16 protein-coding genes are annotated in these 50,659 nt (G+C 71.5%); 2 read left to right on the top strand and 14 right to left on the bottom strand.

All coding sequences use genetic code 11. The features are described from left to right. Nucleotides 1-90: 90 nt before the first annotated feature. The 5 genes from ACZ55A_RS36440 to ACZ55A_RS36420 form a co-directional block, all read right to left on the bottom strand. Nucleotides 91-1,128 (bottom strand): methyltransferase, encoded by a 1,038-nt coding sequence (locus tag ACZ55A_RS36440; RefSeq protein ID WP_468849302.1) that lies wholly within the window; start codon nt 1,126-1,128, stop codon nt 91-93. A gap of 391 nt (nt 1,129-1,519) precedes the next feature. After that, the gene (locus tag ACZ55A_RS36435; RefSeq protein WP_468849301.1) at nt 1,520-2,728 is read right to left on the bottom strand and encodes a macrolide family glycosyltransferase; all 1,209 of its coding nucleotides are present in this window, start codon (nt 2,726-2,728) and stop codon (nt 1,520-1,522) included. 312 nt (nt 2,729-3,040) lie between these two features. Further along, nucleotides 3,041-3,478 (bottom strand): cold-shock protein, encoded by a 438-nt coding sequence (locus tag ACZ55A_RS36430; protein ID WP_468849299.1) that lies wholly within the window; start codon nt 3,476-3,478, stop codon nt 3,041-3,043. 82 nt (nt 3,479-3,560) lie between these two features. Further along, nucleotides 3,561-4,598 carry a ketoacyl-ACP synthase III family protein gene (locus tag ACZ55A_RS36425; protein ID WP_468849298.1) on the bottom strand — a complete coding sequence of 346 codons (1,038 nt, stop codon included), beginning with the start codon at nt 4,596-4,598 and terminating at the stop codon, nt 3,561-3,563. 36 nt (nt 4,599-4,634) lie between these two features. Beyond that, complete coding sequence (locus ACZ55A_RS36420) at nt 4,635-7,958, bottom strand: SDR family NAD(P)-dependent oxidoreductase (protein WP_468849296.1); 3,324 nt, start codon at nt 7,956-7,958, stop codon at nt 4,635-4,637. A gap of 385 nt (nt 7,959-8,343) precedes the next feature. On the opposite strand from ACZ55A_RS36420, the gene rfbH reads away from it, so the two are divergent. Then, complete coding sequence (rfbH, locus tag ACZ55A_RS36415; protein ID WP_468849295.1) at nt 8,344-9,645, top strand: lipopolysaccharide biosynthesis protein RfbH; 1,302 nt, start codon at nt 8,344-8,346, stop codon at nt 9,643-9,645. Nucleotides 9,646-9,734: 89 nt separating this feature from the next. Here the strand turns inward: rfbH and ACZ55A_RS36410 are convergent, their stop codons facing one another. The 5 genes from ACZ55A_RS36410 to ACZ55A_RS36390 all read right to left on the bottom strand — a co-directional run bounded on the left by ACZ55A_RS36410 (nt 9,735) and on the right by ACZ55A_RS36390 (nt 15,579). Next, nucleotides 9,735-10,961: a macrolide family glycosyltransferase gene (locus tag ACZ55A_RS36410; protein WP_468849294.1), complete on the bottom strand. Its 1,227-nt coding sequence runs from the start codon at nt 10,959-10,961 to the stop codon at nt 9,735-9,737. Between the two features lie 10 nt (nt 10,962-10,971). Next, entirely contained in the window at nt 10,972-12,072 is a 1,101-nt protein-coding gene (locus ACZ55A_RS36405) for an NAD-dependent epimerase/dehydratase family protein (RefSeq protein WP_468849292.1), read from the bottom strand. Further along, nucleotides 12,069-13,091, bottom strand: coding sequence for a dTDP-glucose 4,6-dehydratase (gene rfbB / locus ACZ55A_RS36400; protein ID WP_468849290.1), 1,023 nt, complete (start codon nt 13,089-13,091; stop codon nt 12,069-12,071). The genes ACZ55A_RS36405 and rfbB overlap by 4 nt, the downstream gene beginning before the upstream one ends. A 106-nt stretch (nt 13,092-13,197) precedes the next feature. Continuing rightward, nucleotides 13,198-14,265, bottom strand: coding sequence for a glucose-1-phosphate thymidylyltransferase (locus ACZ55A_RS36395; protein WP_468849288.1), 1,068 nt, complete (start codon nt 14,263-14,265; stop codon nt 13,198-13,200). 66 nt (nt 14,266-14,331) lie between these two features. Then, nucleotides 14,332-15,579, bottom strand: coding sequence for an activator-dependent family glycosyltransferase (locus tag ACZ55A_RS36390; protein WP_468849287.1), 1,248 nt, complete (start codon nt 15,577-15,579; stop codon nt 14,332-14,334). A gap of 341 nt (nt 15,580-15,920) precedes the next feature. Between ACZ55A_RS36390 and ACZ55A_RS36385 the strand changes: the two genes are divergently transcribed. Further along, entirely contained in the window at nt 15,921-17,150 is a 1,230-nt protein-coding gene (locus tag ACZ55A_RS36385) for a cytochrome P450 (protein WP_468849283.1), read from the top strand. 27 nt (nt 17,151-17,177) lie between these two features. Here the strand turns inward: ACZ55A_RS36385 and ACZ55A_RS36380 are convergent, their stop codons facing one another. The 4 genes from ACZ55A_RS36380 to ACZ55A_RS36365 all read right to left on the bottom strand — a co-directional run. Further along, the gene (locus ACZ55A_RS36380; RefSeq protein ID WP_468849281.1) at nt 17,178-17,381 is read right to left on the bottom strand and encodes a ferredoxin; all 204 of its coding nucleotides are present in this window, start codon (nt 17,379-17,381) and stop codon (nt 17,178-17,180) included. A 152-nt stretch (nt 17,382-17,533) separates the two neighbouring features. Further along, on the bottom strand, nt 17,534-28,468 hold the full coding sequence (locus ACZ55A_RS36375; RefSeq protein WP_468849279.1) for a type I polyketide synthase: 10,935 nt from the start codon (nt 28,466-28,468) through the stop codon (nt 17,534-17,536). Between the two features lie 46 nt (nt 28,469-28,514). Then, complete coding sequence (locus ACZ55A_RS36370; protein WP_468849304.1) at nt 28,515-44,429, bottom strand: type I polyketide synthase; 15,915 nt, start codon at nt 44,427-44,429, stop codon at nt 28,515-28,517. 87 nt (nt 44,430-44,516) lie between these two features. Next, on the bottom strand, nt 44,517-50,659 hold a 6,143-nt coding region (locus tag ACZ55A_RS36365), incomplete at its 5' end, for a type I polyketide synthase (protein WP_468849277.1).

Here is a 50,659-nt window from a genome sequence, read left to right as displayed (position 1 = left end):
TACGAGGACGACCCTCCGCCTTGCGATGCACCGCACCAGACGCCGCGGGCCCCGCCCTACGGGCGGACGACGGGACTTTGCGGACACCCCCTAGCGCTTCCGGCCGCAGATCACCACGGTGTCCGAGCCGAGCAGCACCGGCGTGGCGGGCTCGATGCCCGCCTCGTCGAACCACTGCTCGTACTCCTTCGGCGTGTACACCATGCCCTCGCCGGAGGCGATCGTGTGGAAGTACGCGGAGAGGTAGGCCGAGCGCTCCGGTCCGGTTTCGTCGTCGTACTGGTACGGAGTCACCACGAAGACGCCGCCGCCGGAAGGCAGCGCGCGGGAGGCCTTCGCCAGCAGCGCGCGGATGCGGTCGGAGGACCAGATCTCGAGGAAGTGCGCGAAGAACACCGCATCATGGCCGACGGGGAACTCGTCGTGGAAGGCGTCGAGGCTGACCGCGCGTACCCGGTCGGCCAGGTCCAGCGCTGCGATCCGGTCGTTCGCCTGGGGGGCGATCGACGGCAGGTCGCCGATCGTGATCTCCAGATCGGGCCATGCCCGGGCCAGATGCACCGCGTTCATCGCGGCGCCGCCACCGACATCGAGGAGGTGCCGGTACTCCGACAGGTCGAGCTCGGTGGCTACGTCCTCGGCGACGAGCTGGCTCACCGCGCTCATCATGGTGTGGAAGGTGGACTCCAGCTCCGGGTTCTCCGCCAGGCGGCCGTAGAGCGTGGGCGCAGTGCCGGGGATCTCGCGCTGAAGGCCGATGTTGGAGTTCTCTTGCAGCGACTCGTAGAACCAGCCGGCGGCACGGTAGATGCCGTGCGTCTCCCAGGGGATGTAGGTGGCCGGCACATGGTCGGGCCGCTCCCCGAGCGGCTGGGTGAGCGGGGTGTTGTGGTAGCCGTCCCCCTCCTTGCGTACCAGGCCCGTGGCGGCGCAGCCCAGCAGCAGGATGCGGGCCGGCTGCCGTTCGAGGCCCAGCCGTTCGGATATGCCGGTGAGGGTTGTTCCCGGGTCCTTCTCCAGCAGTTCGAAGAGTCCGAACCGGAAGGCGGCGCTAAGGAACTGGAAGTGATAGTGCGCCTTGTAATACGGACGGAGCGCTACCTCGTCCGGCTTCCTCAACTCTGTCATGCGCAATGCTCCTGGGGTGGGTTACGGGCCACATCCGTCGCCCGCCCAATGAAGAGGAGGCAGTGGGCGAAGGGGTGGCGTGCCCGCCTGACATCGGAGGCAGGAATCGTCAAGCAGAATTTCAAGCGGACGGTCATGGACACATGCACGGCACGCCTCGGCACGGCCCGGAAAAGGGCCCGCGGAGAGGAACGGTCAACGGAGCCGTACAGGTCTGCTGACGATCCGTCATTCTGCTGTGTGCGATCCCCCGTTGGAGCGCCTGACGTAACCCTATTCCGGCGATGCCGACCACCGAAGCGGTGATGATTTCTGTAGGGAATTCCCCAACGGCCGTCGGCGCGGGAGGTTTTGCCTCCCGCGCCGACGGCCCCCCTCGGTGACAGATGCCTCAGCCGGCCACCCGGATCCGCGATTCCAGCATGTCCGCCGCCCGGGTCACCCCGCCGGCGGCCTCCGTCAGCCCCTGCAGATGGCGCAGCTGGGTCCGCGTGGCCTCGTCGGCGATCAGATGCTCCAGGGTGGCGAGGATCTTCTCCTCGGTGGCCTCCTGGGGGTCGAGCAGCACACCGAGCCCCAGCTCCGCCGCGCGAACGCAGGTGACCTGGTGCTCCGGCAGGTGCGGGGCCATGACCATCGGGGTGGCGGTGTGCACCGCGCCCATGAGGCTGCCCAGGCCGCCGGAGGTGACGAAGACATCGGCGTGTTCCAGGACGGCGACCTGGGGGATCCACGGATGCACCTCGATGTTGGGCGGTATGGTCCCCAGTGTGGTGGTGTCGAAGCCGTTGCCGACCGTGATGACGGCGCGCCAGCGCTGACCGCCGAGCGCACGCACGCAGGTGCGGAAGAATTCCGACTGCGCTTGGGACATGGTCCCCATGGAGATCACGACCAGCGGGGTGTCGTCCTGCGGGGCGTCCCATGTGGCGGCGAGGTCCTCGGTGAGGAAGCACGGCCCGACGAAGGCGGTTTCGTCCCCGAACGTCTCCTGGGCGGTCTGGAACACCCGGGGTGCGTAGACCACGCTCTCCACGGGCCTGTGCCAGCCCAGCAGTTCCTCGATGGGTACGGAGAGCCCGCGGTCCTCGGCGACCTCGCCGGCACGGCGGAAGAGTTCGGGCATCGCCGGGTGGTCCTCGGGGACGCCGATCATGGCGAACATGGTGTCGAGGTCCGAGTAGTGGGCATTGGATGCCATGGCGGGGACGGACTGGACGACGGGGCGGTTCCAGAGCGTTCCCAGGGTCCGGCCCGCGAAGGCCAGGGACGTGTCATGGAAGAGGAGATCGGGCGGACCGTCGGTGAAGTGCTCCTCGGCCGCCCGGATCAGCGCCTCACTCTCGAACTGGAGCATGATCAGCGACCAGGCCATCTGTTCAGGCGGGAGGTCCACGCTGTGCCCCGCGGCAAACGCCTCCGCCAGCGGCGAGTTGTAAGGCACCACGCTCGCCCCGGTTTGCCGGACGGCCGGCGTGAATCCTTCCGGCGTGAAGAAGCTCACGCGGTGACCGCGGCGCACCAGCTCCTCGGTGACTGCCAAGGCGGGACGTATGTGCCCGTGAGCGGGAATGCAGAAAACGGCAATATGGCTGGACACGGCGACGGTTCTCCTCGCTGAATGCAGGACCGTAGGTAACTCCGGCTGAGCACGGACAGCCCGGCAGGCTCCGCTACTTGGGTTCGGGTTTCCTTGCGAGGGTGCGGGGGTCCCGAATCCGGTGTCAACGAGGGTGGCGAAGGACTAGTTGATTCATGGGGTTTCGCCAGCGGTCACACCGCGCCGGATATCTCGAACAAGGCGAGGAGAAAGCAAAAGGCGGAGGAATCAGTGCCGTCCGGGGCTCGCGGCACCCGGACGGCAATGATTCCTCCGCCCTGCCCTTTCCGCCCCCGTCGCGAGGGCGGTGGATCAGGCTTCGATCCAGTTGTGCGCCTGGACCACTTCCATGACGCGCTTGCGTACCTGAACGAGCTGCGCCGCGGTGAGCGAGGGAGCCGCTTCGAGCAGCGCCTCGGTCAGTTCGTTCCGGAATTCGGCGTGGGACAGGACATCGCACATCAGGTCCTCGTCGTACTCCGCGCTCCCCGGCCGTTCCGGCCCGCCGGCCACCGGAGCCTGCCGCCGCACCGCGGCCGTGCGCGCGGGCCCCAGCAGCTTGACGTCGCTGGCCTTGAGCCCGCGCTCGCCGACCTCGGTGGTGTACTCAACCCTCAGCCCACTGCCGAACAGGTGCTTGTCGTCCCTCAAGTCGTTGGCATGGACGAAGACGTCCTCGCCGCCGGCGTCGGGGGCGATGAAGCCATAACCGCGCACATCATCAAAACGCACCACTGTACCTGTAGCCATCACAGCGTTCCCTCACCTCTACCACTGCCACATCGTCACCCTCAGGGGCCCCCGGCCCCTCGCGCCGTCGTCCGTCGAGGTGTCACACGGCCCACGGGGGCGGATTCAGCACAGTCACCACGCTCGCCGTGCAGAGCCATCCGGGCGCCTGGGAAAACAACAGGACGTTATCACCCGCACCCACCTCGCCCGTACGGACCAGATGCTCCAGCGAAATGAAGACATCGGCCCCTCCCACATGCCCGACCGACCTGCCGTAATCGAAGCTCGACCGCTCCATGGTGAGGCCGAGCGGCATCATGGTCCCGTACTCCAGCATCCGCCCGTCCATATTGATCGTGACGACCTTGGCGAGATCGGAGGCGTTGAGATCCGCATCCACCAGGGACTGGTGAATGACATCGAGGTTGAAGCGCGTGAGCTTCTCCAGGGCCTCGGACAGCGGCATCTCGGTTTCATTGAACTGCTGGGCCCGCTCGGGCATGGTCGGCGTTTCGTCGGGATTCCCGGGCTGCAACAGCGACCCACTGCCGCGGTGCCACCTTTCCAGTGGGCTCAGGACGCCGGAACTCAGGGAACGGACCTGGGCGAACCCCTCCTCGGCACTGAGCAGAACCGCCATGCCGCCGTCGGAGAAGAAGTGCGAATGACCGAAGCCGTCGTTCCAGCGGTCGGCTCCCGGTGCGGTGAAGTTCTCGCCCGAGGTCAGCAGTACCGCCTCGGCTTCCGCGGCGCCCGTCATCTGCCCGATGGCCACCTCCAGGGCCCCCAGCATGCCGTTGCACCCCTGCCGGAGGTACTGCGCGGGGACCTTCCCGATACCGAGCTCACGCATGATGTAGCCCGGCGGATAAGACCCCACGGGCCCCTGGTAGTTGACCGCACTGTGGATGAGTCCGTCGACGGCGTCGACGTCCAGCTTGGAGCGCTCCAGAGCGGTCCGGGCGGCGCTGACCGCCATGTCCATCGCCGGGATGTCCCCCGCGGCATGGGTGCCGGTCAGTCCGTTGGTCTTGGGGATCTCCGGGTCCAGGATGCCGTCGGCGACCGCCTGCTCCACACTCAGCCATTCAGGAAGGAACACTCCCAGGGAGTCGATGTAGACGTCATCCACCTTCACGAACAATCTCCTCATTCCGTGTGGAGCCAAGGCCCGTCAGCATGCGAGCAGTTCTCTCTTGAGGTGCTGCACCAGCGCTTGCGGGCTGGCGAAGTCGAACACCACCGCAGGGGGCAGGGTGAGCTGGGTGGCCGCGTTCAGCGCATTGCGGACCGTCAGGGCCGTCAGCGAGTCGAAGCCGAGGTCCTTGAACGCCTGCTCCGGCCCGATCGCCTCGGCGGAGACATGGCCCAGGCCTGCGGCAACGTGCCGGCGTACCAGTTCGAGGAGCGTCTCGTCCCGCTCGGTATCGGTCATCGCGGCGAGGCGGTGCCTCAGCGCGGACGCCTCCGCCGGCACGTCCTGTGCCAGCGGCCGGGCCGGCTTCCGCACCAGTCCGCGCAGCAGCGGCGGGAGGTCGGCGGACGCGGCCCGGGCGCGGAGTTCGGCGCTGTCCAGCCGTGCCGCGACCACATGGCCCTCGTCCAGGCCGCACACCGCGTCGAAGAGTTCCAGCCCCTCGGCCAGAGGGAGCGGTTGCACCGGCAGCCGGGCGGTGCCGGGCGCCAGGACGTCCCGGCCGGCCCACAGGCCCCAGGCGATGGACAGCGCCGGGGCGCCCTGCGCGCGGCGGTGCTGGGCGAAAGCGTCCAGGAAGACGTTGGCCGCGGCGTAGTTGCCCTGGCCCGCGCCGCCCAGGATCCCCGCGATGGACGAGAACACCAGGAACGCCGACAGGTCCAGGTCCTTGGTCGCCTCGTGCAGGACGAGCGTGGCGTCCACCTTGGGCCGCAGCACCGTCTCCAGCCGGCCGGGCGTCAGGGACAGCACGATCCCGTTGTCGGTGACGCCTGCCGTGTGCACCACGGCGGTGAGCGGACGGTCGGCGGGCAGCGTCGCCAGCAGCGCGTCCACCGCGCCGCGGTCGGCCACATCACACGCCGCGAGGGTCACATGGGCGCCCAGCGCGGTCAGCTCGGCGCGGAGCTCCGCGGCGCCCGGGGCGTCGGGGCCCCGGCGGCTGGTCAACAGCAGGTCGCGTACGCCGTGTTCGGTGATCAGGTGGCGGGCGAGGGCGGCGCCCAGCAGGCCGGTGCCGCCGGTGAGGAGGACGGTGCCGGGCGGACCGTCGAACAGCGGCGTGCGCTCGGCCGGGGCGGCGCACCGGACCAGCCGGGGTACCCGCAACGCGCCCTTGCGCAGGGCGAGTTGGGGCTCATCGGCCCCGGCGACGGTGAGCAGCGTACGCCAGGCGGCTTTGCTCGCGTCGGTGTCGACGAGGCTGAAGCGGCCGGGCGCCTCGGTCTGCGCCGAGCCGATCAGCCCCCACACGGCGGCCGCGCCCAGGTCCCGTGCGGTGGTTCCGTCCCAGGCGGCCACCGCGCCGCGGGTGAGGACGAGCAGGGTGGAGGCGGTGAAGGCCGGGGTCCGCAGCCACTCCTGGGCCCAGGACAGCGCCTGCCGGGTCAGCCGGTGGACGGCGTCCGCGGCGTCGACGCCGCCGGTGTCCGTGCCGGCGGTGACCACCACGACGTCCGGTACGGACGCGCCGCCGTCGATCTCCTCGGCCAGGGCTTCCAGCGACGGGTACCGCTCGGCGTACTGTCCGGCCTTCATCAGCCCGGACCGCGCCCGGAGCGGGTCGTCGCCCACCACGGCCCACGACCGGGGTACGTCCACCGCGACCGACGCGCTCGGCGCATCGGTCCACTCCACCCGGAACAGGCTGTCCTGCTGTGCCGCGCCGGCGCCCCTGAGTGCGGGGGAGGACACCGCTCGCGGTGCGAGGTGCTCGACGGTGAGCACCGGCCTGCCGGTCGCATCGGCGGCGACGACGGTGCACTCCCCCGATGCCGCCCGGGTGATCCGCACACGGAGGACCGAGGCACCCGCGGTGTGCAGGCACACCCCGCGCCACCGGCCCGGCTGACTCGCCTGCCGCGCGTCGTCGTCGCCCTCCGCCCACAGCGGGTGCAGCGCCGCGTCCAGCAGGGCGGGGTGGAGGCCGAACGCGGCGGCTTCCGCACGCCGCTCGTCGGACAGGGCGATCTCCGCGAAGAGGTCATCGCCACGCCGCCACACCGCCCGCACCCCCTGGAAGGGGGGCCCGTACGCGTGGCCGGCGGCGGCCAGGGCGGGGTACAGCCCGGTGGTCTCCACCGCGGTGGCCTCGGTCGGGGGCCAGACGTCGAGGCGCCACGACGGGGCGGGGCCGCTCGCTGCGAGGGTGCCGGTGGCATGGCAGGTCCACGGCCGTCCGGTGCCCCCGTCGTCGCGTCGCGCGTGCACGGTGACCGGCCGGCGGCCCGTCTCGTCCGGTGCGCCGACCATGACCCGGAGCTGGACGGCGCCCTGCTCAGGAAGGACCAGCGGGGCTTCGAGGGTGAGCGCGTCCAGCAGGCCGCAGCCCACCTCGTCACCCGCGCGGACCGCCAGCTCGACCAGCGCCGAGCCGGGGACGACGGTGCTGTCCGCCACCCGGTGGTGGGCCAGCCAGTCATGGGTCCGTGCCGACAGGCGCCCGGTGAACAGCACCGCTTCGGAGTCCGGGAGCTCCACGGCCGCGCCCAGCAGGGGGTGGTCGGTGGCAGCGGCCCCCACGGCGGCGGCCGCCGGCGGGGCCTCCCGTACGTCGTCGGCCGTCGGCCCCTCCATGCGGGGGTGCGCCGTGGCGCCGACGGACTGCACGTCCGCCAGGCAGATGCTGTGCGACAGTCCGGGGAACAACGGCAGTGGCCAGAGCACCCGGTCGAGGGGCGAGGGGCCCAGGATCGGCGCGGTGCCCGCCGCCGTCGACCACAGGCAGGTGCGCTGGGTCGCCAGCACGCCCTCGGGCCTCCCGGTGGTCCCCGAGGTGTAGAGCAGCCACGCCGGTTCGTCCAGGCCGAGGCCGTCGCGCGCCGGTGCGGCGGGGTCGGTGGCGGCCAGGGTCTCGTACCGCTCGGTGCCGTCGGGCGCGGCGCCCTCCCCGGTGACCACGACGGTGCACCCCGGGCGCTGCGGCAGTACGCGGAGCACCTGGTCGACCAGGGCCGGTGCGGTGATCAGCACGTCGGCGCCGCTGTCGTCGAGCAGATGGGCCAGTTCCGCGTCCGTCGCTTGCGGGTGGAGGGGCACGCCGACGGCCGCGGACCGGAGGATCGCCAGGGAGCCCTCCATCATCTCGACGCCGTTGCCCAGATAGAGGGCGGCGCGGCCGCCTCGGTCCAGCCCCAGTTCCGCCAGGTGGCCGGCCAGCCGCGCGGTACGCTGCTCCAGCGCGGCGTAGGTCACGCTGCGGCGGGCGTCCGAGAAGGCGATCCGGTCGGCGATTCGACCGGCGTGCTGGATGAGCAACTCGTCCAGCGGCCGCATCAGTTCGGTGCGCATCGTGGCACTCACTCTCAGGCGCTCCCAACGCGTTCGGGGAATGGGTTTCTGGCACCGGGGACACGGGCCGCCGGCACCAGTATGTGCAGCCCGATGGTGGGAGATTCCCTAGACGATGACGGCTCGTCCAGCCGTGCTCAGCCGGTGTTTCCGGGCGGGGTGTGGTGGCTCAGCGCCCCCGCTCTATGGCAATTCCTAGACTTCACCGGCCGACCTGGCCCCTGCCGCGGCAGCGTGCTGAAGTGAACTCCCCCGATCAGCCGACCGGATGGGCAACACCGGTGTGCCGCGTGGCAAGTCGTCGGCCCTACGTGCTCCGCGCCGCGCGCACCGCGGATCGCACCCCGCGGCAGCGCGACGGAACATCGGGCAGGACATTCACAGGAGGCGGCAGCCGATGGGGTACAGCAAGAGTGACATTCTGGAGCTGGTACGCAAGTACCACCAGGAGAACGTCGCGTCCGGATTCGTGCCAGGGGTGACGCCGGTGGCGGCTTCGGGCGCGGTCCTCGACGAGGACGACCGGGTCGCCCTTGTCGCAGCGGCCCTGGACCTGCGGATCGCGGCCGGGACCAGTTCCCGCAGGTTCGAGCGCGCGCTCGCCAAGTACTTCGGGCTGCGCAAGGCGCATCTGACCAACTCCGGTTCGTCGGCCAACCTGCTGGCGCTCAGTGCGCTGACCTCGCCCCAGTTGGAGGATCTGCGGCTGGTGCCGGGGGACGAGGTCGTCACGGTGGCGGCCGGTTTCCCCACGACGGTGAACCCGATCCTTCAGAACGGTCTGGTGCCGGTCTTCATCGACGTCGAGCTCGGCACGTACAACACCTCCCCGGAGCGCATCGAGGAGGCCATCGGCCCGCGCACCCGGGCCATCATGATCGCCCATGCGCTCGGCAACCCGTTCCCCGTCGAGGAGGTCGCGAAGATCGCCGAGGACCGGGGGATGTTCCTCATCGAGGACAACTGCGATGCCATGGGCAGTACCTACCGCGGCAGGCTGACGGGGACCTTCGGGCAGCTGGCGACGGAGAGCTTCTATCCGGCCCACCACATCACCATGGGCGAGGGTGGGTGCGTGGTGACGGACAATATGGTGCTGGCCCGGATCGTGGAGTCACTGCGGGACTGGGGTCGCGACTGCTGGTGCGAGCCCGGTGAGGACAATCGCTGCTTCAAGCGGTTCGAGCAGCAGATGGGCACCCTGCCGCGCGGTTACGACCACAAGTACATCTTCTCGCACGTCGGGTACAACCTGAAGTCGACCGACCTCCAGGCCGCGCTCGGGCTCACCCAGTTCGGGAGGATCGACGAGTTCGGTGCCGCCCGGCGGCGCAACTGGGCCCGGCTCCGCGCCGGGCTGGACGGCCTGCCCCATCTCCTGCTTCCCGAGCCCACGCCGGACAGTGACCCGAGCTGGTTCGGCTTTGTGATCACCGTCCGGGACGGCGCGCCCTTCTCGTCCGCCGAACTGATCGACCACCTGGAGTCCCGGCGGGTGGCCACCCGCCGCTTCTTCGCCGGCAACCTCACCCGCCAACCGGCTTACCTGGAGCGGGAGTTCCGGGTGAGCGGGCCGCTGACCAACAGCGACACCATCGCCGAGCACACCTTCTGGATCGGGGTGTTCCCCGGGCTGACCGACGAGATGATCGACCACAGCATCCGCAGCGTCACCGAGTTCGTGGTCTCCCGCACCTGACATGGTCCGGCCCGGGCGGCCGGTGACCGGCGCACATGGGGTTGCGCCGGGCACCGTCCGCCGCCCGACCGCGGGGCGCGCGGCCAGGGTCAGACTGCCGGGGTCGAGGCGGGCCGGCCGGCCCACTGCTCCAACAGGCCGACGGCCCGGGCCGCGCCGCCGGCCCCCTTTACGCTCGCGCGCATCCACGCCATCCGCTCCGGGCTCTCCGGGTTGGCCACGATGTCGCCCACGGCCGCGCCGAGGGTGTCCGCGGTCAGCCGGTCGCGGTCGACCATCCCGCCCAGGCCCAGCTCCTCCACGCGCCGTGCGGTCAGGACGTGTTCGAAGGCCTGGGGCACCACGATCACCGGTGTGGCGAAGTACAGCGCCTCCATGAGACAGCTCATGCCCCCATGGCAGACCAGGACGTCGGCGTGCGGCAGCACCGCCGGGTGCGGCAGCCACCGGTGGGCCTCCACATGCGGCGGGAGGTCGCCGAGGCCGGCGAGGTCCGCGTCGCGGCCGAGCGTCATCACCACATGCCAGTCGGCTCCGTCGAAGGCGTCCACACACGTGCGGAAGAAGTCACGCTGCTGGTTGGACTCGGTCCCCAGCGAGACCAGCGCCAGCCGCCTGCCGTCAGCCGGCGGCGCCCACGCCACGTCCCCCTCGGGCTCGTTTACCGTGGGACCCACGAAGGCGAAGCGCTCGTCGAACGTGGTGCCCTCGATCTGGAACTCCCGTGGCAGGAAGGCCAGATTGCGTTCGTCCCACTCCCGGAAGAAGCGGCCCAGCCCGTCCGGGGGCAGGCCGTTGTCCTCGGCGAACCGCATCAGTGCCGCCCCGCCCTCGCGCATCGACGGGTCGTCGGGGTCGAACAGCAGCGCCCGCATGGAGAACGCTTCGTTCGACGCATGGCTGATGCCCAACTGCACGGTGGTGGCGCAGCCGAGGGTGTGCGCGGTCATCCGCGCGGCCGGGAACGATTCGAAGTCGTAGAGCACGATGTCCGGCGGGTCGGCCTCCAGGGCGGACAGCGCGAGCGGATAGACCGTCTCCATCGACTCGACCAGCAGTTCATACCCTTCGGCGGCCAGGCGGGCCCCGTCGGCGTGGGGCACCTTGACGAACGCACCGCGCCCGGACTTGTAGCCCACGGCCCGGGCGCCGGTCCGCTCGACCACCTCGCTGTACTGGTGGTCGACGAAGTACGTCACCCGGTGGCCGCGGCGGATGAGTTCACGGGTCAGGCCGAGCGTCGGGCTGATGTGCCCGAAGTCGGCGAACAGGAACACGGCGACATGCCGCTGGGGGGTGACTGCGAATGCTGACACATCGACACCTTCACTCGGGCTGCTGTACGGGGTGGGTCGGCGGAGGCCAGGTCCTCGTGGTTCTCGTGCTGCCACCGCGGGGACGGTGGTCCGCGGTCTCCGGACGGGGCGGGACCGGCGCGGTGACTGCCGGGTGGTCCGGGGGCGACGGCTCGGCCCTGGGGGCGGTGGCCTCCCACAGGTCGCGTGCCGAACTGTCGATGCTGCGGCGCACCGTCCAGTGCAGCAGCCGCCCGGCCCGGCTGGTCTCCACCCGCATCCAGTCCGCCTCGGTAGCGGCCCGGGCACCGGGCGCCGCCTCCTCGACGATCCGTGCCTGCCGTCCGCTGGCGGTGATCAGCCGCTCCACCATGGTGCGCACCGGGACCGCCTCGCCCCGTCCGATGTTGATGAGCTCTCCGCCGACCGGCAGGGCTGCCGCGGCCAGCACCGCGTCCGCGGCGTCCCGGGCGTCGACGAAGTCCCGGCTCGCCCGCAGCGGGCTGACCCTCACCACCGCTTCGCGGTCCGCCTCCGCGGCACGCAGTTGCGCCGCGACCCGCCCCAGCAGGCTGCCCGGTGAGGTGCCCGCGCCGATCGTGTTCGACATCCGCAGTACGACCGCCTCCACCTGCCCGGCTGCGGAGGCCGTAAGGACCGCCTCGGTCCCCTGGAGCTTCGTCCGTCCGTACAGCGTGGTCGGCCGGGTCGGCGTCCGCTCGGTCAGCGCGGTGCCCGGCGGCTGCGGGGTGTACTCGTGCACCGAGCCCACGTGGACCAGCCGGGGACGCCAGGACGCGACTGCCATGGCTGCCAGCACCTTGTCGACCAGGACATGGTTGGCCTGCTGCATGACCTCAGGCGAACACAGCCAGGCGGCGCCGGCGGCGTTCACCACGGCGTAGGGCCGCTCGGCGTCGATGAGGCGGGCCAGGCCGTCCGGCCCGGCGCCGGTCAGGTCCATCGGGAAGAACCGCCCTGGCCCGGTCACGGTGTCCAGCCGGCGCGCCACCCTCAGCACTTCGTCGCCGGCGGCGCTGACCGCCGCGGTGACATGGCGGCCCACGGCTCCGGTCGCGCCCAGGACGATCACCCGGCGGTGTGTGCCGTCCGGGTCTTCCGCCCTGCTCACGAGGGCGTCCCCCGCCCTGAGCAGGTCTCGGCGAGCCGCTCGGCGCGTTCCTTGAGCGGCTCCCACCAGTCACGGTTGTCGCGGTACCAGGCGACCGCCTCGGCCAGGCCGTCGGCGAAGTCCTTGCCCGGCTTGTAGCCCAGCTCGGTCTGGATCTTGCTCCAGTCCACCGAGTAGCGCCGGTCGTGTCCCTTGCGGTCGACGACGTACTCGATCATCTCCGGCGATGCCCCGCAGCTCTCCAGCAGCAGATCGGTCAGCTCCCGGTTGCTCAGTTCGGTGCCTCCGCCGATGTTGTAGACCTCGCCCGGGCGGCCGCCGGTGCGGACCAGTTCGATGCCCTGGACATGGTCGTCGATGTGCAGCCAGTCGCGGACATGGAGGCCGTCGCCGTACAGCGGGACTTTCTTGCCGTCCAGGAGGTTGGTGACGAACAGCGGGATGACCTTCTCCGGGAACTGGCGGTGCCCGTAGTTGTTGGAGCAGCGCGTGACCCGCACATCGAGGCCGTGGGTGCGGTGGTAGGCGAGGGCGATCAGATCGCTGGAGGCCTTGGAGGCCGCGTACGGCGAGTTGGGGCTGACCGGGTGGGTCTCCGAGGAGGACCCCGTGGCGATCGATCCGTAGACCTCGTCGGTCGAGACATGGACGAAGGTCTCCAGCCCGTGCCGGAGCGCGGCATCGAGCAGGACCTGGGTGCCCAGGACGTTGGTGCGGACGAACTCCGCGGAGCTGAGTATGGAGCGGTCGACATGCGACTCGGCCGCGAAGTGGACGACCTGGTCGTGTGCGGCGATCAGCTTGTCGACCAGTGCCTCGTCGCAGATGTCGCCGGCGAAGAAGTGGAAGCTGTCCAGATGCCTGACCTCGTCCAGGTTGGCCATGCTGGCTGCGTAGGTGAGGCTGTCGAGCACGGTGATGTGGACGTCACCCGGACCGAAGGAGCCCAGGAGCGTGCGGACGTAGTGCGACCCGATGAAGCCGGCGCCGCCGGTCACCAGGATTCTCGTGGGGCTCATCGAGGTTGTGGCGCGAGGGCCTGGGGTCCAGGCCGGGGAGGAGCGCGCCTACCCCCTTCCGTTGTTCGGTGCGGGTGAGATGGTCGGCCCGCCGCGTGCGCGGCGTTCAGGACTGGATGTGCACCGTGGCGTGGTCGCCGATGACCAGCCGGTGGGCCACCGGACGCTGCGGTGCGAGCGCCACCTGGGCGTTGCGGCCGACCAGCGATGCCTCCACCCGGCGCACGCTCTCGAACGACGAACCGCGCAGCACGATCGAGCAGGCCAGTTCGCTGTTGTGGATGCGGCAGTCCTCCGCGATGGAGGTGGACGGACCGATGTAGGAGTCGGTGACGACGGTGCCGGAGCCGATCACGGCCGGCCCGACGATCCGCGAGGCGCGGATCGTCGCGCCGGGGCCGATGCGCACCCGGCCGAGGATCTCGCTCGCACTGTCCACGGAGCCCTCGATGCGGCGTTCCTGGCTCTCCAGCAGCATGCGGTTGACCTCCAGCATGTCGACGACGCTGCCGGTGTCCCGCCAGTAGCCGGACAGCTCACCGGAACGGATGTCCTGGCCCGCCTCGACCATCCACTGCACGGCGTCGGTGATCTCCAGCTCGCCGCGCGCGGACGGCCGGATGGCCCGTACCGCCTCGTGCACCGCGGGGGTGAACAGATAGACACCGACCAGCGCCAGATCGCTCTTGGGGTGCTGCGGCTTCTCCTCCAGCCTCGTCACCCGGCCCGTGGCGTCCAGCTCCGCCACCCCGAACGCGGTGGGATCCGGGACCCGGCTGAGCACGAGCTGGGCGTCGGGACGCTCCTTGCGGAAGCCCTCGACCAGATCGGTGATGCCGCCGGAGATGAAGTTGTCCCCCAGATACATCAGGAAGTCGTCGTCGCCCAGGAAGTCGCGGGCGATGAGGACGGCGTGGGCGAGGCCGAGCGGGGCGCTCTGTGGAATGTAGGTCACCTGGAGGCCGAACTGTGAGCCGTCGCCGACCGCCTCGCGGATCTCCGGTCCGGTGTCGCCGACGATCACACCGACGTCGGTGATGCCGGTCTCGGCGATGGCCTCCAGCACGTAGAAGAGGATCGGCTTGTTGGCGACCGGGACGAGTTGTTTGGCGGAGGTGTGGGTTATGGGCCGCAGGCGCGTACCAGCGCCTCCCGAGAGCACAAGAGCCTTCACGGTTTCCATCCAGGGGCGAGTGGTGTCAGGGGGAGGGCCTGTCGGTCGCCGGCCGACGCGGCCCGGTCAGCGCTCCGCGACCAGTTGCTCCAGCGTGGCGACCATGTCGCGCGGGCTGGGCATCGCCGCCGCCTCGTCGCGCAAGCGCTGCGCGGCGGAGGCGAAGCCCGGATCGTCGAGGATCTGCTGGGTGTGACGGAGCACCAGATCGGCGGTGACCTCCTTGTGGTGGGCGTAGATCCCTGCGCCGGCGCGCTCCAGGGACCGGCCCCGCCACTCCAGGTCGGCGACAGAGGTGCAGAGGGCGAGTTGTGGCACGGCGTTGATGAGGGAGGTGGCGTAGGTGCCCCAGCCGCCGTGGTGGATGACGGCCGAGCAGCTGGGCAGCAGGGTGTGCAGCGCCACATCGTCCACGGCGCGCACATTGGCGGGGATGTCGACGAGCGCCTCCCGTTGCTGCGGGAGGAGCGCGGCGACCACCTCGATGTCGAGCGGAGCCAGCGCTCCGAGGATGTCGGGGATGGAGACGTAGTCCCCGCCGTACGCCTCGGTGTTGCTCGTGCCGAGGGTCAGACAGACGCGCGGCCGCTTGGGTGCCTCGCGCAGCCACGGCCACCACACCGCGTCCCCGTTGTACGGCACATAGCGCATGGACAGCGACGGCAGCGTGGTGGGCGGCCGCAGGCTCGGCGGCAGGGTGTCGAGGGTGTACTGGCCGTGGATCAGCTCTTCGTCGCAGGAGACGCCGAAGGGTGCGCCACGCTCGTCGAGCCAGTCGGCGAGCGGGTCCACCCGCTCTTCCGGCGGGACCTGGTCCATCAGGCCGAGATAGGTCTGACGTGCCCTGCCGTAGACATCGGCGGACCACAGCAGTCGGACGTGGACGGCATCGCAGGCGCGGGCGGCGATGGCTCCGGCGTAGCAGAGCGGGTCCCGGACGACCAGATGGGGCTGCCAGCTCTGTGCCAGGGCGGCCATGTCGTCGATCACTGGATCGTTGTACGGCGAGAAGCCGTAGCGGACGCTGGTCTCGTAGCGGTCGCGGAGGTCAGGCCAGTCCACCTCCCCCGGTCCCAGCCGGCTCCAGTTGGCGACGTCCTGGTCCTGTGTCTCGGGGGCCTGTTTCATGGCCTGGTGCAGTCCGTGGTCACGACCTACGGGAGCCGAGACCAGACCGGTGCCGGTGACGAGGCCGGTGAGTGCCGGGGCATTGACCATCCGCACCTCGTGCCCCGCCGCGGTCATCGCCCAAGCCAGCGGCACCATGGGATACAGATGCGACCTCTCGGACAGTGCGGCGAACAGCACGCGCATGGGGATCCCCTCTCGGTCGCGCGTAGTTGGGTGGCCTTGATGTGGCCGTGAGGCACGCATTCACGGCCGGAGCGCGGATGGTGTCGGTCTCATCCTGTGGTCTCCGGCAGGGCACTGCGGTACCGCACCGCCATGGTCTGGGGATTCCTCCAGACAATGGCGCCCACCTCCGCGCCTCGTCCGGCCGGTCGCCGGATCCCGGAAATCCCTAGAACTGCCCGGCTCTTCTGTCCTGTGGCCGCGCCGCCGTGCTGAGCTTCATCCTCATCTGTGACCTGGTTTCGACAGCAGAACGCGCGGGGCGGTATCCAACGGCACCGGCGCGAAAGGGGAGTTCTTCGGTGACGCAGCAGGAAATGACGAATGTCCTCCCGGGTGTGCCGCATCCACTGCGGACGCCCGGCCCGGAGATCGCCCGGCCGCCGGCGGTGGAGCCCGACGGCGGAGCGACGCTGCTGGCCTGGCTGCGCCGGATGCGCCACGAGAGACCCGTCTGGCGGGACGAATCGGGGAACGCCCATGTCTTCCGGCATGCCGACGTGGTGCGCGTCATGGCCTGTCCGGTGCCGTACTCCTCCGACACGGTGGGACGGCTCAGCGATCAGCCGACGCCCAGCGGCGTCCTGCTGCTGCTCGACCCTCCGCAGCACGGCAAACTGCGCCGCCTGGTGAGCCGGGCGTTCACCACCCGGTTGATCTCCGAGCTGACCCCGCAGATCACCAGCCTCACCCGGGAACTCCTCGACGCGACCGACGACGAGCGTTTCGACCTGGTCGACGCGTTGGCCAATCCGCTGCCGGTGAGGATCATCGCCGCGATGCTGGGGGTCCCGCTCGAGGACCAGGCCAAGTTCCAGGCCTGGGGCAACCAGCTGCTGACCACCGATGCGACGGACCCGGAGAGCGTCCGGCGCATGGAGCTGACCGGCCAGGAGATCTCGGCGTACCTCCAGGAGTTCGTGGACGAACGCCGGCGCACCGCGCGCGACGATCTGATCAGCACGCTGGTCCGGGCCGAGGTCGACGGGCAGCGGCTGACGGACGACGAGATCGTCAGCTTCGCCACACTGTTGCTGCTGGCCGGCCACGTCACGACCTCGGTGCTGCTCGGCAACACCCTGCTGTGCCTGGACAGCGCGCCGGAGCGGTGGCAGGCGCTGCGCGCGGACCGGTCGGGGATTCCCGCGGTGATCGAGGAGACGCTGCGCTGCCGTCCGCCGTTCACCCGGGTCGAACGGGTGCCGACGCAGGAGGTGGAGATCGCCGGGGAGACGATCGCCCCGAACACCCTCGTCCATCTGTGGCTGCTGTCCGCCAACCATGACGAGCGGGTCTTCGACGACCCCGCGGCCTTCGTGCCGGAGCGGCCCAACGCCCGGCAGGCGGCCTTCGGCCACGGCATCCATTACTGCATAGGGGCGCCGCTGGCCCGGCTGGAGAGCCGCATCGTGCTGGATCTGATGCTGGACCGCTTCCGCGAGGTGCGGGTGGACACCGGCGCGCGGCTGTCCTTCCACGGCAGCAATGTCTTCGGCGCCGAACATCTGCCGCTGGTGGTCCGGCGCGGGTGAGGGGCGCGGCGGCGGACGCCGCTCCCCTCAGGGAGCGGCGGGGCCGACCGCGATGGCCCGGGACGGGCACAGCTGCTCCGCCTCTTCCACGTCGTCCGCCAGATGCTCCGGCGGCTCCGTCATCCGCAGCATGACGCGGCCGTCGTCCTCGTGCTGCTCGAAGACCTCACCCGCGGTCATCGCACACATCCCGGCGCCGACACACCGGTCCCGGTCCACCGTGATCTTCATCCTGACCTCCTCAACTCGTGGTCCACGACCATGGTGTCGGCTCTGTGGCCCGCCGCCGACCGTCGCCGGCAGGGTCTGGTGAATCGCCCAGACAATGCGCCCGGCCGTGGGCCGGCACACCTCGGCGGGGGGGGTGTTCGCGGCGCGCACTGTCAACGCTGCGGGCCACGGAGGGCATCCATCCAGGCGGCCACGGTCCTCGCCGTGGTGCCCGCATGGTCCTCCATCATCGTGAAGTGGTTTCCCGGCACCTCGGTCACGGTGTCCGCGCCGTCCCAGGACGCCTGCCACTCCTCGGGGGCGAGCGCTCCCGCCTGCTCCGCGGTCACCGGCGGCTCACTGGACCGTACGAGCAGCACGGGGCAGGAGAGGCGGTCCGGGGACCAGGCGCCGACGACGTGGATGTACCAGCTCATGGCGGTGAGCCGGTCCGCGTCCATGTGCGCGAACAGGGACTCGCGGTCGAACATGCCGCCGATCATCTCCCCGGCGAACCGGGCGAACGGCGAGTCCTCGCGCGGCAGATAGGTGTCCAGCAGCGCGACACCTTCGGGCGGGGTCCCGGCCTTCTCCAGGTAGTGCGCCACGGCGAGCGCCAGGATGCCGCCGGACGACGAGCCGAGGAGCACGAACGGGGCCCCGTCGGCGCACCGCAGCACCGCCTCGGCCTGTAGCCGCACCACCGCGTCGAAGGAGGCGGGCAGCAGCTCCCCTCGGCCGAAGCCGGGCGTCGGCAGTGCCCAGACGTCACGCGTGCCCCGGTGCGCGGAGGCGAACCTGGCGTACTGATGCACTCCGGCGAGCGCCACGTACGAGCTGAAGCAGATCAGCCTCGGCCCGCTGTCCGGTGCCGCATCGCCGCGCGCCAGCCGTACGGGCGCGAAACCGGGGCCGAACTCCTCCGGCGCGTCGAAGGTCGGCCGCAGCCGGGCGGCGGCGTCCAGCAGCGCGAACCCTTCCGTGACCCGGCCCGATGCGCAGGCCTCCCGGAAGAGGGCGCCGATGGTGTCCTGCGCCGCTCCGGTCGCGGCGGCCCGCTCGCCGGGTGTCCCGGCGCCGGACGGCGGAGGGGCGGCCGCGGTCAGCTCGTCCGCCAGCCGGGCCGCGAGGTCCTGCGGCGTGGCGACGTCGAAGACGAGCGTGGGCGGGAGCCGCAGACCGGTGGCGGTGCCGAGCTGGTTGCGCAGCTCCACGGCGGTCAGCGAGTCGAAGCCCAACTCGCCGAAGGCGCGGTCCGGTTCGACCTCGTCGGGCGACCCGTGGCCAAGGACCCCCGCGACCTGGCGCCGTACCAGATCCAGCAGGAGGGCGGCCCGCCCGTCGGGACCGGCGGCCGCGAGCCGTGCGAGCAGATCGTCCCGGTCCTCCCCGGAGGCGGCGACCGTCCGCCGGGTACGCCCAGGAGCCGCGCCGCCCAGCAGCGCCCCGACGCCGCCCCTGCCGAGTCCCAGGGTCACCAGGGCCGGTTCACCCGTCGCCAGCGCCGCGTCGAACAGCGCGAGACCGTCGTCGGCGGAGAGCGGCCGCATACCGCCCCGGGCCATCCGTCGCCGGTCGGTGTCCGCGAGCGTCGCGGTCATTCCGCCGTCCTCGGCCCACAGCCCCCACGCCAGTGCGGTCGCCGGCAGCCCCTGGGCCGCCCGGTGCTGGGCCAGACCGTCCAGGAAGGCGTTGGCGGCCGCGTAGTTGGCCTGCCCCGCCGAGCCGAAGGTGCTGGCAGCGGAGGAGAAGAGCACGAACGCCGACAGCTCACGGTCCTTCGTCAGCTCGTGCAGCAGCCAGGCCGCGTCGGCCTTCGGACGCAGCGTCCGGTCGATCCGCTCTTCGTCGAGCGCGGTCAGCACACCGTCGTCGACGACCCCGGCGAGATGGACGACGGCGGTCAGCGGACGGTCCGCAGGGATCGCCCCGAGCAGCCCCGCCACGGCCTCCCGGTCGGAGACATCGCAGGCCACGAGGGTGGCTTCGGCGCCCTCCTCGGTCAGCTCCGCGCACAGCGCCGCAGCCCCCTCGGCCGCCGGCCCACCACGGCTCGCCAGCAGGAGGTGCCGTACGCCGTGCCGGGCGACGAGGTGGCGCACGGTGAGCCGCCCCAGCGCGCCCGTCGCCCCGGTGACCAGCACGGTGCCCTCCGGGTCGAACGGGAGGTCCGGGACCTCGGAGGGCTCGGGGGGCTCGACACGGGCGAGGTGCGGCAACCGCAACTCGCCGGCCCGGAGCACCACCTGCGGATGGCCGGCGGCCACCGCGTCCGCGAGCACGCCCGCGGACTCCGCGCGGTCGTCGAGGTCGAGCAGCCCCAGCCGCCCGGGGTGTTCCAACTGCGCGGAGCGCACCAGTCCGCCCAGCGCCGCGCCCGCGAGAGCGCGGACGTCCTCGCCGGGCTCCGCGGCGACGGCGCCCCGGGTGACAAGCACCAGCCGGGAGCCGGCGAACCGTTCCTCCGCGAGCCAGTGGTGCAGCGTGGCGAGGGCGGCGGCGAGCAGCCCCCGGACGTCCGGGGTGCCGTCCGCCGCCTCCGGTGCGCACTCCAGCAGCACGGTGTCGGGCATCGTCATCCCGGTGGCCACGGCTGCCGCCAGGGCATCGAGGTCGGCATAGGACTCCGCGTGCACACCGGCACCGTCCAGCGCCTCCGCGATCCCGAAAAGCGGCCACCGCACGGCCTCCGGCCCGCCGGACGCCGCCTCGCCGCCGACCGGGCTGCCGAGCACGGCCCAGCGCGCCGCTCCGGATCGGGGGGGCAGCGGGGCGGCCCGCCAGTCGAGGCGCAGCGGAACATCCGGCCCGGCGTTCGGTACGGCAGGCAGGTGCTCGGGGGTCACCGTGCGCAGGGTCAGCGCATCGGCGCTGGCGACGGGCCGGCCGGCGGTGTCCGTGACCAGCACCGAGAAGGCATCGGCCCGGTCCTCGACGGGGGTCAGCCGCACCCGCAGTGCGTCCGCCCCCTCGGCGTACAGGGTCACCCCGCTCCAGGCGAACGGCAGCATCGCCCCGTGCTCGCCCGCGCCGTCCGCGTCCCCGCCGCCGACGAGCAGCGCCTGGACGGCCGCGTCCAGCAGTGCCGGGTGAAGGGTGAACCGTGCCGCATCGGCCCGGTACTCCTCGGGCAGCGCGGCCTCGGCGAACAGCTCCGCACCGCGCCGCCACACCGAACCGAGCCCTCGGAACGCGGGCCCGTAGGCGAACCCGCTCTCGGCGAACCGGTCGTACCACTCCCCCGTTCCGACGGCCTCGGCTCCCTCAGGCGGCCAACTGCCCAGAGTTTCCGGCCCGTTCGGGGGCGCGGCGGACAGGGTGCCCTGCGCATGCCGCGTCCACGGGGAGGCGTCGTCCTCGTCGCCGGGCCGGGAGTGCACGGAGAAGGTCCGGCACCCGGCGGCGTCGGGGCCGTTCACCACGACCTGAAGCTGTACCGCGCCCCGCTCCGGAAGGACCAGCGGTGCCTCCAAGGTGAGTTCGGCGAGATGGTCACAGCCGGTCCGGTCCCCGGCACTGATGGCCAGGTCGAGGTAGGCGGTCGCCGGAAGGATGACGCTGCCCAGCACCGCATGGTCGGCGAGCCAGGCATGGGTGGCCAGGGACAGCCGCCCCGTGAACACCACCGACTCCGAACCGGCCACGGTGACGGCCGCCCCGAGCAGCGGATGACCGGCCGCGCGCAGCCCCACGGTGTCGAGGTCCCCCGCCCCGGCCACGGCGTCCCACCAGTAGCGCCGCTTCTGAAACGCGTACGTCGGCAGCTCGACGCGCCGGGCTCCCGGGAACAGCGCCGGCCAGTCGAGGCCGACACCCGAGGTGTGCAGTCCGCCGACCGCGGCCATGACGCCATACGTCTCGGACCGGCCCGTGCGCAGCACGGGGACCAGCGACCGGTCGCCGTCGAGGCAGCCCTGCGCCATGGCACTCAGCGTGCCGTCGGGCCCGATCTCCAGGAACCGGCTGACCTCGTGCTCCTCCAACCAGCGCACACCGTCGGCGAACCGTACGGCTTCCCGGACATGCCGCACCCAGTAGTCGGGGGACATCAGATCCTGGGGCGTGGCGAGTTCACCCGTCACGTTCGAGACGACCGGGATGGTCGGCTCCGCATACGTCACGGATTGCGCCACTGCTCGGAACTCTTCGAGCATCGGCTCCATCAGGGGGGAGTGGAAGGCGTGGCTCACCTGGAGCCGTTTCGCCTTCCGGCCGCCGGACTCGAAGTGATCGGCCATTTCCGCGACGGCGGACTCTTCACCGGAGATCACGACAGCCTGCGGACCGTTCACCGCCGCAATGCTCACCCGCTCCTCAAGGCCTTCCAGCAGCGGCAGGACCTCGTCCTCCGAGGCCTGGAGCGAGACCATCGCACCACCGGCCGGCAACGCCTGCATCAACCGACCACGGGCGGCGACCAGTTGGCAGGCATCCTCCAGCGACAGCACACCCGCGACATGGGCAGCCACCAACTCACCGATGGAATGACCCACCAGATAGTCCGGCCGGACGCCGAAGGACTCCATGAGGCGGTACAGCGCCACCTCTACGGCAAACAGCGCAGGCTGGGTGAACTCCGTACGGTTCAGCGCCTCACTGTCCTCGCCGAAGACCACCTCCCGCAGCGACGACGAAGACCCCAGCTCGCCGTCGAAGTGCGCACACACCGCATCAAAGGCATCCGCGAAGACCGGGAACGCGTCACACAACTCCCGGCCCATTCCCGCGCGTTGGGAGCCCTGACCGGCGAACAGCAGCGCTGTTCTGCCCGCCCCGCCGCCCCGGACCACACCGGTGGGGACCTGGACGGGGTTCTCGCCGTCGGCCAGCTCGCGTAGACCGTCGAGAAGTTCCGCACGGCTGCTGCCGACGACGGCGGCGCGGTGCTCGAAGGCGGAGCGGGTGGTGGCCAGGGACAACCCCACGTCGCGCAGCCCGAGTTCGGGCCGGGTCCGGATGTGGGCGAGCAGGCGGGCGGCCTGCGCCCGGAGGGCGTCGCGGGTGGTGCCGCTGACCACCCAGGTGACGGGCAGGTCCGGGGCGGTGTCCGGCGGTGGGGTGTCGGTGGTGGGGGCCTGTTCCAGGATGGCGTGCACATTGGTGCCGCTGATGCCGAACGAGGACACCCCTGCCCTGCGCGGCCGGCCGGTCCCGGGCCATTCCACGGTGTCCGTGAGCAGCCGTACGTTCCCCTCCGACCAGTCCACATGGGTCGAAGGACGGTCGATGTGCAAGGTGGGCGGCAGGATGCCGTGCTGGAGGGCCAGGACCATCTTGATCAGGCCGGCCACACCGGCGGCGGCCTGGGTGTGTCCGATGTTGGACTTGACCGAGCCGAGCCACAGCGGCCGGCCGTCCTCCCGTTCTTGCCCATAGGTCGCCAGGAGCGCCTGTGCCTCGATGGGATCGCCCAGGGTCGTGCCGGTGCCATGGGCCTCGACGGCGTCGACCTCCGTCCCGGACAGGCCCGCACCGGCCAGGGCCTCCCGGATCAGCCGCTGCTGGGAGGGGCCGTTGGGGGCGGTGAGGCCGTTGGAGGCGCCGTCCTGGTTGACGGCCGAGCCGCGGAGCAGCGCCAGTACCGGGTGCCCGTGGCGCCGGGCGTCGGAGAGCCGTTCGACCAGGACGACGCCGGCTCCTTCGGAGAAGCCGGTGCCGTCGGTCCGGTCTGCGAAGGCCTTGCAGCGGCCGTCGGCGGCCAGGCCCTGCTGCCGGCTGAAGTCCAGGAAGAGGCCCGGGGTGGACATGACGGTGACGCCGCCGGCCAGGGCGAGGTCGCACTCCCCCGAGCGGAGGGCCCCCGCCGCCAGGTGGAGGGCGACGAGCGAGGAGGAGCAGGCGGTGTCCACGGTGACCGCGGGCCCCTCCAGGCCGAAGGTGTACGAGAGGCGGCCGGACATCACGCTTGCGGAGTTGCCGGTGCCGAGGTGTGCTTCCGCGTCGGGAGCCGGGGCGAGGGTGCGGGAGGAGTAGTCCTGGTAGTTGGTGCCGGCGAAGACGCCGGTACGGCTGCCGCGCAGCGAGACCGGGTCGATCCCGGCGCGCTCGAACGTCTCCCAGGCCACTTCGAGCAGCAGGCGCTGCTGCGGATCCATCGCCACCGCCTCGCGGGGTGAGATCCCGAAGAAGCCGGCATCGAAGCCCGCCACGTCGTCGAGGAAACCGCCGGCGCGGGTGTAGCTACGGCCCGCCGTTCCCGGCTCCGGGTCGTAGAGCCCTTCCACGTCCCAGCCACGGTCGGCCGGCCAGGCACCGATCGCGTCCACCCCGCCCACCAACAACCGCCAGAAGTCCTCCGGCGAACCCACCCCACCGGGAAAGCGGCAGCTCATCGCCACGATCGCGACGGGGTCGTCGTCGGGAGCCGTGGGCGTCAACGGCGTTGGGGCGGGCTGTGGGTCCGGCTCGTCGAGGTGGAGTTCCGTGCGCAGTCGGGCGGCGAGTGCGGCCGGGGTGGGGTGGTCGAAGAGGAGGGTGGCGGGGAGCCGTTTGCCGAGGGCCGCGCTGAGCGCATTGCGGAGTTCGACCGCCATGAGGGAGTCGAAGCCCAGTTCGCGGAAGGCGCGGTGGGGGGCGATCTCGTCGGGGTCGGTGTGGTTGAGTACGGCGGCGATATGGGCGTGGACGAGGTCGGACAGCGCCTGGCGCTGGGTGGCCGCGTCGAGGGCGGCGAGCTGCTGGGCTAGGGCGGGGCCGTCGACCGGGTCCTGTGCGGCCGGTGCGGCGGTGGCCAGTGCCCGCTGGGCGTCGGGGAGGTCGGCGATCAGGGGGCGGGGGCGGGCCGTGGTGAAGGCCCGGGCGAAGGTGTCCCAGTCGATGTCGGTCACGGCGAGGGTGGTGTCGTCGTGGTCGAGGGCGCGTTGCAGGGCGGCCACGGCCGACCGTGGGTCCATGACGCGTACGCCGTGCCGGTGCAGTCGCTCGCCCACGGTCCCTTCGGCCATACCGGCTTCCGCCCAGGGGCCCCAGGCGATGGAGGTGGCCCGGTGGCCGGCGGCCCTGCGCTGCTGGGCGAGGGCGTCGAGGTAGGCGTTGCCGGGGGCGTAGTTGGCGTGTCCCGGTGCGCCGATGGTGCCGGCGGTGGAGGAGAACAGTACGAACGCCGACAGGTCGTGGGCCCGGGTCAGCTCGTCGAGGTTGCGGGCGCCGCCAGCCTTCACCCGGAGTACCGCGGCGAGTTGTTCGGGGGTCAGGGCGTTGATGGTGCCGTCGTCGAGTACGGCGGCGGTGTGCAGGACGGCGGTGAGCGGCCGGTCGGCGGGGATCGCGTCGAGCAGGGCGGCGAGCGCGTCCCGGTCGGCGATGTCGCAGGCGGCGAATTCGGTACGGGTGCCGAACTCGGCGAGTTCCGCGGCGAGTTGGTCGGCTCCGGGGGTGTCGGCGCCGCGCCGGCTGACGAGGAGGAGATGCGGTGCGCCGTTCCGGGCGAGCCAGCGGGCGACATGGCGTCCCAGGGCGCCGGTTCCGCCGGTGACCAGGACGGTTCCCTGCGGTGTCCAGCGTTGTGTGGTGTCGAGTGCGCCGGTCGCGGCGCGGACCAGGCGCCGGGCGAGGATTCCGTTCGGCCGGATCGCGAGCTGGTCCTCGTCGCCGAGGCCGGCGAGCGCCCGGACCATGGCGGTGGCCGCGGCCGGGTCGAGGGTTCGGGGCAGGTCGAGCAGTCCGCCCCAGCGCTCCGGCTCCTCCAGGGCGACCACCCGGCCGAAGCCCCACACCAGGGCCTGGCGGGGTGCGGGGGCCTCCCGTAGCGGGTCGGTGGCCACGGCGCCGCGGGTGGCGAACCACAGTGGTGCCGCCACAGCGAGGTCGTCCAGTGCCTGGACGAGGGCGACGGTGGCGGCGAATCCTCTGGGCAGGCCGGGGTGCGCCTCATGGTCGTACTCGTCCAGGGCGACGAGGGAGAGGACGCCGGCGACCGGGGGCAGGGCTTCGTCGGTGGGGGCGGTGCCGCGCAGTGCCGCTTCGATCGTGTCGGCGAGTGCGGCCCGGTCCTGTTCGGGGGCCACGGTCACGGTGCGGGGGCGCGCGCCGGCCGTCGAGAGTGCCTGCGTCACACTGCTGGCCAGCTCCTCGTCGTCGCCGGTGGTGAGCACCAGCCAGGTGCCGTGCAGGGTGGCCGGGGCGGCGTCGGCGGGGACCGGCTTCCAGGTGATGCGGTAGCGCCAGGAGTCGGCCTGGGCGGCTTCGCGGTGGCGCCGGTGGTAGTCGGACAGTGCGGGCAGCAGCGCACCGAGGGTGGCGGGCTCCACGGCCAGCGCGGCGCCGAGGGTGTCCACATCGCCGTTCTCGACGGCCTCCCAGAAGCGGGCGTCGGTGGCGTCGCCGGGGCTGCCGCGCAGGGCGGGGGCGGGCTCGGGCCAGTAGCGGCGCCGCTGGAACGGGTAGGTCGGCAGCTCGATCCGCCGGGCGCCTTCCCGGGGCGTGTCGAGGACCGTGCGCCAGTTGACCGGGCCGCCGGCGGCGGACAGTTCGGCGACGGAGGTCAGGAAGCGGCGGCGGCCGCCCTCCCCCTTGCGGAGGGTGCCGACGACCGCGGCGTCCGGGATGTCGAGCGCGTCGAGGGTGTCGCGGACCGCGGTCGTCACCACGGGGTGCGGCGAGGTCTCGATGAAGCCGCGGTAGTCCTGTTCGGCCAGCGAGCGGACGGCGTGTTCGAAGCGTACGGTGCGGCGCAGGTTCTCGTACCAGTACGCGGCGTCGAGGCGGGCGGTGTCGATCCAGTCGCCGGTCACCGTGGAGAAGAACGGTGTGCCGCCGCTGCGCGGCCGGACCGGTGCCAGATCGGTGAGCAACTGCTCGCGGATCTCCTCGACCTGTGCGGAGTGCGAGGCGTAGTCGACCGGTATCCGGCGGACCTGTGCGCCGTCGGCCTCCAGTGCGGCGCGCAGCTCGTCGAGTGCGGCCGCCTCCCCGGAGACGACCACGGACCGGGGTCCGTTGACGGCGGCGACCGAGATCCGGTCGCCCCACGGCGCGATGCGCTCCGTCACCTCGGGCAGCGGCAGCAGGACGGACATCATGCCGCCGCGGCCAGCGAGCGCGGTCAGTGCGCGGCTGCGCAGTACGACGACGCGGGCGGCGTCCTCCAGGCTCAGTGCCCCGGCGACACAGGCGGCGGCGATCTCGCCCTGGCTGTGTCCCACGACGGCGTCGGGTTCGACACCGCGAGCACGCCAGAGCCCGGCCAGTGCGACCATCACGGCGAACAGGGCGGGCTGGACGACGTCCACCCGGTCGAGCGTCGGTGCCCCCTCCGCACCGCGCAGCACCTCGTCGAGGGACCAGCCGGCGAACCGTTCCACGGCCTGGGCGCACTCGGTGAAGCGGGCGCGGAACTCCTCGTCGGTGTCGAGCAGTTCGGTGGCCATACCGGCCCACTGGCAGCCCTGGCCGGGGAAGACGAAGGCGGTACGGCCGTCCGCGCCGGCGGTGCCGCGCACCACGCCCGGGGCCGGGGCTTCCCGGGCGAGCTGGTCGAGGCCGTGCAGGAGCTCGTCGTGGTCGGCGGCGATCACCACGGCCCGGTGTTCGAAAGCGGTGCGGGTGGTGGCCAGCGACCAGGCGAGGTCCGGCAGCGGCGCCGGCCGACCGGAGAGCCGTGTGTGCAGCCGGGCGCCGAGCGTGCGGAGCGATTCCGCGGTCCGTGCGGAGACCGGGAAGGCCAGGTCCCGGGGGGCGGTGCCGGCCGTGGGCGCGTCGTCCGTCGCGGGGGCGGTGGGGTCCTGAGCCGGTGGCTGTTCGAGGATGACATGGGCGTTGGTGCCACTGACGCCGAAGGACGAGACCGCCGCCCGGCGCGGCCGGCCGCGGTCGGGCCACGGGGCGGGCTCGGCGAGCAGCGCGATGTTCCCCGCCGTCCAGTCGACGTGCGACGAGGGCCGGTCGATGTGCAGGCTCTGGGGCATCAGCCCTTGCTGGAGGGCGAGGACGGCCTTGATGACACCCGCCGCTCCGGCGGCCGCCTGGGTGTGCCCGATGTTCGACTTCACCGAGCCGAGCCGCAGCGGCTGTCCGGCTTCCCGGTCCTGCCCGTACGTCGCCAGGAGCGCCTGGGCCTCGATGGGGTCGCCGAGGGTGGTGCCGGTGCCGTGCGCCTCCACCATGTCGACGTCGGCCGGGGCGAGGCCCGCGCCGGACAGGGCCTGCCAGATGACGCGTTGCTGGGACGGGCCGTTGGGCGCGGTCAGCCCGTTGCTGGCACCGTCCTGGTTGACCGCGGAGCCGCGCAGGACGGCGAGGACGGGGTGCCCGTGGCGCCGGGCATCGGACAGCCGCTCGACCAGGAGCATGCCCGCGCCCTCGCCCCAGGCGGTGCCGTCGGCCGCGTCCGCGAACGCCTTGCAGCGGCCGTCGGCGGCCAGCCCGCGCTGCCGGCTGAACTCCAGGAACAGACCGGGCGTGGACATCACGGTGACACCGCCGGCCAGGGCGAGGTCGCACTCCCCCGAGCGGAGGGCCCCCGCCGCCAGATGGAGCGCGACGAGCGAGGAGGAGCAAGCCGTGTCCACGGTGACCGCGGGGCCCTCCAGGCCCAGCGCGTAGGAGACCCGGCCGGAGACCACGCTGGCGGCGTTGCCGGTGCCGATATGGCCTTCCAGCCCTTCCGCGGCACCGAGCAACAGCGCGGTGTAGTCCTGCCCGTTGGTGCCGGCGAAGACCCCGGTACGGCTGCCGCGCAGCGAAGCCGGGTCGATCCCGGCGCGCTCGAACGCCTCCCACGACGTCTCCAGCAGCAGCCGCTGCTGCGGATCCATCGCCACCGCTTCGCGGGGCGAGATCCCGAAGAAGCCGGCATCGAAGCCCGCGACATCATCGAGGAAACCGCCGGCGCGGGTGTAGCTGCGGCCCGCCGTCCCCGGCTCCGGGTCGTACAGCGCCTCCACGTCCCAGCCGCGGTCGGCCGGCCACTCACCGATCGCGTCCACCCCGCCCACCAACAACCGCCAGAAGTCCTCCGGCGAACCCACCCCACCGGGAAAGCGGCAGCTCATCGCCACGATCGCCACCGGTTCCTGGCGCCCGGCCTCGACCTCCTGGAGGCGCTGCCGGGTCTGGTGGAGGTCGCTGGTGACCTTCTTGAGGTATTCGAGGAGCTTCTGTTCGTTCATGCACCCTCATCCACGCGGCGGTTCTGGGGCTCTTGCGGTCGGCGTGTCATGACATGCCGAGGTCGTTGTCGATGAAGTCGAAGATCTCGTCTGCGGTGGCGGAGTTGATCCGGTCGCTCACCCCGGTGTCGTCCGCCGGCTCCGCGTCGGCGTCCGGCCGCTCGTGCCACTTCGCGAGCAGTCCTTGCAGCCGGGAGGCGATCCTGGCCCGCTGTGGATCGTCCTGCGGCACCTCGCCCAGCAGCTCTTCCAGCCGGTCCAGCCCGGCGAGCGCGGGCAGGGCGCCGGCCGGGTCCGCCGCGCCGAACTGGGCGCGCAGATGGCGGGCGAGGGCCGCGGCGGTCGGGTGGTCGAACAGCAGCGTGGCGGGCAGCTGGGTGCCGGTGGCCAGACCGAGCCGGTTGCGCAGCTCGACGGCCATCAGCGAATCGAAGCCCAGCTCGCTGAACGCCCGCTCCGCGTCGATCGCGGCGACGGAGTCGTGCCCGAGGACAGCGGCGACATGGGTGCGGACGAGGGTGGCCAGCACGCGCTCCTGGTCCGCCTCGCTCCGCCCGGCCAGTTGCTCGCGCAGCGCGGTCGGACCGTCCGGCCCGGCGCCGTCCGCCGGCTCGCGCGCCGCGGCCGCCCGCTGTGCCTCCGGCAGATCGGAGAGCAGCGCGCTGGGCCGCACCGAGGTGAAGCCGGGCACGAACCGCGCCCAGTCCACCTCCGCCACGGTCAGCGTGGTCTCGCCGCGGACCAGCGCCCGCTCCAGCGCATCGACCGCGAGCCGCGGTTCGAGCGGGGCGGTCCCGCCCCGTGTCAGGCGCTCCGCCAACTGCCCGTCGCCCGCGGTGCCGGCCGCCATCCCGCCGCCGGCCCACGGGCCCCAGGCGATCGAGGTGGCCGGCAGACCGAGGGCGTGCCGGTGCTCGGCGAGGGCGTCGAGATAGGCGTTGGCGGCGGCGTAGTTGGCCTGCCCGGTCGCCCCCGTGGTGCCGGCGAAGGACGAGAACAGTACGAACGCGGTCAGATCTCCGGCGAGTTCGTGCAGATGGGCCGCGGCCGCCATCTTGGACCGCAGTACGGCGTCCAGGCGTGCACCGTCGAGCCCGGCGATCAGCCCGTCGTCGAGCACGCCCGCCGCATGGAACACGGCGTCCACGGGGTGCTCGGCCAGCAGCCGCGCCACCGCCTCCCGGTCGGCGGCGTCGCAGGCGACGACGGTCACCCGGGTGCCGCGAGCGGTGAGTTCGGCGGCCAGTTCGGCCGCCCCCTCGGCCCTGTCGCCTCGCCGGCCGGCCAGCACCAGGTGGTCGACGCCCCGGTCGGCCAGCCGGCGGGCCACCTGCGCGCCGAGCGCGCCGGTGCCTCCGGTGATCAGTGCTGTCCCGCTGCACACCCACGGCTCTTCGGTGCCGGGCGCGCCGTCCCGGGTCTGCGCCCGGACCAGCCGTCGTACGTACACGCCCGCGTCGCGGACCGCGGCCTGGTCCTCGCCCGCCCCGGCCTCCAGCACCGCACACAGCCGCTCAACGGCCCGGCCGTCGGGCTCCGCGGGCAGATCGACGAGACCGCCCCAGCTCTGCGGCTGCTCCAGCGCGGCGACCCGCCCCAGGCCCCACACGGCGGCCTGTACGGGGGACGGCACGGCCTCCCCCTCGCGTACCGCGACGGCCCCGGAGGTGGCGCACCACAGCCGCGCGCCGACGCCGAGATCGTCCAGGGCCTGGACGAGGGCCAGCGTCGCGGCGAGTCCCCCGGGCGTGGCGGGCTGTGTCCGGTGCGGCTCCTCCTCGGTGCCCAGCAGCGACAGCACGCCGTCCACGGGGCCCGACTCGGCCAGCAGCGTGCCCAGTTGGTCGGCGAGCGCCTTGCGGTCGGTCCGGCCGCAGTCGACCTCGACGGGGACGACCACAGACGCGCCATGGGCGGTGAGCCCGGCGGCGATCGCCGTCTCCCAAGCCCCTTCGGTGCGGCCGGCGGGCACCGGCAGCAGCCAAGTGCCGGACAGCACGGGCGACGCGGCGTCGCCGGCCGGCCGCCAGACGACCCGGTACTCCCAGCCGTCGGCGACATCGCGTTCGCGCTGCCGGTGGCGCCACGACGACAGCGCGGGCAGCACCTCGCTCAGCGGGGCGTCACCGGCCAGCTGAAGTTGCGCGGCCAGCTCACCGGGGTCGGCCTGCTCCACGGCCGCCCAGAACTGCTCGTCGGCCGTCCGCGCCGGCTCGGCCCCGGTGTGGCCGTCGGCCGGTTCCAGCCAGTACCGACGGCGCTGGAAGGCGTAGGTGGGCAGATCGACCCGGCGCGCCCGCTCGCCGTACAGCGCGGCGGGTTCCGCCCCGAGGCCACGGACGTGCAGGCTCGCCGCCGCCAGCAGGGCGCTGCGCACCTCGGGCCGCTCGCGCCGCAGGACGGGGAGGGCGGCGCTGTCCGCACCGGGCGCGCGCAGGCTCTCCCAGGCCATGGCGGCGAGAGCGCCGTCCGGCCCCAGCTCCAGGTACGTCCGCACGCCCTCGGACTCCAGCCGGCGGATGCCGTCGCAGAAGCGGACGGCCTCGCGCACATGCCGCACCCAGTACTCGGGCGAGGTCAGGTCGGCGTCGGCGGCCGGTTCCCCGGTGAGGTTGGAGATGACGGGCAGCCGCGGTGGCGCATAGCGCACGCCCCGCGCGACCTCGCCGAACTCCGTCAGCATCGCGTCCATCAGTGGAGAGTGAAACGCATGGCTGACCCGCAAACGCCTAGTCTTTCGCCCCCGTTCGGCCAGCTGCCCGGCAACGCGCGTGACCGCCTCCTCCGCTCCGGAGACGACGACCGACGACGGCCCGTTCACCGCGGCGATCCCGGCCCGGTCCGCCATGCCCTCCAGCAGCGGCAGCACCTCCTCCTCGGAGGCCTGTACGGCGATCATGGCGCCGCCTTCCGGCAGTGCCTGCATCAGCCGCCCGCGGGCCGCTACCAGGGCGCAGGCGTCCTGAAGAGTCAGCACCCCGGCCACATGCGCGGCGGTCAGCTCCCCGATGGAGTGGCCGATCAGCACATCGGGCCTGATCCCCCACGATTCCACCAGGGCGTACAGCGCCGTCCCCACGGCGAACAGCGCGGGCTGGGTGTAGGCGGTGCGGTCGAGCAGCGCGGCGTCCGGCGAGCCCTCGTCGGCGAAGACCAGCTCGCGCAGCGGCCGTTCGAGGTGCCGGTCGAACTCCGCGCAGACCTCGTCGAACGCGGTCGCATACGCGGGGAACCGCTCATGGAGTTCCCGCCCCATCCCGGCGCGCTGGGCACCCTGGCCGCTGAACAGGAAGGCGAGCTTCCCGCCCGGGTCCGCCACCGCGCGCACCAGCTCCGCCGCGTCCTCGCCCCGCGCCAGCGCGGCGAGGCCCTTCAGGAACCCGTCACGGTCCTCCGCGACGAGCGCCGCCCGGTGGTCGAAGGCGACCCGGCTGGTGGCCAGCGAGTACCCGATATCGCGTACGGACAGGTCCGGGCGCTCGACGACATGCGCGCGCAGCCGCTTGGCCTGGTCGCGGAGCGCGGCGGCGGAACGACCGGAGAGGGGCCAGACGACGGCACCGACGGACTCCTGCTCACCTCCGGGCGCCGCCTCCCCCGTACGAGCGGCCGCGTGCAGGGCCATGGCACCATGACCACCGTCCACGCCATCGCGCTCCTCCAACTCCCCCTCCCCCGCCGCCCCGTACTGCTCCAGCACCACATGCGCATTGGTGCCGCTGATCCCGAACGAGGACACCGCGGCCCGGCGCGGCAGTGCGCCCTGCGACCACTCCACAGGCTCGGTCAGCAGCCGCACCTCGCCGGCCGACCAGTCCACATGGGAGGAAGGCTCGGTGATGTGCAACGTCCGGGGCAGCACACCGTGCTGCAACGCCAGCACCATCTTGATCACACCGGCGATGCCCGCGGCCGCCTGTGTATGCCCGATATTCGACTTCACCGACCCCAGCCACAACGGCCGTTCCTCGCCCCGGCCTTGCCCATACGTCGCGATCAGTGCCTGCGCCTCGATCGGGTCACCCAACGACGTCCCGGTCCCATGGGCCTCGACCGCATCCACCTCATGGGCCTCCAGCCCGGCGTTGGCGAGCGCGGCGCGGATCACCCGCTGCTGGGAGGGGCCGTTGGGGGCGGTCAGCCCGTTCGACGCGCCGTCCTGATTGACCGCGGAACCACGGAGTACGGCGAGCACCGGATGGCCGTTGCGCCGTGCGTCGGAAAGCCGCTCGACCAGGACGATGCCCGCGCCCTCGCCCCAGCCCGTGCCGTCCGCGCCCTCGGCGAACGCCTTGCACCGCCCGTCGCCGGCCAGCCCGCCCTGACGGCCGAACTCGACGAAGGCACCCGGAGTGGCCATCACCGTCACCCCGCCCGCGAAGGCGAGATCGCACTCCCCCAGCCGCAGTGCCTGCGCGGCCAGATGCAGCGCCACCAGCGACGACGAGCACGCCGTGTCGACCGTCACCGCGGGCCCTTCGAGACCGAGCGCGTACGCGACCCGGCCGGACGTCACGCTGGTGGCGTGCCCGGTGAGCGACTGCCCCTCCGAGCCCTCGGGCAGGGCGTGCCCGGCCGAGCCGTAGCCCTGGTAGTTCGTGCCCGCAAAAACCCCGGTACGGCTGCCCCGCAGCGTCGCCGGATCGATACCGGCCCGCTCCAGCGCCTCCCAGGAGATCTCCAGCAGCAGCCGCTGCTGCGGGTCCATGGTGACCGCTTCCCGCGGCGAGATCCCGAAGAAGTCCGCGTCGAAGTCACCACTGTCGTGAAGGAAGCCGCCCTCGACCCGGCCGGCGTCACCGTCGGTCCGCCAGCCACGGTCCGTCGGCAGCGGCGACAGCGCGTCCACGCCGTCGGCCAGCAGCCGCCAGAACTCCTCGGGGCTGCTCGCCCCGCCCGGGAACCGGCAGCTCATCGCGACGACCGCAAGCTGCTCCTCACCGTTCGCCGCCGGGCCGGCCGCGACGACCGGTACCTCGGCCACCGCACCGTCGCCGAACAACTCGGCCTCGATATGGCGGGCCAGCGCGAGCGGCGACGGATAGTCGAAGACCAGCGTCGCCGGCAGCCGCAGCCCGGTCGCGGCCCCCAGCCGGTTGCGCAACTCGACCGCGGTGAGCGAGTCGATCCCGAGCCCGCGGAAGTCCCGTGCGGCCTCGACGGCCTCAGGCCCGGCGTGCCCCAGCACGAGCGCCGCCTGCGTCCGTACGAGATCCAGTACTGCCGTCTCCCGCTCGGCCGCCGGCCGACCACCGAGCCGGGCCCGCAGACCGTCCGCCGGGTCCCCCGCGGCAGCCGCCGCGGCCGAACGCCGGGCGCCCCCGGCCACCAGCCCCCGCACGAGAGCAGGCCGCGCGGCGCCCTGCGCCCGCAGCGCCGCATGATCGAGCCGCACGGGGAGGAGCACCGGATCGGCCGTACCGAATGCCGCGTCGAACGCGGCCATGCCCTGCTCGGCCGTGAACGGCACCATGCCGCCCCGCGCCATGCGCCGCAGATCGGCATCCGCCAGTTCACCGGTCATCCCCGCCCCGGGAGCCCACGGCCCCCACGCCAACGAGCTGGCAGGCAGTCCGGCACCACGCCTGACCTGAGCGAATGCATCCAGGAACGCGTTCGCCGCCGCGTAGTTGCCCTGCCCCGAACCACCGAACGTCCCGGCGACGGAGGAGAAGACGACGAACGCCGCCAGATCGTCGCCCCGGGTCAGCTCGTGCAGATGACTCACCGCGTCCGCCTTCGGCGCGAGCACGGTGTCCAGCCGCTCGGGCGTCAGCGACGACACGATCCCGTCGTCGAGGACGCCTGCGGTGTGCACGATCGCGGTGAGCGGATGCTGCTCCGGTACGGAGTCCAGCAGCCCGCGCAGCGCCTCGCGATCGGCGGTGTCGCAGGCGGCGAGGGTGACGTCGGCGCCAAGGGCGGCGAGTTCGTCGCGCAGTGCGTCCGCGCCCGGGGCGTCCGGGCCGCGACGGCTGGCCAACAGCAGATGCCGTACGCCATGTTCGGCGACCAGATGCCGGGCCACCAGCGCACCCAGACCACCCGTGCCACCCGTGACCAGCACCGTGCCGGCCGGATCGAGCGCCACCGGCATCGTCAGTACGACCTTGCCGACGTTCTTGGCCTGACTGAGGTAGCGGAACGCATCGGGGGCCTTCCGTACGTCCCACGCGGTGAGGGGGAGCGGCCGCAGCACCCCCTGCTCGAAGAGGGCGACAAGAGCGCTCAGCATCTCCCCGATCCGCTCGGGACCGGCGTCGAAGAGATCGAAGGCCTGGTATCGCACCCCGTCGTGCTCGGCCGCCACCTGCTCCGGATCACGGATATCGGTCTTGCCCATCTCCAGGAACCGGCCGCCCCGCGGCAGCAACCGCAGCGAGGCGTCGACGAACTCCCTTGCCAGGGAGTCCAGTACCAGATCCACGCCCCGGCCGTCGGTTGCCGCCAGGAAGGAACGCTCGAAGTCCAGGTCCCGGGAGGAGGCGATATGTGTCTCCGCCAGCCCCGACTCGCGCAGAGTGTCCCACTTGCCGGAGCTCGCGGTACCGAAGACCTCGGCGCCCAGGTGCTGCGCCAGTTGGACGGCGGCCATGCCCACGCCACCGGCGGCAGCGTGCACGAGGACTGACTCGCCGGCCTGGAGGCCACCCAGCTCCACGAGTGCGTAGTACGCCGTCAGGAAGACCACCGGCACGGACGCCGCCTGCGCGAACGACCAGCCCTCCGGGATACGGGCAAGGGTGCGTCCGTCAGCCACCGCGAGGGGGCCGAACGCAAGGGTGAACAGGCCCATGACCCGGTCGCCCGGGGCGAACCCGGTCACCCCCGGACCGACCTCCGTGACGACCCCGGCACCCTCGATGCCCAGTGCCACCGCCTCGCCCGGGTACATGCCGAGCGCATTGAGCACATCACGGAAGTTCAGCCCGGCCGCACGCACCGCGATCCGCACCTCTCCGACGCCCAGTTCGGCCTGCACGGCCGGGTGCTCCGCAAGGCGCAGATTCTCCAGCGTGCCCTTCTCCGCGATGTCCAAGCACCACGCCTCGGTCTGCTCGGGCACAGGCAGCGCGGCCGCCACGCCTGCCACGCCCGCCGCACCCGGCCGTACGAACCTGCTGAGCCTGGGTACGTAGGGCCGGCCGGCACGTACAGCCAGTTCGGGCTCTTCGGAGGCGAGGGCGGCGGGGAGCACGTCCAGCGACTCGCTCTCCGCGTCGAGGTCGACCAGGGTGAAGCGGTCCGGATTCTCCGAACGTGCCGACCGGACGAGCCCCCAGACGGCGGCCAGCGCGGGATTCGGCCGTCGTTCGTCGATGGTGACCGCGCCCCGCGTGACGACCACCAGACGCGACACGGCGAACCGCTCGTCTGCCAGCCATGCGTGGATGAGCGCGAGCGCCCGATCGGTCGTGCTGTGCGCGGCGACGGCCGGGTCTTCGTCCTCGGGGGCATCGATCCGCAGGAGGACATGGCGGGGCACCTCGTCCTGCGGAAGGGGAAGGAGGTCGGACAGGTCGGGGAGGTCGGATGGATTGGACGAGTTGGACGGGTTGGACCGGGCGGACGGCTCGGTGCCCTCGGGCATGTCGATGAACGCGTCGATGGTGAATGCGTCGATGGTCACCGCAGTGCGGTCGGACTCCGGGAGCGGTATCCAGTCGAGCGTGTGCAGGGCGGTGTCCTGCTGACCTGCCTTGGCGTGGGCGATCCCGTCGGCCGACACCGGGCGCAGGACGAGGGAGTCGATCGTCGCCACCGGCTCACCCGAGGCATCCGCCAGCTCCAGGGCGACCGAGTCCGGACCGTTCACGGCCAGCCGAGCACGCAGGACCGACGCGCCGGCTGCGTGCAGGGTCACCCCGGACCAGGAGAAGGGCAGCCTGCCTCGGTCGTTGTCCGCCCGGCCGTTGTCCGCCCGGTCCGATTCGACGAGTCCGAGCGCATGGAGCGTCGCATCCAGCAGCGCCGGGTGCAGCCCGTATCCGGCCGCTTCGGGGACGGCGCTCTCCGGCAACTCGACCGAGGCGAACAGCTCGTTCCCGCGGCTCCACACCTCGCGCAGCCCACGGAAGACGGGACCGTAGTCGAAGCCGGCAGCGGCCAGCCCGTCGTACAGCCCGTCGACGGTGACGGGCTGCGCCCCGGCCGGCGGCCACTGGGACAGGCTCTGGGACAGGCTCGCCCCGGCCGCCGGAGCGTCGGTGCCGAGTACGCCCGTGGCATGGCATATCCATGACTGCTCGGGAGGCGCGTCCTGCGGGCGGGAGTAGACACTCAGCGAGCGGCGCCCGGACTCGTCCGCAGCACCGACGGCAACCTGGAGCTGCACGGCACCACGCTCCGGCAGTACGAGGGGTGCTTGCAGCGTCAGCTCCTCGACCTGTCCGCAGCCGACCTGATCACCGGCACGGACGGCCAGCTCCAGGAAGGCGGTACCGGGGAACAGGACCGACCCCGCGACGACATGCTCGGCGAGCCAAGGCTGAGCCGCCACGGAGACACGTCCCGTGAACACCACGGCGTCACCCTGGTCGGCCAGGGGGACGGCTGCGCCCAGCAGGGGGTGCTGAGCGGACACCAGCCCGGCAGAGCCAAGATCTCCGGCGGGCAGTCCCGTGAACCGGGGCCAGTAGCGCTGGTGTTGGAAGGCGTAGGTGGGCAGGTCGACGGGGGTGTGGACGGTTTCCCTGTGAGTTTCCCCGTCGGTTTCCCTGGCCGCTTCCGTGTCGGTGTCGGCGCTGGTGAAGAGGGTGGACCAGTCGACGGTGATGCCGTGTGCGTAGGCCTGGCCGAGGGCGGTGAGGAGACTGGTGGCCTCTGGGCGGTCCTTGCGCAGGGTGGGCACGAGGACGTGGTCGGTGTCCGCTTCGAGGCATGCCTGGGCCATCGCGATTAGCGTGCCGTCGGGACCGATCTCCAGGAACTGGGTGACCTCGTGCTGTTCCAGCCAGCGGATGCCGTCGGCGAAGCGTACGGCTTCGCGGACATGCCGCACCCAGTAGTCGGGGGACATCAGGTCCTGGGGCGTGGCGAGTTCACCCGTCACATTGGAGACGACCGGGATCTTCGGCTCCTCGTACGTCACGGATTGCGCCACTGCCCGGAACGCGTCGAGCATCGGCTCCATCAGCGGGGAGTGGAAGGCGTGGCTGACCTGGAGCCTTTTCGTCTTCCGGCCGTCGGACTCGAAGTGTTCGGCGATCGCCGCGACGGCGGATTCTTCACCGGAGATCACGACAGCTTGCGGACCGTTCACCGCGGCAATGCTCACCCGTTCCTCAAGGCCTTGGAGGAGCGGCACGACCTCGTCCTCCGAGGCCTGGAGCGAGACCATCGCGCCACCGGCCGGCAACGCCTGCATCAACCGGCCGCGTGCAGCGACCAGTTGGCAGACATCCTCCAGCGACAGGACACCGGCCACATGGGCGGCAGCCAGTTCACCGATGGAGTGGCCCACCAGGTAGTCGGGCCGTATGCCGACGGACTCTATGAGGCGGTACAGCGCTACCTCTATGGCGAACAGCGCAGGCTGGGTGAATTCCGTACGGTTCAGCTTCTCCGCGTCCTCGCTGAAGATCACCTCCCGCAGAGACGAAGACTCCAGCTCGCCGTCGAAGTGCGCGCACACCGCATCAAAGGCGTCCGCGAAGACCGGAAATGATTCGTACAACTCCCGGCCCATTCCGAGCTGTTGGGAACCCTGGCCCGTGAACAGTAGGGCCAGTCGCGCTTCGGGTTCAGCGAAAGCGGTCACGACGGAAGCGGCTTCCACACCGTCGGCCAACGCCTTGAGTCCGTCCAGTAGGGCGTTCCGTTCGGTGCCGAGTACGACGGCCCGGTGCTCGAACTGCGCTCGCGTCATCGCCAGGGCGAACCCCACTTCAGGCAGGCCGAGTTCAGGCCGCCCCTCCACGTGCGCCATCAACCGCTGCGCCTGCGCCCGCAGACCCGCACCACTGCGGGCCGAAACCACCCACGGCACCACACCCGACCCACACACCACACCAACCCGGGCGTCGTTCGAGTCCGCCTCCGCTGGCTGCTCGATCACCACATGCGCATTCGTCCCACTCACACCGAACGCCGACACACCCGCCCGACGCAGCCGCCCCGTCTCCGGCCACTCAACCGACTCCCTCAGCAACCGCACATGCCCCGCCGACCAGTCGACGTGACTGGACGGCTCCTCGGCGTGCAGGGTCTGTGGCAGTACGCCGTGCTGGAGGGCGAGCACCATCTTGATGACACCGGCCACACCCGCGGCCGCCTGCGTGTGCCCGATGTTGGACTTCACCGAACCCAGCCACAGCGGCCGATCCTCATCCCGCCCCTGACCGTAGGTAGCCAGCAGCGCCTGCGCCTCAATCGGATCGCCCAGCGACGTCCCCGTGCCATGCGCCTCGACGACATCCACGTCCGAGGCCGTTAGACCGGCGCCCGCCAGGGCCTGGCGGATGACGCGCTGCTGGGAGGGGCCGTTGGGAGCGGTGAGGCCGTTGGACGCACCATCCTGATTCACCGCACTGCCACGTACGACCGCCAGCACCCGATGACCATTACGCCGGGCATCCGACAGCCGCTCCACCACCAGCACCCCGGCACCCTCAGCCCACCCCGTGCCATCAGCAGCATCCGAAAACGCCTTACAACGGCCATCAGCCGCCAGGCCCCGTTGCCTGCTGAATTCGATGAACGCGCCAGGTGTCGACATCACGGTCACACCGCCGGCCAGGGCGAGATCGCATTCGCCCGAGCGCAGGGACTGAACAGCCAGATGCAGGGCGACCAACGACGACGAACACGCCGTATCCACCGTCACCGCCGGCCCCTCAAGACCCAGCGCATACGCCACCCGGCCCGACACCACAGCCGCTGCGTTCCCGGTGCCCAGGTAGCCGTCTTGGCCCTCGGGGGTGCTCAGGAGGAGGCCAGGGTAATCCTGGCCGTTGGATCCGACGAAGACACCGGCGCGACTCCCCCGCAACGTCTGCGGATTGACGCCGGAGCGTTCGAGGGCTTCCCAGGAAGCTTCCAGCAGTAGCCGCTGCTGTGGGTCGATCGCCACCGCTTCCCGTGGGCTGATGCCGAAGAAGGACGGGTCGAACTGGTCGACTCCGCTGATGAAACCGCCGTGGCGCGAATAGCTCTTCCCCGGCTGTCCCGGGGTCGGGTCATAGAGGGCGTCGAGGTCCCAACCACGGTTGTCGGGGAGTTCGGAGATCGCATCCTCACCTGCGGATACGAGCCGCCACAAGTCCTCGGGGCTGGACACCCCACCAGGAAGACGGCAACTCATCCCGACGATCACCACCGGATCGTCCGACGTGGACACCACCACCGGCAGGCCGGACACCACGTCGGCATCCGTCCCGAACAGCTCACCACTCAGGAAGCGCGCCAGCTCTACCGGCGTCGGATAGTCGAAGACGACGGTGGCGGGAAGCCGCAGCCCGGTCTCGGCATTCAACCGGCCGCGTAGCTCCACAGCAGTCAACGAGTCGAAGCCCAAGTCACGGAATGCGGTGCGGGATTCCAGCGATTCCGACTTGCTGTAGCCGAGGACCGATGCGGCATGCGTACGCACGAGCTCCAACAACGCCCGATCCCGCTCCGCCGCCGACAACCCCGCCAACCGCTCCCGCACCACCACCGCAGCACCAGAACCCACACCACCGCCACCACCACCAGCAGCGTCCAAAGCCGCCCGCACCTGCGGCACCTCACCCAACAGCGGACTGGGACGCGCACTCGTGAACGCCGGAGCAAACCGCTCCCAATCCACATCCGCCACCACGACCGGACCCTCACCGCCACGGTTGACGGCCTGCTCCAGCGCGGAGAGCGCCAGCTCCGGATCCAGCACCCTCAACCCACGCCGCAGCAGATGCTCCTCCGCCCCCTCAACACCGGCCATACCGCCGCCGGCCCAGGGTCCCCACGCCACGGAAGAACCCACCAAGCCACGGGCACGACGCCCCTCCACCAACGCGTCGACAAACGCATTGGCCGCCGCATACGCCGCCTGCCCACCACTCCCCCACACACCAGCAATCGACGAAAACACCACGAACGCATCCAGCTTGCGGTCCCCCAACACCTCATCCAGGACCACAGCGCCAGAAACCTTCGCGCCCATCACCTCATCGAAATGAGCACGATCCGCCTCGGCCAGAGCAACCGAATCCACCACACCCGCCGCATGCACCACCGCATCCACCGCATGCTCCGACAACACCCCCTCAACAGCACCCCGATCCGACACATCGCAGGCCGCGACAGTCACCCGCACACCGAGCGCGGACAGCTCTGCCTCCAGCTCCACCGCACCAGGAGCCTCCCGACCCCGGCGACTGGTGAGCAGTACATGCTCGGCGCCCCGCTCAGCCACCCAACGCGCCACCCGACCACCGAGCGCACCCGTACCACCCGTAATCAGCACCGTCCCCCGCGGCCGCCAACCATCAGCGGAATCAGCAGCCAGGACGGGAGCCTGCACCAGCCTGCGCCCGAAGACACCAGCCGCCCGCACCGCCACCTGATCCTCGCCACCGTCCGCCAGAACTCCGGCCAGCCGGTCAAGCGCCCTGCGGTCCACAACCTCCGGGAGATCCACCAGACCACCCCAACGATCCGGAAGCTCCAACGCCGCCACCCGACCCAGACCCCACACCCCAGCCTGCACAGGATCCGGCGCACCATCCGACCGGCCCACAGACACAGCCCCGCGCGTCACCACCCACAAACGCCCCGCAACACCCGCATCCCCCAGCGCCTGCACCACCACAGCCGTACGCGCTACCTCCGAGACGCCCACGACCAACACACCGGCAACGGACTCCTCACCCCCCGCAACCGCAGCACCCAACCGCTCCGCCAGCAGACCGCGCCCCAGCTCCTCCCCCGCAGCACACTCCACCCGCTCAACCCGCACACCACATGCCGTAAGCCCCTCCACCACAGCCTCGGCCCACGTATCACCAGCTGCCACGACCGCAAGCCAACGTCCACCCACCGCCGCACCGGCGCCCGCAGCCAGCGGCTTCCACTGCACCCGATAGCGCCAGCCGTCGACGACAGAGCTCTCTCGCGGCTCGGCTGCGGCCGCGGCACCCGTCGATTCGAGCCAGTAGCGCTCGCGCTGGAACGCATAGGTGGGCAGGTCCACCCGGCGGGCCCCGGTGCCGGCGAAGTACGCAGCCCAGTCGATCGGAGCGCCCGACGCGAAGGCTCCGGACACCGCCGTCATCAGGGAGGTGGTCTCGGGGCGGTCCACCCGCATGGCGGGGAGGAACAATCGCTCGCTGTCGTCGTCATCGGTGTCCGTCAGGCATGCCTGTGCCATGGCGGTCAGCGTGCCTCCCGGGCCCAGTTCCAGGAACCGCGTGACGCCATGCTCGGCAAGCCACCGCACGCCATCGGCGAACCGCACAGCCTCCCGCACATGCCGCACCCAGTACTCCGGAGAGGTCAGTTGCTCCGCCGTGGCCAGTTCACCGGTCACATTCGAGACCACCGCAATACGCGGCTGCGCAAAATCCGCGCTCTCCGCGACTGCCCGGAACTCCTCCAACATCGGCTCCATCAGCGGCGAATGGAACGCATGGCTCACCCGCAGCCGCTTCACCTTCCGCCCCTCAGCCTCAAAACGACCGGCAACCTCCGCCACCGCCGCTTCCTCACCGGAGACCACGACCGCCCGCGGACCATTCACCGCAGCAACACTCACCCGATGCTCAAACCCACCCAGCACCGCAAGGACCTCGTCCTCCGACGCCTCAAGCGAGACCATCGCCCCACCCGTCGGCAACGCCTGCATCAAGCGCCCACGCGCAGCAACCAAACGGCACGCATCCGCCAGCGACAACACACCCGCCACATGCGCAGCAGCCAACTCACCAATCGAATGGCCCATCAGGTACTTGGGTTTGATGCCCCAGGACTCGACCAATCGGTAGAGCGCCACCTCCACCGCAAAGAGCGCGGGCTGGGTGAACGCGGTCCGGTGCAGAGCATCCGCACCGGCCTCGTCGTCCGCGCCGGCGCCGTCGTCAGCTCCAGCCTCGTCGCCCGCGCCCACGCCCACACCGAAGAGCACGTCTCGCAGCGGTCGGTCCAGCTCGGCGTCGAGGAGCGTGCAGATCTCGTCGAATGCCGCGGCGAAGGCCGGGAAGGCCGCGTACAGCTCGCGTCCCATTGCTGTGCGCTGGGCGCCCTGTCCGGTGAACAGGAAGGCGGTCGCACCCCGCATCGTGCGGCCGCAGAACACTCCCGAGCCCGCACCGTCGGTGCCCTGGGAAGCCAGGGCCTCCAGGCCACGCAGTGCCGCGGCCCGGTCCTCGGCGAGTACCACGGCGCGGTGTTCGAACGCGGTCCGTGTGCTGCTCAGGGAGTGGCCGACATCGGTGAGGCCGAGCTCGTCCTCGGTAACCCGCGCCAGCAGTTGCGCTGCCTGTGCGCGCAGCGCCGGCTCGCTGCGGGCCGACACCACCCAGGGGATGACGGCCGGCCGGACGGGCCCGGCGCCTTCGTCCGCGGCTGAGCCCTCCTCCGCTGCCGAGGTCTCGTCCGGCGTCGAGGCGCCCTGTGCTGCCGCGGCGTCCTCGGCTGCTGCGGGTGCCTCCTCGAGGATCGCATGGGCGTTGGTCCCGCTGATTCCGAACGACGAGACCCCGGCGCGGCGCGGGCGCCCGTCGTGTTCCCAGGGCATCGCCTCGGTCAGTACTTCCACGTCCCCGGCGGTCCACTCGATGTGCCGGGACGGCTCGCTGATGTGGAGGGTTCTGGGCAGCATGCCGTGGCGCATCGCCATGACCATCTTGATGACGCTGCCGACGCCGGCCGCCGACTGGGTGTGGCCGATGTTGGACTTGAGCGAGCCGAGCCGCAGCGGTCCGTTGCCGGCTCGCTCCTGTCCGTAGGTGGCGAGCAGGGCCTGGGCCTCTATCGGGTCGCCCAGCGCCGTTCCGGTGCCGTGGGCGTCGACGGCGTCGACATCGCTCGGCGACAGCCCGGCGCGGGACAGCGCGGAGCGGATGACCCGTTGCTGGGAGGGTCCGTTGGGGGCGGTCAGGCCGTTGGACGCGCCGTCGGAGTTGATGGCGGTACCGCGGACGACGGCCAGCACCGGATGGCCGTTCTTCCGCGCGTCGGAAAGCCGCTCGACGAGCAGCATGCCGGCGCCCTCCGACCAGCCGGTGCCGTCCGCGTCGTCGGAGAACGGCTTGCAACGGCCGTCGGCGGCCAGGCCGCGCTGCCTGCTGAACTCGAAGAACATCGCCGGGGTGCACATCACGGCGACCCCGCCCGCCAGCGCGAGATCACATTCGCCACGACGCAGTGCGTGGCAGGCCCAGTGCAGGGCGACCAGCGACGAGGAGCACGCGGTGTCGACGGTGACGGCCGGGCCCTCCAGGCCGAGGGTGTAGGCGATCCGGCCGGAGGCCACGGAGGTGGCGTTCCCCGCCAGGAGCAGCCCCTGTACGCCTTCGGGCAGACCGGTCACGCCGACGCCGTACCCGGAGGTGGCGGCGCCGACGAACACTCCGCCGTTGGTGCCGCGTACCGACGTCGGGTCGATCCCCGCGCGTTCGAACGCCTCCCAGGCCACTTCGAGCAGCAGGCGCTGCTGCGGGTCGGTGGCCAGCGCCTCCCGTGGGCTCATCCCGAAGAACGCCGGGTCGAAGAACCCCGCATCGTGCAGGAAGCCGCCCTCGCGCACATAGATGGAGCCCGGCTTCTCCGGGTCGGGGTCGTAGGCCGCGTCGACGTCCCAGCCCCGGTCGACGGGGAAGTCGGAGATGGCGTCCCCACCGTCGGCGACGAGCTGCCACAGGTCTTCCGGAGTACGCACGCTTCCGGGGTAGCGACAGCTCATCGCGACGATGGCGATGGGTTCCTGGTCCCTGCCCTCGGCTTCGCGAAGCTGGCGACGGGTCTGCCGAAGCTCGGTCGTCACCCGCTTCAGGTACTCCATGTACTTCTCGTCGTCAGCAGCCACCAACGTCACATCCTCGAACCAAGCCGAGCGGTTCCCCGCGTCCGGTCACGTCGTTCCCAGTTCCTTGTCGATGAGGTCGAACAGTTCGCCGGCGGTGGAGGCCGACGCCAGCTCGCCGTCGTCTTCATCGGTTTGCGTGTACGGATCCGCGCCTCGCTCCTCGTGGCCGTTGCCCCAGTGGGCTGCCAGTGCGCGCAGCCGGTGGGCGATCTCGTCGCGCTCCTCGTCCCCGACCGTGACCCCGGCCAGTGCGGCCTCCAGCCGGGCGAGCTCGCCCAGGAGCGACTGCGTACCGGACGTCTCGGGCAGCTCGATCTCGTCCAGGACGTGGCGGACCAGGACGAGGGGGGTCGGATAGTCGAAGACGAGGGTGGCCGGCAGCCTGAGCTGGGTGGCCGCGTTGAGGTGGTTACGGAGTTCCACCGCCGTCAACGAGTCGAAGCCCAGCTCCTTGAACGCCTGGTCGGGTTCGATGTCCTCGGCGGATCCGTGCCCCAGGACGAGCGCCACCTGTGTGCAGACCAGGTCGAGCAGGTACGGCTCGCGGTCCGCGGCGGGCAGCGCCCCCAGCCGCTCGGCGAGACCCTGCTGCGCCTCCGAGCCTGTCGCGGCAACGGACGTCGCGGTACCGCGACGGGCCGGTGCCCGGACCAGACCGCGCAGCAGCGGCGGTACGGCCTCCGGGTGCGCGCGCAGCAGCGCCATGTCGAGGTTCATCGGGAGCAGCAGCGGTCGGGCCAGGCTCCGTGCGGTGTCGAGGAGGCCGAGGCCCTGTTCCGGGGTGAGCGGAAGCATGCCGCCGCGTGCCATGCGTTGCAGATCGGCCTCGCTCAGTTCCCCGGTCATGCCGACGCCGGGAGCCCATGCCCCCCAGGCCAGCGACTGCGCGGGAAGTCCCAGCCCACCGCGCCGGCAGGCCAGCGCATCCAGATACGCGTTCGCCGCCGCGTAGTTGGCCTGGCCGGCGCTGCCGAACGTTCCCGCCACCGACGAGAAGACGAGGAACGCGGCCAGATCCTCGTGCCGGGTCAGCTCATGCAGATTGCTGACCGCGTCCACCTTCGGCCCGAAGACCGTGTCCAGCCGCTCGGGCGTCAGCGAGGACACGATCCCGTCGTCGAGGACGCCTGCCGTGTGCACGACGGCGGTGAGCGGATGCTCCTTCGGTAGGGAGTCGAGCAGTCGGCGCAGGGCTTCGCGGTCGGCGGCGTCGCAGGCCGTGACGGTGATCTCGGCGCCGAGGGCGGCGAGTTCGTCGCGCAGTTCATTCACGCCGGGGGTGTCCGGTCCGCGGCGGCTGGCCAGCAGCAGATGCCGCACACCGTGCTCGGCGACCAGATGCCGGGCCACCAGCGCGCCCAGACCGCCCGTGCCACCGGTGATCAGCACCGTGCCGGCCGGATCGAGCGCCACCGGCATCGTCAGTACGACCTTGCCGATGTGCTTGGCCTGGCTCAGGTAGCGGAAGGCCTCGGGAGCCCGCCGCACATCCCACGCCGTCACCGGCAACGGCTCCAGCACACCCCGCTCGAAGAGCTCGACCAGCGCGCTCAGCATCTCGCCGATCCGGTCCGGACCCGCGTCCCAAAGGTCGAACGCCCGATAGCTGACACCCGCATGCTCGGCCGCCACCGCCTGCGCATCCCGGACATCGGTCTTGCCCATCTCCAGGAACCGGCCGCCCCGCGGCAGCAACCGCAGCGAGGCATCGACAAACTCCCTGGCCAGGGCATCCAGCACCACATCCACACCCCGGCCACCGGTCGCCTCGAGGAACGACCGCTCGAACTCCAGGTCCCTGGAGGAGGCGATGTGCATCTCCGCCAGGCCCAACTTCCGCAGGGTGTCCCACTTGCCGGGGCTCGCGGTGCCGAAGACCTCCGCACCCAGGTGCTGAGCCAGTTGGACGGCAGCCATGCCCACCCCACCAGCGGCAGCATGCACGAGGACCGACTCACCAGCCTGGAGGCCACCCAGCTCCACCAGCGCGTAGTACGCCGTCAGGAAGACCACCGGCACCGACGCCGCCTGTGCGAACGACCAGCCCTCCGGGATCCGAGCCAGCAGACGGCGATCCGCCACCGTCAGCGGGCCGAAGGCTCCGAAGAACATGCCCATCACCCGGTCACCGGGCTGAAGGTCGTGCACGCCGGGGCCGACCTCCAGCACCACCCCGGCGCCCTCGCTGCCGAGCGCGCCGGCCTCACCCGGGTACATCCCCAGCGCATTGAGCACATCGCGGAAGTTGACGCCCGCCGCGCGCACTGCGATACGGACCTGCCCGGCGCCCAACTCGGCCTTCACCTCGGGGCATGCGGCCAGATGCAGATTCTCCAGGGTGCCCTTCTCGGTGATGTCCAGCCGCCAGGCGTCCTCGTCCGTTCCCCCGGCCTGGTCGGCGCCCCCGGCCCCGTCGGCCCCGCCGGCCTTGGGCGGGCACAGGGCGTCCGCGGACGCGACCCGGGCCAGCCTCGGTACATGTGCCGCTCCCGCCCGCAGCGCCGCCTCGGGTTCTCCGCTCGCCAGCACGCCGGTGATCGCGGCCGTCGAATCGGGCGTCCCGTCGAGGTCGATGAGGGTGAACCGACCGGGGTTCTCGACCCCGGCAGCGCGCACCAGGCCCCAGACTGCGGCCTGCGCCGGGTCCGGGTGGTCAGCGTCCGACGTGCTCACGGCGCCCTGGGTGAGAACGACCAACCGGGAGGCGGCGAAGCGCTCGTCCGCCAGCCAGTGCTGCACCAGTGCGAGGGCCCCGTCGGCGGCGGTGTGCGCCTCGGTGGCCGTGTCGCCGGGCTCCGCAGCCCCCGGGCAGCGGACCAGCACCACCGCGGGCGCCTCGTCGACGAGATCGCTCAGACTGTCCGCTGCCTCTACCTGGACGCCGGTGCCCTCCAGGGTCGCGGCCAGGCCCACATCTCCGACGACGGCCCAGAACTCCTTGGCCGGATCGGCCGGCCCGGTCAACGGCACGGTGACCCAGTCCAGTTGGAACAGCGCATCGTGATGGCGCCCGTTGCCACGCATCTGCTCACCGGATACCTGACGTAGCGTCAGCGATGCGATGGAGGCGACCGGGCCTCCTGCGGGGTCGGCCAGTTCGAGGGAGACGGACTCGGGTCCGGCCTGCACCAGGCGGACGCGCAGGGCGCTCGCGCCGGCGGCCGTGAGGGAGACGCCGTTCCAGGAGAACGGCAGGCGTCCACGTCCGACGTCCTCCATGGACACGAACATCATCGCGTGCAGTGCGGAGTCGAGCAGCGCGGGATGCAGTCCGAACGCGCCGGCCATCCCCTCGTGCTCCTCCGGCAGCCCGACCTCGGCGAAGATCTCGTCGCCGCGCCGCCAGACGGCCCGCAGCCCACGGAAGACCGGGCCGTAGGCGAATCCGGCTTCGGCGAACCGGTCGTAGAAGTCGTCGACCGAGGTGGCTTCCGCGTTGCGGGGCGGCCAGACGGTGAAGTCGTACGACGTGCCGTGCTCCGCCGCTGCTCCCGTGGACACCACGCCACCGGAAACCACACCGCTGGACACCATGCCACTGGACGCCACACCGCTGGACACCACGCCACTGGCGTTGAGCACCCACGGCTGCTCGACGAGATCGTCCTCGGGGCGCGAGTACAGATTCAGCGTCCGCCGCCCGGAGTCGTCGGGCACCTCCACGGCAAGCTGGAGTTGCACCGCACCGCGCTCCGGCAGGACGAGCGGCGCGGCGATGGTGAACTCCTCCACCCGGTCGCAGCCCACCTCGTCCGCCGCACGTACCGCCAGTTCGAGGAAGCCCGTACCGGGGAACAGGACGGTCCCGGTCACCGCGTGGTCGGCGAGCCACGGGTGAGTCTGGAGTGACAGCCTGCCGGTGAAGAGGCGGGCGTCGGAGCCGGCCACTTCGACCGCCGCACCGAGCAGGGGGTGGTCCGCCGATCCGAGACCCGCCGAGCTGATGTCCCCGGTCGTCACGGCGGGCGGCTTGGGCCAGTAGCGGTGCCGCTGGAACGCATAGGTCGGCAGCTCGACATGGCGCGCGTCGCTCCCCGCGAAGGCGGCCTCCCAGGCGAGCGATGCGCCGGCGGCAAACGTCTGACCGAGAGCGGTGAGCAGACTGATCGGCTCGGGTCGGTCCTTGCGGAGGGCGGGCACAAGGAGCTGGCCGGTGTCCCCTTCGAGGCATGCCTGCGCCATCGCAGTGAGCGTGCCGTCGGGCCCGATCTCCAGGAACCGGGTGACCTCGTGCTCCTCCAGCCAGCGCACACCGTCGGCGAACCGTACGGCTTCCCGGACATGCCGCACCCAGTAGTCGGGAGACATCAGGTCCTGAGGCGTGGCGAGTTCACCGGTCACATTCGAGACGACCGGGATCTTCGGCTCCTCGTACGCCACGGATTGCGCCACTGCCCGGAACTCGTCGAGCATCGGCTCCATCAGCGGAGAGTGGAAAGCGTGGCTCACCCGGAGCCGCTTCACCTTCCGTCCCTCGGACTCGAAACGCTCGGCGATTCCGGCGACGGCGGATTCCTCACCCGACACCACCACCGCCCGGGGACCGTTCACCGCGGCGATGCTCACCCGCTCCTCAAGGCCTTCCAGCAGCGACAGGACCTCGTCCTCCGAGGCCTGCAAGGAGACCATCGCGCCGCCCGACGGCAACGCCTGCATCAACCGGCCACGGGCAGCCACCAGCCGGCAGGCATCCGCCAGCGACAGCACACCCGCCACATGAACGGCAGCCAATTCACCGATGGAGTGGCCCACCAGATAGTCCGGTCGGACACCGAACGACTCCACGAGGCGGTACAGCGCCACCTCTACGGCGAACAGCGCCGGCTGGGTGAATCCCGTACTGTTCAGCTCCTCCGCGTCCCCGCCGAAGATCACCTCTCGTAGCGGCGATTCCACTTCACCGTCGAAGTGCGCGCACACCGCATCAAAGGCGTCCGCGAAGACCGGAAATGCCTCGTACAACTCCCGGCCCATTCCGATGCGTTGCGAACCCTGTCCCGCGAACAGTACGGCCAGCCTGCCGTCTGCCTTTATGGAGCCGGTGACGGCATTCGAAGCCGGTTCGTCTGCGGATACGGCGGCCAGGCCGCGCAGCAGTTCCTCTCGATCCATACCGAGTACCACGGCCCGGTGTTCCATGAGCGACCGTGTGGTGGCCAGCGACAGACCGATATCGACGGTACGCAGGTCCGGGAATGCCTCCACGTGTGCGAGCAGGCGTGCGGCCTGGGCACGCAGCGCGCTCCTGGTCTTTCCGGTGATTACCCAGGGCACTGCGGGCAGCCTGAGCGACTTTTCGCAGTCGGCGCTTTCCTCAACCGCCGGCTCCTCCACCACCGGCTCTTCCACCACCGGCGCCTGCTCGATAATCGCGTGCGCATTGGTGCCACTGATTCCGAACGAGGACACCCCCGCCCGCCGCGGCCGCCCCACCTCCGGCCACTCAACCGCCTCCCTCAGCAACCGCACATGCCCCGCAGACCAATCCACATGCGATGACGGCTCATCGACATGCAACGTCTGCGGCAGTACCCCGTGCTGAAGCGCCAGCACCATCTTGATGACACCGGCCACACCCGCAGCCGCCTGCGTGTGCCCGATATTCGACTTCACCGAACCCAGCCACAACGGCCGATCCTCATCCCGCCCCTGACCGTAAGTAGCCAGCAGCGCCTGCGCCTCAATCGGATCACCCAGCGACGTCCCCGTGCCATGCGCCTCGACGACATCCACGTCCGAGGCCGTTAGACCGGCGCCCGCCAGGGCCTGGCGGATGACGCGCTGCTGGGAGGGGCCGTTGGGAGCGGTGAGGCCGTTGGACGCACCATCCTGATTCACCGCACTGCCACGTACGACCGCCAGCACCCGATGACCATTGCGCCGGGCATCCGACAGCCGCTCCACCACCAGCACACCGGCACCCTCGGAAAAGCCCGCACCATCCGCGGCATCCGAAAACGCCTTACACCGACCATCAGCCGCCAACCCACGCTGCCGACTGAAATCCACAAACAACCCCGGCGTCGACATCACCGTCACACCACCCGCCAGAGCCAGATCACACTCACCCGCACGCAACGACTGCACCGCCAGATGCAACGCCACCAACGACGCCGAACACGCCGTATCCACCGTCACCGCCGGCCCCTCAAGACCAAACGTGTACGACAACCGCCCCGACACCACAC

This window comes from Streptomyces sp. NPDC034111 (assembly GCF_055575375.1).
The sequence above is the reverse complement of the archived record's forward strand: the minus strand, read 5'-3'. Positions and strand labels throughout refer to the sequence as shown.

Coding starts and splice junctions, on each gene's coding strand:
- rfbH (WP_468849295.1), top strand. CDS start 8,344: ATGGGGTACAGCAAGAGTGACATTCTGGAGCTGGTACGCAAGTACCAC.
- ACZ55A_RS36440 (WP_468849302.1), bottom strand. CDS start 1,128: ATGACAGAGTTGAGGAAGCCGGACGAGGTAGCGCTCCGTCCGTATTAC.
- ACZ55A_RS36430 (WP_468849299.1), bottom strand. CDS start 3,478: ATGGCTACAGGTACAGTGGTGCGTTTTGATGATGTGCGCGGTTATGGC.
- ACZ55A_RS36380 (WP_468849281.1), bottom strand. CDS start 17,381: ATGAAGATCACGGTGGACCGGGACCGGTGTGTCGGCGCCGGGATGTGT.
- ACZ55A_RS36375 (WP_468849279.1), bottom strand. CDS start 28,468: ATGAACGAACAGAAGCTCCTCGAATACCTCAAGAAGGTCACCAGCGAC.
- rfbB (WP_468849290.1), bottom strand. CDS start 13,091: ATGAGCCCCACGAGAATCCTGGTGACCGGCGGCGCCGGCTTCATCGGG.
- ACZ55A_RS36390 (WP_468849287.1), bottom strand. CDS start 15,579: ATGCGCGTGCTGTTCGCCGCACTGTCCGAGAGGTCGCATCTGTATCCC.